Below are 57,671 nucleotides of genomic sequence, written 5' to 3'. Positions count from 1 at the left end.
CTTTGGGACCTTAGCTGGCGATCTGGGCTGTTTCCCTCTTGACTACGGATCTTATCACTCGCAGTCTGACTCCTAAGGATAAGTCATTGGCATTCGGAGTTTGACTGAATTCGGTAATCCGATGAGGACCCCTAGTTCAATCAGTGCTCTACCTCCAAGACTCTTACACTTAAGGCTAGCCCTAAAGCTATTTCGGGGAGAACCAGCTATCTCCAGGTTCGATTGGAATTTCTCCGCTACCCACACCTCATCCCCGCACTTTTCAACGTGCGTGGGTTCGGGCCTCCATTCAGTGTTACCTGAACTTCACCCTGGACATGGGTAGATCACCTGGTTTCGGGTCTACGACCACGTACTAAACGCCCTATTCAGACTCGCTTTCGCTGCGGCTCCGCCTCTTCAGCTTAACCTCGCACGGGATCGTAACTCGCCGGTTCATTCTACAAAAGGCACGCCATCACCCATTAACGGGCTCTGACTATTTGTAGGCACACGGTTTCAGGATCTCTTTCACTCCCCTTCCGGGGTGCTTTTCACCTTTCCCTCACGGTACTGGTTCACTATCGATCACTAGGGAGTATTTAGCCTTGGGAGATGGTCCTCCCAGATTCCGACGGAATTTCACGTGTTCCGCCGTACTCAGGATACATTCAAGAGAGAACGAAGTTTCGACTACGGGGTTGTTACCCTCTGTGACGGACCTTTCCAGGTCGCTTCGTCTACCTCGTTCCTTTGTAACTCCGTATAGAATGTCCTACAACCCCAAGAGGCAAGCCTCTTGGTTTGGGCTAGATTCCGTTTCGCTCGCCGCTACTCAGGAAATCGCATTTGCTTTCTCTTCCTCCAGGTACTTAGATGTTTCAGTTCCCTGGGTCTGTCTTCCATACCCTATGTATTCAGGTAAGGATACCATACCATTACGTATAGTGGGTTTCCCCATTCGGAAATCTTCGGATCAAAGCTTACTTACAGCTCCCCGAAGCATATCGGCGTTAGTCCCGTCCTTCATCGACTCCTAATGTCAAGGCATCCACCGTGCGCCCTTTCTAACTTAACCAAACTAAAATTAAAAAAATATGAGCTACACTGTTATCTAGTTTTCAAAGAACATACATTTAAACTTGAGAGATAGTTCTCTCAAAACTGAACGAAACGAAACAAGTCAACGTTTATTGATGAACTGCGTTCATCAATTCTCCATAGAAAGGAGGTGATCCAGCCGCACCTTCCGATACGGCTACCTTGTTACGACTTCACCCCAATCATCTGTCCCACCTTAGGCGGCTGGCTCCATAAAGGTTACCCCACCGACTTCGGGTGTTACAAACTCTCGTGGTGTGACGGGCGGTGTGTACAAGGCCCGGGAACGTATTCACCGCGGCATGCTGATCCGCGATTACTAGCGATTCCAGCTTCATGTAGGCGAGTTGCAGCCTACAATCCGAACTGAGAACGGTTTTATGAGATTAGCTCCACCTCGCGGTCTTGCAGCTCTTTGTACCGTCCATTGTAGCACGTGTGTAGCCCAGGTCATAAGGGGCATGATGATTTGACGTCATCCCCACCTTCCTCCGGTTTGTCACCGGCAGTCACCTTAGAGTGCCCAACTTAATGATGGCAACTAAGATCAAGGGTTGCGCTCGTTGCGGGACTTAACCCAACATCTCACGACACGAGCTGACGACAACCATGCACCACCTGTCACTCTGCTCCCGAAGGAGAAGCTCTATCTCTAGAGTTTTCAGAGGATGTCAAGACCTGGTAAGGTTCTTCGCGTTGCTTCGAATTAAACCACATGCTCCACCGCTTGTGCGGGCCCCCGTCAATTCCTTTGAGTTTCAGCCTTGCGGCCGTACTCCCCAGGCGGAGTGCTTAATGCGTTAACTTCAGCACTAAAGGGCGGAAACCCTCTAACACTTAGCACTCATCGTTTACGGCGTGGACTACCAGGGTATCTAATCCTGTTTGCTCCCCACGCTTTCGCGCCTCAGTGTCAGTTACAGACCAGAAAGTCGCCTTCGCCACTGGTGTTCCTCCATATCTCTACGCATTTCACCGCTACACATGGAATTCCACTTTCCTCTTCTGCACTCAAGTCTCCCAGTTTCCAATGACCCTCCACGGTTGAGCCGTGGGCTTTCACATCAGACTTAAGAAACCACCTGCGCGCGCTTTACGCCCAATAATTCCGGATAACGCTTGCCACCTACGTATTACCGCGGCTGCTGGCACGTAGTTAGCCGTGGCTTTCTGGTTAGGTACCGTCAAGGTGCCAGCTTATTCAACTAGCACTTGTTCTTCCCTAACAACAGAGTTTTACGACCCGAAAGCCTTCATCACTCACGCGGCGTTGCTCCGTCAGACTTTCGTCCATTGCGGAAGATTCCCTACTGCTGCCTCCCGTAGGAGTCTGGGCCGTGTCTCAGTCCCAGTGTGGCCGATCACCCTCTCAGGTCGGCTACGCATCGTTGCCTTGGTGAGCCGTTACCTCACCAACTAGCTAATGCGACGCGGGTCCATCCATAAGTGACAGCCGAAGCCGCCTTTCAATTTCGAACCATGCAGTTCAAAATATTATCCGGTATTAGCCCCGGTTTCCCGGAGTTATCCCAGTCTTATGGGCAGGTTACCCACGTGTTACTCACCCGTCCGCCGCTAACTTCATAAGAGCAAGCTCTTAATCCATTCGCTCGACTTGCATGTATTAGGCACGCCGCCAGCGTTCATCCTGAGCCAGGATCAAACTCTCCAATAAAGTTAGTTTGTCTAGCATCTAAAAATAAAAATTGACGTTCACGTTGTTTGTTTCGTTCAGTTTTCAAAGAACTAAAAGCGGGTGAAGAGAATCGAACTCTCGACCAGAGCTTGGAAGGCTCTTGTTTTACCACTAAACTACACCCGCGTGGTCGGGAAGACAGGATTTGAACCTGCGACCCCCTGGTCCCAAACCAGGTGCTCTACCAAGCTGAGCCACTTCCCGTTATGGCGCGCCCGAGAGGAGTCGAACCCCTAACCTCTTGATCCGTAGTCAAACGCTCTATCCAATTGAGCTACGGGCGCTTATTCATGATGTTTTTTCGTCGTTGTATTTTAGCGACTCAATTATCTTATCATACTACATTTTCAAATGCAAGTACTTTTTTAAAAGATTTTTTGATGCGGCCGAGAGGACTTGAACCTCCACGGGGTTTCCCCCACTAGGCCCTCAACCTAGCGCGTCTGCCGTTCCGCCACGACCGCGCGAAAAAAACAAAAGTGAGCCATGAAGGATTCGAACCTTCGACCCTCTGATTAAAAGTCAGATGCTCTACCAACTGAGCTAATGGCTCGTAAATGGCTGGGCTAGCTGGATTCGAACCAGCGCATGACGGAGTCAAAGTCCGTTGCCTTACCGCTTGGCTATAGCCCATCGAAATAGTTATCTTCTTTTCAAAGACAAATGTTATTGTACCATAATGTCCAATAAAAAACAACTGCCCTATAGCAGAAGTTAAAATGGCGGTCCCGACCGGGGTCGAACCGGCGATCTCCTGCGTGACAGGCAGGCATGTTAACCACTACACCACGGGACCATTTGGTTGCGGGGACAGGATTTGAACCTGCGACCTTCGGGTTATGAGCCCGACGAGCTACCGTACTGCTCCACCCCGCGATAATATTATTTATATAATTTATATGGTGGAGGATGACGGGATCGAACCGCCGACCCCCTGCTTGTAAGGCAGGTGCTCTCCCAGCTGAGCTAATCCTCCGAAGTGGTGACCCGTACGGGATTCGAACCCGTGTTACCGCCGTGAAAGGGCGGTGTCTTAACCACTTGACCAACGGGCCAATATATATGGCAGAGAAGAAGGGATTCGAACCCTCGCACCGCGTTAGCGATCTACTCCCTTAGCAGGGGAGCCCCTTGAGCCACTTGGGTACTTCTCTGTATATGGCTCCGCAGGTAGGACTCGAACCTACGACCGATCGGTTAACAGCCGATAGCTCTACCACTGAGCTACTGCGGAATAATGAAGACAATTTGTATCTTATAAAAATTGTCATCGTAAGTCAAGAAGTTTTTTCACAACGTCTTGCGCAAACGGGACATGTTTATAATATACTGGATTGCGTTTTCACTGTCAAGATGTTTTCACTACCAGTTTTAGTTGTCCTTTGCACTTTCCACATACATATCTTTGTGTATTTATTTGACGTCTTCTTACATATTGAAACGAACAACCCATACATTCATACGTATAAACTTTTGTTTCCTCCTCACTAATCATTCGTTTACAAAAACGTGGTGCACCTACTTTCTCTAATAACTCACGAAAATCTCTATCTCGGTGCTTATACCCTTTTCCTGTGATATGTAAGTGATAATGACAAAGTTCATGTTTAACAATCCCGACTAACTCTTCTTTACCGTACATTTCGTAATATCGATAGTTCAATTCTATATTATGATTCTTCAATAGATAGCGCCCACCAGTTGTACGTAACCTACTATTAAACATCGCTTTATGTAAAAACGGCATTCCAAAGCATTGTAACGATACCTCTTCCACTAACCTTTGAATTTCTTGCTCATCCATTCTCATTCCTCCTAAACTAAAAAATATTTTTACACTTTTCTCCCTTCTTATACATATAGTAAATAGTACATATACCCATCCTCATTCAAGAAGCGTGATTTCTAAAAATGCAGCATTGCTAGAAATCCACTCACCAACCTCTCATCAAAGTTACCTTAACTAAAAGGAGCTACTTTCTTGAGAGCAGGATTAAACAAGGAGGGATTCCTATGCCCACGTGGCTAAAGAAACAAATGCAACGTGCATATTTCGAAAAAAACCGGTATCAAATCAAGTTACTAAATGAATGCTGGTTTTATTATAGTAAAATACATCAAAGCTCATAATCAATTAAACTTTCCAGTTCATAAAAAAAAGAGCAGTTTCATCTGCTCTCTCTTCTTACTATTCAATCGGTAACATTGACAATGCAACACGACCTTTTTTCGTATCAATATCATCTACCCATACTTTTACAATTTGTCCCACGGATACAATATCTAATGGATGCTTTACAAATTGTTTGCTTAGTTTAGAAATATGTACTAAACCATCTTGCTTCACACCAATATCAACAAAGGCACCGAAATCAACAACATTGCGAATCGTTCCCTCCAATTCCATACCACGCTTTAAATCTTCTAATTTTAAAATCCCCTTTTTCAAAAGTGGCTTTGGCAACTCATCCCTCATATCTCGTTCCGGGCTAATTAAAGCATCCATAATATCAACTAATGTTGGCTCACCAATCTCCGTCTCTTGAGATAATTTAGAAATATCCACTCCTTCTAAACTCTTTTGCAAGTTTGGTTTCCCCACATCACTCTTCGATAACCCTAAGCTCTTTAATAGTAATTCAACATTTTTATATTGTTCTGGATGAATCCCTGTACGATCTAATGGATTCGCTCCTTCTAATATACGTAAAAACCCGATACATTGTTCATATGTTTTTGCACCTAAACGCGGGATTTTCTTTAACTCAGTTCGCTTCGTGAATTTCCCATCTTCCTCACGCTTAGCTACAATATTTTTCGCAACTGTTTTTGATAACCCCGAAACATATTGCAACAATGCAACTGAAGCTGTATTTACATTAACACCAACTCGGTTAACTGCCGTCTCTACTACAAATGTTAATGATTCATTTAATCTCTTTTGAGATACATCATGTTGATATTGTCCCACCCCAACAGATTTAGGGTCAATTTTCACAAGCTCTGCAAGTGGATCTTGTAGACGTCTCCCAATTGAAACAGCACTTCTTTCTTCAACCTGTAAATTCGGAAACTCCTCGCGAGCTACATCAGATGCTGAGTACACACTAGCACCCGCTTCATTTACAATAATGTAAAATACATCTCGTTCTACATTTTGTAATACATCCACTATAAATTCTTCCGTTTCTCTCGAAGCTGTACCATTTCCAATCGCTATCATTTCAACTTCATATTTATCTATAATTGAAATGATTTTCGTTTTTGCATCCTCATATTTACGAGCAGGCGGATGCGGATAAATAACATCTATGTAAAGAACTTTTCCTGTATCATCTACTACAGCTAATTTACAACCGGTTCTATATGCTGGATCTACCGCTAACACAACTTTCCCTTTCATCGGAGGTTGTAATAATAAATTACGTAAATTCTCAGAGAAAATATGAATCGCTTGTTCTTCGGCCGTTTCCATTAACTCTTTACGAATTTCTCTTTCTATTGAAGGTTGAATTAATCGCTTATATCCATCTTCCATCGCTAATTGTACATAATGCGCACTTTTAGAAGCTTCATCAAGAATCATTTTTTTATGTAAAAACTGAAGAATTTCTTCAATTGGCGTGATAACAGAAATTCTTAATACGTCTTCCTTTTCACCACGATTCATAGCTAGCACACGATGTGGCACTACCTTTTGCAACGGTTCTTCATAGCCATAATACATTTCATATATATTCTTTTCATCTTTTTCTTTATCTTTTACAGATGAAGACATAACCCCTTTTCGGAAAGTAGTATTGCGAATCCAACTACGATATGCCGCATTATCCGAAACAAGTTCCGCAATAATATCTTGCGCACCTTGCAACGCATCTTCTGCAGACGCCACTTCTTTTTCTACATTAACAAATTCCATAGCCTTCTCTGCTGGATTTTCTTTTTTATATAATAATAGCCACTCAGCTAACGGTTCTAATCCCTTTTCTTTAGCAACTGTAGCTTTCGTTCTTCTTTTTTCTTTATATGGACGATACAAATCTTCTACTTCCTGAAGTTTTATTGCAGCAACAATATGACGACGCAACTCTTCGGTTAGTTTACCCTTTTCATCAATAAGACGAAGAACCTCTTCTTTCCTATTTTCTAATTGCATCATATATTGCCATCTTTCTAAGATTGTACGAATTTGCACCTCATCTAGAGATCCTGTCCATTCTTTTCGGTAACGAGCGATAAATGGAACTGTGTTACCTTCTTCTGTTAATTGAATAACATGACGAACTTGCTTTTCTGTAAAGCCTAATTCTTTCACTAACATTTTCATTAACCCTTGTCGATTATCTACCATTTCCATATCCAACCGTAACCTCCTCTATAATAAAAAAAAGTTGCCCTGTAAAGAGAGCAACTTAAACTGCCGATTTAAAAATCTATTAGTCCTAAACTAATTTGTAACGCTTCATCTACACGACTCATCATCACTTCATCCAAATGAGTGATTTTGTCCGTTAAGCGCTGCTTATCGATTGTTCGAATCTGCTCAAGTAAAATAACAGAATCCCTCTCAAAACCGTACTTTTTCGCATCAATTTCCACATGAGTGGGTAATTTCGCTTTTTGAATCTGTGCAGTAATAGCCGCTACAATCACAGTCGGACTAAAACGATTCCCGATGTCATTTTGAATGACAAGAACCGGACGAACGCCTCCTTGCTCAGAACCAACAACTGGGGAAAGGTCTGCAAAATACACGTCGCCGCGTTTTACAATCAAAATATTACCCCCCGCTAACTAAGCGTTCTACTGTATGAGCTGCTTCATACTCTGCTAAGAAAGCTTCAGATGCAATACCAAGATTAATTTTTCCCATTTCAATGTACCCACGTCGCATTGATTCATGTTGGTAGCGTTTCTTCGTCTTATGTTGACGCAATAACAGTTGTGTTGCCTGGCAAATTAGTTCATGGCGATTCTTATTCTCTTGTTTTCCAATTCCGTCCAATTCCGTTACCATTTGCTTTGGCAACCGAACCACGATTTCAGTAGTTACACTTGATTCGGACACAAAAATACACCTCCACCGTCAACTACACACCCAAATATATATATGACACCTATTGTAATAATACCATTGTATGGAGCCTGTTGCAAAGACTTCCTTATTCCTTGCTTATGTTTTCCAATTCATAAATAAAACATTCATCTTCTTTTAATTTTTATCTCTTTCAAACAAGAAATCAAGCAATCCTTCAGTAATATTTCATTGCAACTTATATTAATAATAATTATAAAAAGAAGCTCCCTAGCAAAAAAGAGCCTATTCTTTATTAGTGAAACTCCTCCAAATGACGAGATGCTGAGTAATAATACCTTCTTCTATATATCGTTCAAATAATTGATTACTTCTACAACTTTACCATGTCGTATAAATATTCTCGGTACACGGAAGCTTATCGTTGCAATAATTTCATAATTAATAGTCCCGGAATATTCAGCAACCTCGGTAGCACTAATATACTCATCACCTTGTCTCCCAATAAGTGTAACTTTCGTACCAAGTGGCACTTCACAAGGAAGATGTATCATGAATTGATCCATTGTTACTCGCCCTACAATCGGTACTCTTTCACCATTTACAAGCACTTTAAATCCTTGCAACCTTCTAAGCCAGCCATCTGCATACCCAATCGCAACTGTCGCAATCCATTCTTCGGTTCTCGTTCGGTATGTGACATTATAACTAATCCCATCCCCTTTAATCACTTGCTTAATATGAGCAACCTTCGTATGAAGTGACAACGCTGGTTCCAATTTAAATGGTAAAAAAGGACGTATTTCTACAGATGGGGATAGTCCATACATCGCAATACCAATTCGCACTGCATTAAATGTAATCCCTTGAAACCTTAACGTTGCAGCACTATTGGCTGTATGGACAAATTTAGGGTTCACTCCAAATTCTTTCAACCAACTTAACTGCTGCAAGAATGTATTATATTGCTTATCAAAGTAAGAAGTCTCAACCTCATCGGATGTTGCAAAATGTGTATATACTCCTTCTAACTCTAAAAATGGTGCGCCTTCTAAACTCTTTAAGAACCCCTTTAATTCTTTACGTTCACGTATTCCGATTCTCCCCATACCACTATCAAAATTAATATGGAATTTCATTATTGATGAACCATCCCAGAGCTTTATCGCGTCTTCCACCCATTCTTTTTGAAAAACAGTTAATGCTACATCATTTTCAGCAGCAACATTTACATCACGCGGAGGGGAAGGACCTAATACTAAAATCGGTGCAGTAATACCAGCCCTCCGAAGCACTAAAGCTTCATCTAAAAAAGCAACTGCTAATCTTGTTGCCCCTGCTTCTAATGCGGTTTTAGCCACTGGTACATAATCGTGCCCATATGCATTCGCTTTAACTACAGCAAAAATTTCTACATCACTTGGAATGAACTCTTTAATATGCGTAACATTGTTGTAGATTGCATCTAAATCCACTTCCACCCAAGTGTCACGGTAAAACGGTGCTTTTTCCATAAATACACTTCCTTATACACGATATGCGAAGCTTATTCTTTTATATGCTTCTTTTATGAAATCCACCTTCAAACTAAGAAAAGACGTGGTGCACATATATCACCACGTCTAAGAAGTTTACTTCACCTGCTTCGCTGTAACCGAACGAGCAACCATCAACAACTCATTCGGCTCTAAACCTTTAGACACAAGCATATATTCCACTCCGTTATGCGACCACGTTACAGAGTCTTTCGTCAATGCACCAATTGTGAAACCAAGATCAACCGGCTCTCCACTTACACTTACCGCTGATGAGGCCTCTGCAACTTTTGCCTTTTCTTGTATTAAAGTAAAGGATTTCTTACTTCCAGTGTATGTGAGTATTGCTCGCTTGCCACTGTCTGTCTTCAACTCTTCTTCCTCTTTCAAAGTCATACCTTGCGGCGTATCACGTGGATACAAAATAGCAAACGGTTTGTCTTCTTTAGCTACCGTCTGAACATCCACTTGTGCTCTAGACATATTTTGTTTCGTATCAAATGCACCTTTATCAAACTTTGCATCAAACTTTACTTTAGTGAAATCTACTTTTACAAGGACATTTTGATCATTATCCATCAGTTTCACAGAGACTGGTGTTAAATCACTTTTATTCAACTTAATTTCTTGTTTCGGCAACATATTTTGATGTTGATAATTTGTTTTTGTTTTAAACACATAATATTTATCTGTTTTCTCGAAAGAGAGATTTTTCTTATCTTGCAAAATATCTCTTACAAGCGATTCATATAAATAAGCCTGGCTACTATTTTGCGGCCAATCACTTTGAAAACGGAAGCTTTTATTTAGCGCGGGTGTTAATACAAATACACCTTCATCATTTCTTAAAATAATTTGACTCTGATCCTTTTTCGCATTCTGCAAATTCACACGATAATACGAAGGTTCTTTATGCCAAATTTCTACGTTATACTCCTGAGGTTCATTTCCTGTTTTAATAGATAATTTCGCTTCAGCTTGATAACTCTTCATACTTTTAACTTTCGATTCTAAATCTCTCACAACATCTTCCTGTTTTTTTTCCATACAACCCGCCAACACAAAAACGGTCAATAAACCGACAAGAACTAAAAACAGACGCCTTTTCATCACTTCAGCCCCTTTGCCCCTATAAATGAATGGAAGATATGCCTTCCTTATCGCTACCTCAAATATATGAGACAAAGATATAAAATATGCAGACTAGCGTGACGAGCTTTCTAAAACAACTTGAGCAACAGCAAATTCTTTACTATGACTAATTGATAAATGAACAATATGCTCTGTATTTGTAATGATAATTGGTTTACCTCTATCATCATTCCTTACTTCAATATCTAAAAAACTCACTTCTTTCCCGATACCGGTCCCTACCGCTTTAGAATACGCCTCTTTTGCTGCAAATCTTCCAGCTACGAATTCTGTAAGACGACTTCCTTTCAGCCCCTCGGCAACACCACGTTCTCTTTCAGTTAAAATACGTTCCATAAATTTAAGCTTTCCATCTAGCATTTTTTCAATTCGATTTAACTCAATAATATCGATTCCAATCCCTATAATCATTTCAAAATCCCCTTCTTCTATTTAGCTTTCTTCATTCATATTGTAAGAATAACAGAGAATCTTTCTGATGCAAAAGGAGTGATACTAACAACATGCCAATACAATCTGCTCGCATGCTATTACAACCAGTTATCCTCTCTTTACTTCTTATACAATTAGTCATGGTTATGTTAGGCGACTTTTCTCTCTTTCCCATGGCAGCCTATAATGAATATATCGCTAAAGGAGAATGGTGGCGTGTCATAACTTCCCTACTTGTACACGTAGACTTACATCATTTTCTTTCTAATAGCATTTGTTTATTGGTGCTCGGTTCTTCTATTGAAAAGCAACTAGGACACTTTTCTTTCATCATCATTTTTTTCCTTTCTGGCATTCTCGGAAATATTTCTTCTTATATTATTATGCCTCTTGAATATGTTCACGCTGGAGCATCTGGCGGTATTTTCGGATTACTAGGTGCCCAATTATTTTTATTGTATAGTCGACATCGTTCTTCAAAACCCAGAGACATCGCTATTTTTTCAGTAATGATACTTATATTACTACTATTTACTTTCTTTAATCCCTCTGCCAATCCTATAAGCCATTTAACAGGACTGATCATCGGCGGCATGTGCACCCCTTTTTTAATAAAGTGAAACTTTAATCAGCAGGGGTTTTACGGGCATTTGATCTCCCACCTAACCCCCTCGCATTCGCCGGATTTTGAGGTGGGAGTCTTACTGCCCGCAAATAGCGGGACAAAAAAACCGATAGCGCAGAGCTTATTTAATATAAAAGCTCGCGCCATCGACAATTTCCACATCTGTTTGTTTACTTAACTCTCTCATTAGTTGAAATAAAGACTCGTCCTTTTTCTTCGCCTCAATCATACAATCAATTTGCGGAACACTCCCCTTTATCTTTTTCAAAAAAGATAAGAAGGTATCTACATCAATAAAATCTGCATGTGCTCTCGAGTCTTTTCCATCTCTAGGACTGGAGATGTGCATTTTAACTGGTAACAAAGAAGATTCCCACGTATGTACAACACGTGCCCAATCTTCATGCCAATCTTCCTGGTCATTATTCATCATATGATGGTGCAAATCAAACACAACTGGAATGTCTAATTTCTCACCTAAATACAATGTTTCTTCTAAAGAAAAGGTCGTGTCATCATTTTCTAATATAATCATCTCTTGAATACCTCTTGGAACAGTTGACCAATTTTCTATAAAGCGTTCTAATGCGAGCTCCTTATCGTTATAACCTCCTCCCACATGTAATACACATCGTTGCTTATGTTCAATTCCCATACCCTTTAACAATTTTTTGTGCATATGCAATGTCTTTACAGATTGTTTGAAAATACTCTCCTCAGGTGAATTTAGCACAACAAAATGATCTGGATGGAAGTCAATTCGCATATTCATACGAATTGCATATTCACCTAATTCTTTCAGATTTTCTTTTAAAGGACGAATATAGTTCCAATCTAACAACTCCTCATGATTCGCTAAAGGAATAAGCTTGGAACTAAGTCGAAAGAAAGATACATCATGTCCTTTATTATGCTTTAATAACCGTAAGCAATTTTCCAAATTCGAATTAGCAATTCTTTCGAGTTTACGAATCGCAGCCTCTCGATCATCAATCCGCTGAAACTGTGCATATGTCATCGTTTGAGATGGAGATGCATTCTTCAAATGCACACTCATCGCAACATACCCAAGTCTTACAAGCATATAGCACCTCATTTCTATACGAGTTATTATGTAGTATGCACAATTACAGAAATAAAAAAAGAGAATGCCAGCAAAGGGCATTCTCTTTTTTATTAAGCTTGTGGACGGCTATGATGTTTTCTTTCGCCGCGTCCATTTGAAGAAGATCCAGGGCGACCTTGACCTTCACCTCTACGACCACGGTTACCATCACGGCTACCACCATCACGATTGCGATCACGGTTACGACCATCGCCACCGCCGCGTCCATCACGGCTACCACCATCACGATTGCGGTCACGGTTACGACCATCGCCACCGCCGCGTCCATCACGACTACGATTACGGTTACCATCACGGTATCCGCCTCCGCTACCGTTACCACCGCGTTTTTTAGAACCGCCACCTCTTGAAACAACTGGTGGTTCTGATGTTAAAGCGATTGGAGTTGTATCTGGCTCTTTTGTCATCATTTTTAAAGCAGCAGCTACTACTGTTACAGAGTCATTCTCTTCTAACATTTCTTCTGCAATACGCTTGTAGTATGATAAGTTTTCATTTTGGATTGCACTTTGAAGCTTTTCTGCGATTAAACGTTGTTGACCTTCTAATGCCTCGTCAAGTGTCGGTGCTTCCATACGATCAACTTTACGTTTTGTTGTGCGCTCGATATTTTTTAATTGTCCTGATTCACGTGGTGTTACAAATAACATTGCAATACCTTTTTTACCAGCACGGCCAGTACGACCGATACGGTGAACGTATGATTCTGGATCTTGTGGGATATCGAAGTTGTATACGTGTGTTACGCCTGAAATATCAAGACCACGTGCAGCAACGTCTGTTGCAACAAGAACTTCAATAGCACCTTCTTTAAATTTACGTAATACAGACATACGCTTCGCTTGTGTTAAGTCACCGTGAATACCTTCTGCTGCATAACCACGTAAGTTTAATGCTTCTGATAATTCATCAACACGACGCTTTGTACGACCGAATATGATTGCAAGCTCTGGAGATTGAATATCTAGTAAGCGTGTTAAAACGTCAAACTTTTTCTTTTCTTGCACTTCTAAATAGAACTGCTGAATGTTTGGCATTGTTACTTCTTTTGCTTTTACTTTAATGTGTTGAGGCTCAGTCATGAAACGCTCAGCAATACGACGGATTGGATCTGGCATTGTCGCTGAGAATAATAATGTTTGATGTGTTTCTGGCACATCTGTTAAAATCGCTTCAATATCTTCAATGAAGCCCATGTTTAACATTTCATCCGCTTCGTCAAGAACAACAGTCTCTACGTTTTGTAAGCGAAGTGTTTTACGGTTAATATGATCTAAAATACGACCCGGCGTACCAACAATAATGTGTGGGTGTTTTTTTAGAGCACGAATTTGGCGGTTAATATCTTGACCACCATAAATTGGTAGAATACGAACACGTTTATGTTTACCAATTTTATATAGCTCTTCTCCAACTTGAATTGCTAATTCACGCGTTGGCGCGATAACAATACCTTGAACTGCTTCTTTATTTGTATCCACTTTATCTAATAGTGGTAATCCGAATGCTGCTGTTTTCCCTGTACCTGTTTGCGCTTGCCCAATAATATCCTTACCTTGCAATGCATGTGGAATTGTTTCAGCTTGAATCGGCGTAGCCTCTTCAAAGCCCATACTTTCAACAGATTGTAGTAAAGACTCACTTAATCCTAATTCTCGAAATGTTGTCAATGTTACTTCTCCTTTTCTATCCTATACTTATCATTTAAAAAAAGGCGTTTTCCGAACTTGCGGAAAAGCCCTTTTCCTGAATACTTACGTATATAACCGGGCGTATATTCTTCACGAAAATACTTCTAAACGTTATTACACTTTATCAATTATAAGTTTTGTAGGTGTAAAAAGCAAACCCCAACTGTTACCTTATTTCATATTCAGAGCTTTTTTCTTTACTTTTATTTTTTTATCATTTACTGTAAGCGCTTATTATAAGTTTCCACTATTTTCGTGGCTATCATCCCTATTTATATACACCAATTATTTCAACATCGTAATTACTTCTTCTAATTTCATGCCGCGAGATGCTTTTACTAATACAACATCTTTCATGCCGACTACTGCTTGCAACTCTTTTATTAACTCTTCTTTACTATCATACGCTTTTACACGGTCTTTAGGGAAATTAATTTTTGCACCTTCAGCAATTTGAGCCCCTAATCTACCATATGTGAATACATATGAGATTTTTGCTGGATCAATTAATTTACCTACTTCATAATGAAATTGCACTTCTTGATTTCCAAGTTCTAACATATCACCTAGTACAACAATTTTTTTAGCAAATCCATCTAAACCATTCATTAGGTGGAACGCAGCTTCCATAGCTGTTGGACTAGCATTATAAGCATCATTGATAATTGTTAAACCACTATCTGTTTTTACAATTTCCATACGCATACCTGTCATTTGAAGTGTTACTAAACCCTTTTTCATTTCTTCCCACGTTACACCAAAATGTTTTGCAATTGCCATTGAAGCAAGCGTATTATATACATTATGCTTTCCTAGTACTGGCAGATAGAATGACAAAGTTTCATCCCTGTTCATCTTAAAGTGTGTCCCAGTAGCCTGTAATGTTACAGTAGTTGGATAATAATCATTTGCTCTCGCATCACCAAATGTAACTGTTTCAGCTGCTAAATTCATTTCTGGAACACGATTCGTTAATAGCGGCTCATCTCCATTATATACGAACACGCCACCCTTTTGTAAACCTGTAACAATTTCTAACTTTGCTTCAGCAATCGCCTCACGAGAGCCTAAATCCATTAAATGTGCCTCGCCAATATTCGTGATAATAGCTGCATTAGGACGAGCTAACTTAGATAGAAATTCAATTTCCCCTCGGCTTGACATGCCCATTTCTAATACAACTACTTCTGTATTTTCCTCTAAATTTAAAATAGTAAGGGGTAAACCGATATGGTTGTTGAAATTACCTTCTGTTTTTTGAACTTTAAATTTAGTCGCAAGAATACTTGTTACAATATCTTTCGTAGATGTTTTACCATTACTACCCGTTACACCAACAACTTTTACATCCAATTGATCACGATAATTTTTCGCTAACATTTGCAATGCTGCTAGTGTATCTTCTACAAAAATAACTGGAAGGTTTTCAGGTGGATTTTCTACATCTTTCATCCATAATGTAGCAATCGCCCCGTTTTCAACAGCTTTATCTACAAAAGCATGTCCATCGAAACGTTCACCTTGAATCGGAACATATAAATTTCCTTTTTCAATTTTCCTCGTATCAATAGACACTCCTTGTATAGTAATTCCCTCATACTGCTCTGCTAATCCAGTGCCATTTATCATCTGCTCTACTTGTTTTAACGTTCGGTTTATCATGAAAACACTCCTTACATAGAGGAAGCACTATTCCTCTGAATAGTGCTTCCTCCTTTTTTGTTAGATTGTATATTTAATTTTTTGTTTTTCTTCGTGACGCTCAATCGCTAAGCGAATTAGCTCTTCAATTAATTCCGGATACGGTAACCCTGTATGTTGCCACAATAGAGGGAACATACTAAATGGCGTGAATCCTGGCATTGTGTTTACTTCGTTAATATATACCTCTCCATCTTTCGTTAAGAAGAAATCAGCTCGTGTTAAGCCCGAACCATCTAATGATTGGAATGCAATAATTGCATCTCGCTTAATTACATTAGACTCTTCTTCTGTCATTTCAGCTGGAATAATTAACGCTGTATCACCATCGATGTATTTCGATTTGTAATCATAAAAATCTTTTTTCGGTACAATTTCACCTACAACTGAACATTTCGGTTCATCATTACCTAATACACCAACTTCTACTTCACGACCTACAATATTTTCTTCTACAATAATTTTACGGTCAAATTGGAATGCCTCTTCGAATGCATTCTCAAGCTCTTCACGATCATTACACTTATTAATACCAACACTTGAACCAAGGTTTGCTGGTTTTACGAAGCAAGGATATCCTAATACTTCTTCTACTTTTTCATACGCTGTTTCACGATCTTTTTCCCATGCGCTACGAATGAAAGATGCATATTCCGCTTGTTTCAATCCAGCTTCTGCAAAGATATTTTTCATAACAACTTTATCCATACCAGCAGATGATGCTAATACACCGTTACCTACATATGGAATGTTTAGTAATTCTAATAATCCTTGTACTGTTCCATCTTCACCATTCGGTCCATGTAATAATGGGAAAATAACATCAATTGCATCTTCTTGTTTAGAATTTGCAGTTGGGATAATTTCTGTACTTAATGATACCGGAGAGATTGTATTTTCTTCCCCACTTATTTGTAATGCCTCAACATTTGTTACTTCGCCTTCAATACGCTCACCGCGCATCCATTGGCCTTGCTCTGTAATATAAATTGGATGAATCTCGAATTTATCTTGATTTAATGCTTTAATAGCAGCAAGAGCCGTTTGTAACGAAACTTGATGCTCAGCTGATTTTCCACCGTATAATAAACCTAATTTAATTTTTGTCACTGAAATCACCCTAACCAATTGTTTTCATTTTTCTATTTTAGCACTTTTTATAAAAATAGGTAGTTCCTATTTGAAATAAAATGTAACTTCCACAAATAATTAAAAGACACCACTTATTGGTTTTCTACACTTTTTCTCTTTAATTTCTACACACCTAAACAAAATTAAACTTTAAAGCAAAATTGCTATCTAATCTAGTTATGTACCTAAAATATGTAGAAATCCACTTTGTGTGTATGTCATCTATATTACCCTACCATTTGTGGAGGGTGAAAAAACATTGATTAAAGTTTCATTTTATTAAGAAGACTGTTTTGTAGGCGTATCTTTTTGCCTCTGCTCAACAAGACGATCTAAAGAAACATATACAAAGCCTGCAACTACACACCCTACACTTAAAATTGTAAATAAGTAGTGACCAAGCAAACGATCCAATAGAAAACCACCAAGAAGTGGACCGAATGCACTTCCTGTAATCCACTGCAAACTCGCCGCCCCCATATAGGTTCCTCTCAAATGCTCAGGGGCCAAATTCGCTACAAACGTCATCTGTACAGGCGACATAATCATCTCGCCTAACGTATATATGGCATAAACAAACATTAACGTCATTAAAATAATTGTAGCATTTGTATCATATTCTCCAAACCACTTCGGTAACCATCCTATAAAAAACAAACCAATTCCGAACAAACACGCACCGTATAACATCGTCTTTCCGACAGGTTTATCTGTCGCCCATTTTGAAATTTGAAATTGAAATAAAACAACTAATAGACCATTTAATGCCATTAAATATGGGTATGGATTGTTGACTCCAAAAATATCCTTCATTTCGTTATCAAAGTGAAGCGGTAACATGCCTTCTGTTTGAGAAAACCCCATAGAAATAATGATCCCCGCTAACAAATAAATCATTAACGCCTTATCTCTCATTAAAATTTTCCAAACTGCTCCGGATTCCTTCTCTTTATTTTTTTCCGTCATATCCGTAATTTTTGGCATTGTTTCTTTAATAAGTACTAACACTAGTAGCGCGTAAAACAACATAGCGGATGAAGCAATAATAAACACGAGGTTCTTTGATAAAACAACTACTGATGCTCCCATTATCGGTCCAATTGCAGCACCAATATTGTGTCCCATTCGCAATAAACCATATGCTTCTGTTCTTTTTTCTGGCGCCGTCACATCCGCAACCATCGCTAATGCTGCTGGATGAAATAAAGAATTACTTAACCCTAAAAAAATAGATAAAATAGCGTATGGAATAAATCCTTTGATAAATAAAAAACCGAGCATTAATAACGCATTACTCGCCATTGAAAATATCATAATTGGCGTTCTTCCATATATATCAGCTATTCTTCCGCCTATAAGCGAGCCAAAGCTTGCAGCAATTGGAGAAAGCGCCATAATAATCCCAACTTGTAATAAAGAATCTACCTTATCTTTTAAATATAGTGCAAAAAAAGGCATTAACATCATCATCGCAATTCCGTTCAAAGTCTCACCGATAAATCGAATCCATACGTTACGATCCATCTCTCTTAGCTCACGCCATGTATTTTTCACATTTTCACCCCTTTAGTTCGCCAACAATTATCTTATAATACATTCAGAAAAATGTAAATTTTCAAAATAAAAATCCATCCTAACAGAATTAGAATGGATTTTCCACTTATAAATTTGCTACATCTTCTTCTTTTTTACTATTATTTAAAACACTACGCTTTCTACTATAGGCGAAATAAACTACTACACCGATAACCATCCAAACACCAAAACTGATCCAGGCTGTTGCTGATAATTGAAGCATCAAATATAAGCAAAAGATAACTGTTAATGCTGGTAAAAATGGTACAAGAGGCGCCTTAAACGCCCTTGGTAAATCAGGATGAGTTCTTCTCATCACAATGACAGCAACGGCTACAAGTGCAAAGGCTGACAAAGTCCCCATATTTACAAGGTGTGCTAAAACATTTAAATCTATTAATCCTGAAATAAGTGCTGCAATAATACCTGTTGTCCATGTATTTAAAAATGGTGTTTTAAATTTCGGATGAACTTTAGCAAGACGCTTCGGCAACAATCCATCTCTGCTCATTGCATATGAAACACGAACTTGCCCATACATCATAACTAGCATTACAGTTGTAATTCCTGTAATTGCTCCTACTGATATCACTCCCGCCAAACTATCTTGTCCAATAAATTGAAGTGCGAAAGCAACTGGATCTGATATATTCAACTGACCATATGGAACAATCCCTGTCAAAATAAGTGAAACAACAATGTAAAGAACCGTACAAACTAGTAACGATGCAATAATTCCAATCGGCAAATCGCGTTGCGGGCGCTTCACTTCTTCTGCGGCTGTTGATACAGCATCGAATCCAATGAATGCAAAGAAAACTGTAGCTGCTCCAGCCATTACACCATCTAACCCAAATGGCATAAAAGGTGTCCAATTTTCAGGTTTTACATAATTAAATCCAGCGAAGATAAAAATGAGAACAACTGCTAGTTTAATAAATACCATTATATTATTTACACGTGCACTTTCCCGAACACCTCTAGATAAAAGAGCCGTCATAACTAAAATAATTAGAACTGCAGGTAAATCAATTATTCCACCCTTTCCTGTACCAGGAGCCGAGGAGAGAACGGTCGGAATATGAATCCCAAATCCCTTTAATAACGATTGAAAATACGCTGACCATCCATTGGCTACAGCAGATGTAGCTAATAAATACTCGAGCATTAAATCCCATCCAATTAAGAATGCAAATACTTCTCCCATCGTCGCATACGTGTACGTGTACACACTCCCTGAGACAGGAACTGAAGAAGCAAATTCAGCGTAACAAAATGCAGCAAAGGCACAAGCTAATGCAGCTATAGCAAATGATAATATAATAGCTGGTCCAGAATGTTTCGCTGCTACAACGCCAGTAAGAACAAAAATACCAGTTCCAACAATTGCTCCGATTCCAAGCATTGTTAAATCAAGTGCCCCTAACGTTCTCGATAATGTCTTTTGTTTACTTTCTTGCAGTAACGTTGAAATCGGCTTCTTTTGAAAAATTTGCTTCATACTGTGCTCCTCCATGATTTTAGTTTTCTGAAAATTTAATTTACTTTTCCATTTTACCACGGCATGTTTTTTAGTCAATTCTTTTGTCGGAATAAACAGAAAACTATCGAGATACGCGCTATCCCCTTATCCTTCTTTCTATAAAAAGATTCACACAATCATATCTATATATCTTTTCACAACTGTTTTTGGTATTATTATACATGTCGATTCCACAAAAGAGGCATGCTCCTTTATTGAGCATGCCTCTTTTTACTTATTTCACAGTATATGAACCCTCTTCAATCCAGCTATACATATACTTTTCATCTTCCGTCTCATGTGCTTGTTTTACAATACGCAGCGGACGGAATGTATCTATCATAACAGCCAATTCAAGTGTTTCTTTCTTCCCTATACTCGCTTCTGTTTTTCCAGGATGCGGCCCATGTGGAATCCCGCTCGGATGAAGCGTAATAGAACCTTCTTCCACCCCTTTTCGGCTCATAAAGTTACCTTCTACATAGTAAAGTACCTCATCACTATTCACATTACTGTGATAATATGGTGCCGGAATTGATTCTGGATGATAATCATATAAGCGTGGTACGAAAGAGCAAATAACAAAATTATGACCTTCGAATGTTTGATGTACTGGTGGTGGCTGATGAATACGACCTGTAATCGGTTCAAAATCCTCAACATTAAATACCCATGGATATAAATAGCCATCCCAGCCAACAACATCTAACGGATGGTGCCCTAAAACATGCTTATGCATATAACCCCTCGACTTTGTCATTACGACAAACTCACCTTTTTCATCATATGTCTCCAATTTCTCCGGACCACGAATATCTCTTTCACAAAACGGACTATGCTCTAACAATTGCCCATACTCATTGCGATAGCGACTTGGTGTTGTAATTTGGCTATTCGCCTCTACAACAAGAAACTTAGTCTCTCCTTCATCTGGAATAACACGATAAATCGTTCCAATTGGGATCGTTACATAATCACCTTTTCTATAGTGAATCGTTCCGAACATTGTTTCAATTTTTCCTGTTCCATAATGAACAAATAACATTTCATCGCCATCACCATTACGGTAGAAATAGTCCATTTTTTCTGTTGGAGTCACTACTCCAATTAATAAATCCTCATTCCCAAGCATAAAGGTTCTTCCGCTTACTGCATCGCCAGTTTTTTTATTTTCTTTCGTGCGAAAATGACGATGTGCAAGAGCTACATCTTCTTCATACTGCAACTGACAAGAATGAGATAATGCCGCATGACCTACTTCCGTTGGCATATAATGATGGTACAAAATAGACTGCGTACCAGAAAAACCTTTCGTTCCCATTACCTGTTCTCGATAAAGCGCTCCATCCTTTTTACGAAATTGTACATGTCGTTTATGAGGTAGCTCCCCCATGTGACGATAAAACATGCCCATCACCTGCTTTCATGTCTTTTTTTACCGTATTACGTAATGTACCTAAACCAGTAATCGACAGCTCTACAACATCTCCATCTTGTAGCCACTCTTCTGTACCAAGTTCTAAAATACATCCTGTTCCTACTGTTCCAGAACCAATCACATCTCCCGGATATAAGGTCACGTCTTGTGAAGCACGTTCAATCATTTCAGCAAACGTATAGTAAATATCTTGAAGGTTTCCCTTTGATAATAGTTTTCCATTCACGTGAGCAGTCATCTCTAAATCATATCGATTACCATTACGATACATGTCTAATTCCTCTTTCGTAACGAGATACGCTCCTAATGAAGTTGCAAAGTCTTTTCCTTTTGCTGGTCCAAGCCCTACCTTCATTTCTGTTGCTTGTAAGTCCCTTGCACTCCAGTCGTTCATAATACAATAACCAAAAATATATTCCTCTGCTTGCTCACGAGAAATATTTCGTCCTTCTTTTCCGATTACACAAGCAATCTCTAATTCATAATCAAGCTTTTTAGACTTCTTCGGGCCAATTACAAAATCATCCGGACCAATAACAGCACGATGGTTAGTAAAATAAAAAACCGGGATATCATACCATTCAGGTACAACATCTAGCCCTCTTCTCCCGCGGGCTGTTTTTACATGCTGTTCAAATGCATAAAAATCTCGAATGCTACTCGGATTAGGAATTGCCGCTGCTAATTGAACTTCCTCTAAGGAATATATACCCTTTTCAGGATTCTTAATATTACGCAATACTTCTACATACTCATCTGCTTTCTCTAAAAAGGCAAACATAGAAGAAGGTAATTGTCCATCACTCGCAAGATTCATATCGATTACTTTGTCACCTTCAAGCCATCCAGCTCGCATTTCTTTCGATGGGAGACGAAATGTAACAAATTTCATCATGATTCCTCCCTATGAAAATGAAATTTCCACCAACAAAGGAACTCTTGCTGGTGGATACAAATTTTATAAATTTCCGCGACGCTCTTGTTCTCTTTCAATTGATTCGAATAACGCTTTAAAGTTCCCTTCGCCAAATCCACGAGAACCTTTACGTTGGATAATTTCAATAAATAGAGTTGGACGATCTACAATTGGTTTCGTAAAGATTTGTAATAAATAACCTTCTTCGTCACGGTCTACTAGAATCTTCAATTCTTTTAACTTATCAATTTCTTCATCAATTTTCCCCACTCGTGCAGTTAACTCATCGTAATACGTATCTGGCGTATCTAAAAACTCCACGCCATTTGCACGAAGCACTTCAATTGTTTTTACAATGTCACTTGTTAATAAAGCGAGATGCTGTACACCCGCTCCGTTATAGAACTCTAGATATTCTTGAATTTGTGACTTTCTTTTTCCGTCTGCTGGTTCATTAATTGGAAACTTAATACGGCTTCCATTCGTCATCACTTTTGACATTAGTGCCGAATACTCTGTGCTAATATCGTCATCATCAAAGTGAATCATTTGTTTAAATCCCATGACGTTCTCATAATAACTAACCCATTCTTCCATCTTCTCAACGTTACCAACAACATGGTCTACAGCAATTAAACCGGATTCTTCAAATGGAATATTAAACTCAACCTTTTGGAATCCTGGCATAAATGTTCCTTTATAATTTTTACGCTCTACAAGCGTGTGAATTGTATCACCATACGTACCAATAACCGCTTTTTTCAATGTACCGTCCTCATCTGTTAACTCCTCAGGTGGAGCAATTGCGACGGCACCACGTTTCACCGCTTCCGAATATGCTTTATCAACATCATCAACAAGTAAAGCTACATCTTTCACGCCGTCACCATGAGTCTTTACAAACTCTGCGATACGATTATCGCTACCTAGGGCTCCGGACACAACAAAACGCATATTTTTTTGCACAAGCACATAAGATACCTTTTCACGGTTTCCTGTTTCTAATCCAGAGTAAGCCACGATTTTGAATCCGAACGCTCTCGCAAGGTAATAACTCGATTGCTTTGCATTCCCTACGTAAAACTCCAAATGATCTACATCACGTACCGGAAAAAAGTCCTCCATTTGTGCAGCTAGCGTATCCATAGATTTTTGTTTCATAATATCTTCATCCCCCTGTAAATAGATTAAATGGTCCATACTTAAAACCAACCGAAAACGCTTCCAACATCAATTAATAGAAATTAGTTAGCAAGCTAACAAATTCTGACCTTTAAAATTTTCTATCTTTTCTGTCAAATTCCTCTTTTTTTCTTACATATAAAATTCGACTTTTTTCTCTTTAAAGTAATGGGGAATATTAATACTTGAGGATATATATGAGAGGAAAATAAAAAAGACCCAAACATATTAACTACTTACTAATACGTTAGAGTCTTTATTTTTTTTGAATGATTGTATTTATATTTCTCATACTAATATATTTGCAAGGAATAGAATAAATGATGTTAATATTACTGCTCCGCCTAATGATCCTAATAAATCTGTTTTTGTTACTTGTAACACTTGTTCACTGTTCATATTCCTCATTCTCCTTTCATTTTGTACGATTTAAAACTTCTATTATACTAATACACTTGATAGAAATACGATTAATGCCGTTAATACCACTGCTCCACTTGCTGATCCTACGAAATCACCTTTTGTTACTTGTAATACTTGCTCTTTCATTTTTTCATTCTCCCTTCTTTTTTCTTTTGTTACAAAAATTCTATTATACTAATACGCTTGATAGAAATACGATTAACGCTGTTAATACTACTGCTCCACTTGCTGACCCTACGAAATCACCTTTTGTTACTTGTAATACTTGCTCTTTCATTTTTTTCATTCTCCCTTCTTTTTCTTTTGTTACAAAAATTCTATTATACTAATACGCTTGATAGAAATACGATTAATGCTGTTAATACTACCGCTCCACTTGCTGATCCTAAGAAGTCGCCTTTTGTTACGTTTAATACTTGCTCGTTGTTCATAATTTTCATTCTCCCTTCTCTTATTTTTGTTATAAAACTTCTATTATACTAATACGCTTGATAGAAATACGATTAATGCTGTTAATACTACCGCTCCACTTGCTGATCCTAAGAAGTCGCCTTTTGTTACGTTTAATACTTGCTCGTTGTTCATAATTTTCATTCTCCCTTCTCTTATTTTTGTTATAAAACTTCTATTATACTAATACGCTTGATAGAAATACGATTAATGCTGTTAATACTACCGCTCCACTTGCTGATCCTAAGAAGTCGCCTTTTGTTACGTTTAATACTTGCTCGTTGTTCATAATTTTCATTCTCCCTTCTCTTATTTTTGTTATAAAACTTCTATTATACTAATACGCTTGATAGAAATACGATTAATGCTGTTAATACTACTGCTCCGCTTGCTGATCCTAAGAAGTCGCCTTTTGTTATGTTTAATACTTGCTCGTTGTTCATATCATTCATTCTCCTTTTTTATAAGTTATCTATATGTAATTACTAAGAAATGATTAGTTCATAGTTTTCATGTTAACGTTACATTAAAATTAATCACGTAACGTTTGTAACATTAATGTAACATAACTATTATTACGTTGCAATATAATTACGTAAATTTTATTACACTTTTTTTACGTTTTTTTAAATAAATACTCAAAAACCTTGTTTTAATGCGTTTTCTACTACACTCACATTTGTAACACTTGTGTAACATTACGGTCATAAAGCGAAATATAATATTATTCATCTCTATTTCGTTACAAAACAAAGTGAAACTTTAATCAGCGAGGGTTCCATTCCCTACTGATTATTCCCCCTCACCAATCGAGCTTTTACTGGCAATTAATGCGGGATAGAATACTATCTTTCCAAGATAAGTTTATATGTTTCCTCTATATAACTATGTATAATGGAAACAAAGAGGTGGTCATTTTGAAATTAATCGCACTAGATATGGATGGTACACTACTATCATCTAATCTTGAAATCTCCAAAGAGAACTTACAAGCTATCCAAACCGCAAAAGAAGCTGGTCATATTGTAATGATTTGTTCTGGCCGCGCGAAAGAGGATGCTTTGAAATTATTGGAAGAATATAAACTATCTCTTCCAGTTGGAGCAAGCAATGGGGCAATTGTTTATGTGGACGGAAAAGTAATTAACTCGCGTTGTTTACAAAATGATAAAGTATACAAGCTTGCAAAATTACTAGAATCTGAAGGTTTCCCATATAAGTTGTACACAAATAAAGGGGTTTATTCTCCTTATACATGGCAAGGTCAAGTCATGCAGGCATTCGAAGAAAATAAGCATGCACTAGATGTTACACTTGAGGAACTTGAAAGAATTACAGAAAAACAAAAGAAATCTAACTTAATTACTGATTTCCAAAAAATCGAAGATGTCGTAAATAATCCAGAATTAGAAATATCTAAATTCTTCATTTTAACATTTAATGCTGCTCATCGTTCACAGCTATTACAAACTTTACAAGGAGATACGGACATTTCAGTTACGGCATCCGCTCCTACTAATGTAGAAATTATGGATAAGCATGGCCATAAAGGCAATGGTTTGCAAGAAATGGCAGCTTATTTCAATATATCAATTGAAGATACTGTTGCAATCGGCGATAACTTTAATGACGTGCCAATGTTACAAGTTGCTGGTTTATCTGTTGCAATGGGAAACGCTGAAGAAGATGTAAAAAAACTATGTGATGTTGTAACATTAACAAACAATGAACATGGTGTTGCTCATGCAATCGAGCAATTTGTATTGAAACAAACTTCATCTAGTAAATAAAAAAAGGACTCTTTCAATTTGAAAGAGTCCTTTTTTTATACATGATGACAAGCAACAAAGTGCTCTTCACCAACATTACGAAATTCTGGTACTGTTTTTTTACAAACATCTGTCGCAAACGGACAACGTGTATGAAAACGACAACCTGAAGGTGGATTCGCTGGACTTGGAATATCACCCTCTAGTATAATTCGCTCTCGCTTCACTGTTGGATCTGGTATTGGTACAGCCGATAACAAAGCTTTTGTATACGGATGAAGTGGATTCGCAAATAACTCATCACGTGTTGCTGTTTCCACAATAGTTCCTAAATACATAATCCCAATTTTTGTACATAAATGCTCCACTACACTTAAATCATGTGAAATGAATAAATAGGATAATCCCTTTTTCTCCTGTAATTCACTAAACAAATTAATGATTTGCGCTTGAATAGATACATCTAATGCCGCAACAGGCTCATCAGCTACAATAAATTCCGGATCTAATACCATAGCCCTTGCGATAACGATACGCTGACGTTGTCCACCAGAAAACTCATGAGGATATCGGTCAATATGATATGGAGCTAAACCACATAACTCCAATACTTCTATCACCTTTTCACGAACATTTTCCTTCGTCGCTAGCCCATGAGCCAACATTGGCTCACCAAGTGCTTCTCCAATTCTCATTCTTGGATTTAATGAGCTAAATGGATCTTGGAACACGAGCTGCATATTAGGACGGTGCTTTCTCAGCTCCTCTTTTGATAAAGCATGAACATCTTGACCTTTAAACTTCACTTCACCTTCTGTTTTTTGAACGAGACGGAGAATTGTTTTACCTATCGTCGTCTTCCCACTTCCAGACTCTCCTACTAGGCCAAACACTTCTCCTTTATCAATTGTAAAGCTTACCCCATCTACCGCTTTCACATGTCCAATCGTTCTACTAAATACGCCGCCCTTAATCGGAAAATACGTTTTTAAGTTCTTCACTTCTAATAATGGTTCACTCATTGCCCAGCACGCTCCTCATATAACCAACAAGCTACTTTATGATCCTCGTCATGCACATTAAGATTTGGCGCTTCATTTTTGCATATTTCCATGCAATGTTCACAGCGGCCACTAAAGTAGCAAAACTCATCTAAGCCAACCAAATTAGGAACTTGCCCTGGAATAGAATAAAGTTTATCTGTTCGTTGCCCCATTACTGGTTTTGATTTTAGCAGCCCTTGCGTATATGGATGTTTCGGATTTTGAAAGATCTCTAGTACCGGTGCCTCTTCAATAACTTTTCCACCATACATAACGACAACATAATCGGCCATTTCCGCTACAACACCTAGATCATGTGTAATTAATAAAATCGATGTTTTAAATTCCTCTTTTACTTGTCTTAGTAAATCTAATATTTGAGCTTGAATCGTAACATCAAGAGCAGTTGTCGGTTCATCTGCAATTAATAACTTTGGATTACAGCTAAGTGCAACAGCAATCATAATACGTTGTAACATTCCACCGCTCAGCTCATGCGGATAAGAATGGACAATTTCATCAGCACGAGCTATACCGACTTTACGAATTAATTCGATCGCTTTCTTATATGCTTCGTTCTTGCTAAGTAGCTCATGCTCTCTTAACGTTTCTACAATTTGTTCTCCTACAGTGAAGACCGGATTTAGCGATGTCATCGGTTCTTGGAAAATCATCGCAATGTCATTGCCTCGTAAACTACGAAGCTCTTTCTCTTTCATACCTAAAAGACTTCTTCCTTCATATAAAATATCTCCACCTACTACACTGCCTGATTCAGCAATAAGTCCCATAATAGATAGCGCAGTTACACTCTTCCCGCAGCCCGATTCGCCTACTACACAAACTGTTTCACCTTCTCGAACTGAAAAGCTAACATGATTGACAGCCTTTACTGTACCTTCTTCCGTCTGAAAGTGTGTTTGTAAATCCTTTAGCTCTACTACTGCTTTACTCATGCTTCCTCACCTACCGCTTCATCTTTGGATCTAATGCATCACGAAGTGCATCGCCAAGTAAATTAATTGATACAACTGTTATAAAGATTGTAAAACCGGGTGGAATCCATAACCACGGACGCTTTTGGAAATCGATTAATGAGTTTGCTGAGCTAATCATATTTCCCCACGATGGTGTAGGTGGAACGACACCAAGGCCTAGATAGCTTAGTGCAGACTCTCCTAAAATAGAACCCGCAACACCTAATGTTGATACAACAATTAATATTGGCAAAACATTTGGGATTAAATGATATACAATTTTCCGATAATCTTTTATCCCTAGTACATCAGCAGCTTGCATAAACGATTGTTCTCGAAGCGATAAAATTTGCCCCCGTACGAGACGGGCAAGTCCTGGCCAACCTACTAAACTTAAAATAATCATAATGACGTAAAGACGATAATCAGATGGTACTTTCCATTCTGATAAAATAGCACCCATTATAATAAGTAACGGTAATCCCGGCATCGACATTAAAATATCGGCAAGACGCATTATAATATTGTCGACGATACCACGGTAAAAACCTGCAATAGCTCCTAATAAAGCACCTAATATAACTGATAACACCATTGAAGCTAAGCCAATTGTTAATGAAATCCGCCCCGCTTGCATCAGCCTCGTTAAAATATCTCTTCCTAATTGATCCGTACCAAGCCAATGAGAAAAACTAGGTGGCTTGTTAATTAGCGCAACTTGTATTTTCCCTGATGCATACGGTGAAAAGAATGGACCGATAAAACAAAATAAAAACATAAAAACTAATGCATAAAACCCTATAAGTGCCATTTTATTTTTCTTTATCCTTTTAAAAGCTTGCCTCCACGGCGATGATTCATTTCGTCTTTTCTTTTTTACTTTTTTCTCTGTAATTGCGGTAACAGTTCCCATCTCTTTCCCCCCCTTACTTCAACCGAATACGTGGATCAACAACTGCATATACAACATCCGCTAAAAAGTTTGAAACAATTGTTAAACAAGAAAGAAACATCGTAAATGCCATTAATACTGTATAATCACGGAAATTAAGTGCTTCTAATTGAATATTACCGATACCTGGCCAGTTAAAAATTTGTTCAATAATAATTGCCCCTGAAAACAATCCTGGTAACTCAAATGCAAGCAATGTAATAGCCGGCAAAATTGCATTTTTTAATGCATGTTTATAAATAACTGTCTTCTCCTTTAAACCTTTTGCTCTAGCCGTTCGAATGTAATCTTGCCGTACAACCTCTAACATACTCGTTCTAAAATAACGAGTTAATGAGCCTACTCCAAGAAGTGTCAAAATAAATACTGGTAAAACCATATGCTTTGCAACTTCTATTACGTAAGCAAGCCCCGTCGAATTACTCCCAACATCAATCATCCCGCCTATCGGTAATAACTTAAAGTCAACCGCGAACACTTTAATTAAAAACAAACCGATAAAGAATGAAGGGAATGACATCGCTGCAAAGACACCAATTGTTACAAGCTTATCGAATAAGGAATGCTGCTTTGTCGCTGAAAACACGCCGATAATAAGTGCAATTAGCCAAATAAAGAACAATGCAATAACCGCAACAATAAACGAATTCCATATAAATTTATTTAATAATGACGTTACAGGTTCTTGATATTGAAGAGAAAAACCAAAGTCCCCCTGCAATGCATTACCTAGCCAGTGAAAATATCGCTCAACAATTGGTTTATTCAATCCATACAATTCCCTAAGTTCAGCTGCTCTTTCCGGTGTAATCTTCGGGTTTGAATCAATATAATCTCCTGGAAGAAGTGCGAACAGGAAGAAGATAATAATTGATGCACCCAACAGTGTAGGAATCATTTGTAACAGCCTACGAATGATATATGTTTTCACCCTTTTTCTCTCCAATCTTATGCTTAAAATAGAAGAACATTTTTTCAAAACGACATACTACTTGCCGAATGAAAAAATGTCTTCTATTTATACATTCTTATCGTTATTTTTCGATAGATAATACTGGCAAGTTTGCACTAATACTATTGTACTTTTCAGGGTCAATTCCTTTTATATTCCCGTTGTATCCTGTAATTGTCCTACGGTAGTTTAATAGAATTACTGGTGGGTCATCACTTAATTCTTTATACAGTTCTTTATAAATTGGTTTACGTTTTTCAATATCAACTGTCTCAATACCCTTTTTAATTAACTCATCTACTTTCGCATTTTTATAACCAAGACTCTTCTCATTGACACCAGATAAATATTCACCAGCTGTTTCACTTGGGTCACTTGTAATCGGTGTCGAAACAGAAGCTAAATCATAGTCACCTTTGTTTACCTTCGAAAGCATAGTATTAAAGTCCATAAATTCAGGATTAAATTCTACACCTATCTCTTTATAATTCTCTTTGGCAATTGGAATTAGTAGATCACTATCTTTAGCCGAACTTGGGCCGAAATAAGAAAGCTTTAATTTTTGACCATCTTTTTCACGAATTCCATCCGAACCAGCTTTCCATCCCGCTTCATCTAATAATTTTTTCGCTTTTTCTTTATCGTATTCATATTTATTAACCCCTTCTTCCGTATAAGCCCAAGAAGTCGGATGGATTGGTACGTTAGCTACTGTACCGTATCCTTTTAATGCTGTATCAACATACTTTTTGCGATCTAATCCATAAATAAGTGCTTGGCGAACCTTTTTATCCTTTAAGTACGGTTTATTATTATTCATATAAATATAATTAAATGATGCCGCTGTTTCGATTTGAATGTTCGCGAATTGTAAACCTTTCGCCTGTTCAAGAATTTCATCACCAGTACCTAGACCAGTGTAGTCAACTTCACCTGTTTGGAATAATTGTAGTTTTGTATCACCAGCAGTAATTTTATAAATGAAGTTTAGAATTTTCGGCTTACCTGCATAATAATTTTCGTTTGCTACAAAACGAACTTCTTGACCTGGGATATACTTTTCAAATTTATATGGACCTGCAGCTATCGGTTTTCCATATAACTCTTTTAAATAATCTAAACTTGTATTTTGTTTATAGTCTTTTCCATAATACGCTTTTGATAACACTGGTCCACCTAAAGCAGTTAGTGTCTGCGAATTAACTTTTTCAGTCGTAATTTTAATTGTCTGTGGATCAACAACTTGAATTCCTTCAATAGAAGTTGCTTTTCCTTCTTTATATTCTTTACCACCTTTAACAGCATATTGAGAAATGTCTATTTCACCTTCATATGCCTTATCATGTAAAAGCGTCAATGTGAACGCTACATCATCTGCTGTTAATGGTGAACCATCGCTAAATTTTAAATCTTTACGTAAATGGAATGTATATGTTAACTGATCAGAAGAAACATCCCACTTCTCAGCTAATTCTGGAGTTGGCTTTCCTTGTTTATCTGTCGATACAAGAGACGCAAAAATAACAGAGGTTACATTTCCATCCCAACCATTTTGCTGGAAGTATGGTAAAAAGACACCACCCGGTTTACTAATCCCAACAACTAACGTGTCTTTTCGATTTTTTGCTTTATCAGGTACTTTCGTCTTATCTGTAGCAGCAATCTTTTCGATTTTTATATTTTTTAAATCTTGCTGTTTAACTGGTTCTGTAGAAGCCGTATCTTCTTGTCCCCCGCAAGCAGATAACACAAACGAACTACTCAGTAATACTGAAAATACACCAGCCCATTTTTTTGTCTTTTTCTTCATTGTCCCCACCCTAACTTTTTTTTAATAATTACACTTTATGAACTGCTTGCCTTATGTATGCCTCCCACAGCAACATTTTATAGCCAATCGGAAAAGTCGGTTTTGAACGTAAAAAAACAGATGTTTTTGAGGGGTAACAATCTTATTCCGACCTTTCCGGTAGACTTTATGGTTATTAGCTTATATCTTTCAGTATATTTTGTCAATTATTTCTATATAAATATTTTGAGAGTTCTCCAAAAATTATTGAGCAATATTCAATTTAGGTAAACTTAACAATATACCATTATAGTTATCTTCTTGTAATCCTTGAATTCGCGCGTTATGAGCAGATACCACTTTACTATTATTTAAGAAAATCACTGGTGGATCTTCACTTAATTCTTGATACAATTTCTTATAAATCTCTTTCCGTTTCTCAATATCTAACGTTTGTAGCGCCTCTGTTGCTAGTTCATCCACTTTCGGATTATGATACCCATCGTAGTTTCGTTTACTTGTCGAAACAAATTCCTCAATTGTCCCACTCGGATCATCAATCATCGGTGTGGACACCATCGCTAAATCATAATCTCCTTTAATTACCTTGGAAATCATCGTATTAAAGTCCATGTATTCTGGGTTAAAATCTACCCCAAGCTTTTTATAATCTTCTTTCATAACAGGGATCATTACATCATTGATTTTACTTGCAGAAGAAGCAAAATAACTTACCTTCAATTTTTGACCATCTTTTTCACGAATTCCATCTGAACCAACTTTCCATCCAGCTTCATCAAGTAATTTCTTTGCCTTTTCTAAATTATATTCGTATTTATTAATCCCTTCTTCTGTATACGCCCAAGAAACTGGTGTAATTGGTACATTGACGAGTGAAGCATAACCTTGGAAATACGTATCAATTACCTTTTGGCGTTCTAATCCGTAAATAAACGCTTGGCGAACACGTTTATCTTTAAAGTATGGTTTCTTATAATTCATTTTAATGTAGCCGTAAGAACTTCCTGTATACACATTAATATTAGCGAAACCTAACTCTTTTAATTGCTCGATTGTCTCCACATTTGTCGTAAATCCATCATAATCTACTTCTCCCGCTTGAAACTGTTGCAAATTCGTATCACCTTTTGTAATTTTATAAATAAAGTGCTCAATCTTCGGTTTACCTTCAAAATAATTTTCATTTGCTACAAAACGAATTTCTTGACCTGGAATATATTTATCTAGTTTATAAGCTCCTGCTCCCATCGGTTTTCCATATAGCTCTTTTAAATACTCTAAATTCCCTTGCTTATATTCTTTACCGTAATAAGCTTTTGATATAACTTCTCCACCAATTAACGATAATGTTTGGGCATTTACCTTTTCAGTTGTAATCGTAATTGTTTTCGGATCGATGACTTGAATCCCCTCAATAGATGTAGCCTTTCCTTCTTTATATGCTTGCCCACCCTTTATTGCGGTTTGGCTTATATCAGTTGCTCCGCTATACACCGGGTCATGTAGTAACGTTAATGTAAATGCTACATCATCTGCAGTTAACGGCGAACCATCACTAAACTTCAAATCATCTTTCAAGTGGAACGTATATGTAAGCTGATCCTCCGAAATATCCCACTTCTTCGCCAAAATGGGAATTGGTTTCCCTTCCTTATCCAATCCAACAAGAGGCGCAAATATAGCTTGCGTTATATTACCATCCCATCCATTTTCCATAAAATGCGGAAGGAATATCCCGCCAGGGCTCGGCATTCCAATTACAAAAGTATCTTTTCTTTCTTTTGCCTTTGCTGGACTTTTTGCTTTGTCACTCGCCTTAATAAACTCATCTTTTACTTTCGGCATCTTTGCTGCTTCATTTGTACTTTTCTCTTCTTGAGCGCATCCTGCTAATAAAACCGATGTACTAAGGAATGTAGCAAGTAACCCTTTCAAAGCCTTTCGCATAATTCTCACCCTTACTTTCCTGTTTTTTAATTAAGAGGGAACATAACGCCCCTTTCTGTAACTATTTTTATTTTACCTATAAAAATAGTATGAATTGATTTCAAGATTATTCCTTTTCAATAGGTATGTCAATCCTTACTAATTGTTTTCTCTCAAAAAAACAAAAAACACCTTCTATTACCTAATAGCCACGCATAGAATAATAACAATCAACTACCAAAAAGGGGGCGAAAACATGGACAACCTATTCCAATATGTCCTGCACTATATATTATTAACGATTATGATAGTCGGGGCACTATTACTATTCCCTTTCTTCCCAAAGTTCGTCCTCTTTTTAGCTTTTTTTATTATGCTCGGGATCGCTATTATAATTTCAACGAGAGAAGATGCCACACAAAAAGAAAGCAGAGTTCAGCGCGTAAAGCTGTGAACTCTGCTTTCTTTTTTCAGTCATAACGTATTCTTGTTAAACCAATTACGAAAAATACTCCTGCAAATAAAATGAGTATACCAATATATCCTCCTATATCTGCTAATGTACCTCCCCTTACAATTAACTCCGTAAAGCCACGCATCGCCCACGTTTGCGGAACAAAATTTGCCGCTGTTTGCATCCAAGCTGGTTCAATTTCAACCGGCCAATAAAGACCACTAATCATACATGTTGAAATTACAACGATATTACCTAGTGCTGACTGCTGTTCTGTTGTTTTTACTATACTTGCCAATAATAAAGCTAGACCAATGACGGTTAATAACAATACTGAAACGAGTGTAATAACCCCTAATAAATTTCCCCACTGCACATCAAATAATGAATGCGTTAATATCATTAAAACACCAAATTGAATCCACCCTATTAAAAAGAAGGAAAGGATATAACCTGCTAGTATTTGAACTTTTGAAACTGGTGTCCCTAATAAACGAGACCAAACCCCAAGTTGTCTAGCTTTCAAAATAGTTCCCGTCACACTTAACATGACAATCATGACGAATAGAATTGAAAAACCTGCCGCTCGACCTGTAACGTTATTTAACTTTTGATCATCATGTAAAATCGATTCTTTTTGAATCGAAACAGGATTTACTTTTGTATAAATTGTTTCATACATCGTTTCCCACGGAGTGTTACTTTTCTTCTCAAAATCTCTTGCTGCACTAACTTCTATCTCCATCTTTTTTAATGCACTTGCTAATACTTGCTCTACAGAAGCTCCACCAGTGAAATCAGCACTGGCTTGAAATTGAATATTTTCTACCTTTCTATCTAGCATACTCTTTTGAAAATTTTTTGGAATGATGATTATACCAGATGATTTCTTGTTTTCGATCCTCTGTTTCCCTTCCGCATACGTTACCTTCTCTATAGAAATTAAATCACTTTTCTTTATTTCCTCATAATACTTGCTAGATAATACAGAACCATCTTTATCTACTAAACTAACATTTACTTTCTCATTCCCACTTCCACCTAAAAGCCCACCGAAAATAAGTGTGAAAATAATAGGCATTCCAAACATGAGTATATAACTTTGTGGCTTAATTAAGATTTGTTTTAATTCTAGCCAACAAAGTGCCCAAACCTTCTTCATCATTTCCCCTCCTATCTCGTACGTAAACGTAACGTTCCAATCATAACGGAGATAATTCCTGCACTACATAAACTTAAAATAATAGGGAGTAGCACATCCCAAGATGTTCCCGACATAATATTTAAGAAGCTTGTAAGTGCCCATTTATTTGGAACAATATTCGCAACTGTTTGAAGCGTATCGGGAAATACGTAAATCGGTAACATTGATCCACCTAATATAGCTAATATTTGAATGCCGATTCCCCCCATTAAATCTGCCGTTTTTTCCTCACGGATAAAGGCTGCAATTAGCATGGATAAACCAGAAACACAAATTGCATACGAAACCCCTAACACTATTATTTGAGACACGTCTTCGCCCCATTCCACATGAAACATAAAGTGTGTAGCAACTATAAATATTCCAAATTGTATACAGGCAAATAGTAATGTACCTAAAAACTTCCCGAATAAAATTGAAAATGAGCTCGTCGGTGTACTGAACAACCGCGCCAACGTTTCGGTTCGTTGCTCTGTTACAACTGACTTCGCACCTACTGTTATGTTATATAGTAAAAACATGACTAACATCGCTGCTGCATAATATTGCATCGCTGCAACTGTTTTTTTACCTATCGTTCCTTTTTGGATGTTATCCACACTTGCAGTTGCTATCGTCTGGAGACTTCCACTTACTTCTTTTGCAACTTGTGCTACATCACCATGCTGAGATTTCGCTAATTCTGTTACAACACTTTTAGTAGATACTGCGACTGTTTGAACACGTTCTGAAAAAGAGCGGATCATTGATTCGGCAATTTTCGCTTGTATATCTTTTGATGGGTCTATAAGCACCTTTGGTTCTTTTAATTTTCCATCTTGTATTTGTTCGCTCCATTTATTTGGGATGACAATTCCTACATCGATTTTCTTTTCCTTTAACATATCTTCAAGCTCTTCCTGAGAGTTAACTACATTTACTTTCACATCATCTTTTATTTCTTTAGATTGCAGTACATCTTTTTGAAAGACATCTGCAAACTCATCCGTTCCCCCTTGATAATAGCCAATTACTGTTTTCGGTAATCCACCACTATCAAATACATTACTTAACGCTGAACCTAAAATCGCTGTTAATAAAAGCGGCATAATTAACATCATCATAAATCCGCGGCGATCAATTAAACGGATTTTTAAATCTTTCCATGCAATAATGAAACTTTTCATCTCGCACTAACCTCCTTAATCACGCAGTGAACGTCCTGTTAATTGTAAAAAGAGTGCCTCTAAATTCGGTTCTTGTACTTCCAGTTTTAAAATTTGAGCTTTGTTCTCAACAACTTCTGAAACAACTGTACCAATTGCCTCGCTACCATTTAGTCCAATGTCAATTGTGCTATTATCTTCGTCAAAAATAATCCGCTCAACAACAGGTAGTGCTTTCAACTTTTGTAGCAGTTCCGTACTATAGCGATTTAATTGCAATTTCACTATAAATCCATCTGTTAGACGATTACATAACTCTCTTTTCGTTCCTAGTGCAATTACCTTTCCGTGATCAACGATGGCAATTCGCTCACATAAATACTCAACTTCTTCCATGTAATGACTCGTATAAATGACCGTCATACCTTTTTCATTTAACTTTTTAACAGTCTCTAAAATATGATTTCTCGATTGCGGATCAATCCCGACTGTCGGTTCATCCATAATTAATAACTCTGGTTCGTGCATCAGTGCTGCACCAATATTAATACGCCTTTTCATTCCACCTGAAAATGTTTCAATTTTATCTTTTCCCCGATCCTGTAAACCGACGTAAGCTAACACTTCCTCTGCACGCTCTTTTGCAACTTTTCCATTTAAACCGTACATCTTTCCCCAAAAAATCAAATTTTCCTTTGCTGAAAGTGTCGGATACAGCGCAATGTCTTGCGGGACAATACCGATTTTCTTTTTCGCTTCTAATGGATACTCTTTTACAGATTTCCCACCAACTTTTATATCACCACTATCGTATGGAATTAACCCGCAAATCATTGATATCGTCGTTGATTTCCCCGCTCCGTTTGGTCCAAGCAATCCAAATGTTTCACCTTTTTTCACTTCAAAAGAAACATTCTTTACGATTTCCTTCTTGCCAAATGATTTCGTAATATGATCTATGACTAACATATTGATTCAGCCCCTTTGCATTCATCTACACTTTCATTGTAGAAAAATTTCTTCTTCTCTCCATCACCCTTGAGATAGAAATACAAAATAAAAAAGCAGCAAATTCCGCTGCTTTTTCACACTTATATATGCCAAAAGTCATGTGTATGTCGTAACACCATATCTTACTGCGTATATTGCTGCTTGTGTTCGATCCCTCAGTTCTAGCTTACTAATCAAATTAGAAACGTGATTCTTTACAGTTCCCTCTGTAATGAATAACTTTTCAGCAATCTCTTTATTATTTAAACCAAGCCCAATTTCCCTTAAAACATCTACTTCTCGCTCAGTTAATTGTTTTAGTTGTTCTGGTGGGTTACACTCTACTGCCACTTTCTTCTTTTTTAATTCCTCTATAATTTGCGCTGTTATATCCTGAGGAAGCACAACCCCGCCACTATGCACCGTTAAAATTGCTTGCGCGATTGCATCTGTCTCCATATCCTTCAATAAATAACCACTCGCCCCTTGCTCCAATGCTTCAAAAATAAGCTCACTATCACTAAAAGTCGTCAACATAAGAACCTTTATATGAGGGAACTGTTCTCTAACTAAACGTGTTCCTTCAACACCATTCATACGAGGCATCCGAATATCCATCAAAATAATTTCAGGATGTAGCTCTTTCACTTTTTGTATCACTTCGTCTCCATCCGTAGCCGTTCCCACTACTTCGAGTTCTGGACGTAAATTTAATAACATCGCTAAACCATCACGAATGAGTGATTGATCATCAACAATCATAATGCGAATCATACCGTTCCCCCTATTAACCATGTTTTCTCCTGAAGCGGAAATTCAATCTGTAACTGGAAGCCTTTTTCTATCTCACTCTCAAATTGAATAGTTCCACCATGTTCCTCTACACGTTCTTTCATATTAAGTAAACCAAAACCTGGACTTACCTCGTTGACTCCCACACCATTATCCGAAATACAGAGTTTAACTTGTTTCATTGAACAAGTTAAACTCACTTCACATAAACTCGCTTTCCCATGACGTTTTGCATTTGTTAAAGACTCTTGCATAATACGAAGTAATGTAGGGTGTAGCGACAATGGAATTGTAACAGGATCTCCTTGCAATCGAAAAGATGCTTGTACTTTCGTCATTTTAGAATATTCATTCAACATTCCACGCATATTTTCTACTATGTTTCCTAGTTTACTTTCCTCTTTTAAAGCATGAACAGAAGCTCTTACTTCTTGAAGTGACTTTCTAGCCAGTTCATAACATGTATGTAAAACCGTTTCTGTCGTATCTGAGTTTTGCTTCCATAGTGCTTCCGCTAGTTGCAACTGCACAAGCAAAGCTGTCATATTATGACCGACGGTATCATGAATTTCTCGGGCAATATCATTTCGCTCCCGAACCGCTGTCAATTCCTCTACCTCTTTGGCATATAGCCTTAACTGTTCATGTGCTTCTTTTAAAGCTGTATGAGATAATGCTAATTCCCCATATTGCTCATCTACCATTTGCCTAGCAGCTGTAAGTTTTTTTATTAAGTTTCCAGCTAAAGCACTAAAAATGATAAACATAAAGTTAATTGCATTACTCTCCAATTCCAAACTCCCTGTATGTTGGTACGTATGCATTATATTTATAAACCAACAAAGAAAGAAAAAAGCGATGAAAAAATAAGTCATACTTTTACGCCAATCATGAATAAATAATCCTACCGCATCAATTCCAAATATAATTAAATACAAACATGTCTCGGGAAATAAAAATCCTAATAATGCTGTGACAATACCGTTTGCGAGCAAGGTATAAAAAATGAGTTTCCTACTCTCTTTTGCTTTTACAAGTAAAATATGATTCACAATATAAATGAAAAGTGCAATACCGACAAAAATTTGTAAATTTGCTGTTTCACGTGAAACATGATTTGCGTAAACGAAACAAATCATAACGATTGTAGCAATCCGCGCGTATCCTAACATAAAATTCTCCTCACATTTTAATAACCTAAAGTTCGTCTCGTTATCGCATCAACAAGAAAATTATACCAATTTTTTCTCTTTCCTTATAGAAAAAAGAACAAGCCCTCCCTCAAAATATGAGAAAACAACTTGCTCTTCCATTCTATTTTCTTTACCCCACAATATTCTCTAACTCATTATATAACTCCGCTCGTAAAAACTCTTTTTTCGTTTTTTCTTCATACAATTGTTCAAGCATTTCAACATCAACTACATGTTCCATTTTACATTCAAGTGCATATATATCTTCTTCTATATGCATTAACTCGCTTTCAACTTCCTCTAAATTCCTAGCCTTCTTCTTTTTTATAGGCATTACTTCTAACGCTCTATTCCCTTGCTGTTGCTGTTGCTGCTTCTGTTTTGCTACTTGTTTCTCAATTATTTCTTCCCACTTTTGACGAGCCCATGCATAGTTCCCTGCAAACTCAAATAATTTGTGCTCATCAATCCAATATGTCTTTTCAAACAATTTATTTAAGAAATAACGATCATGTGAAACAGCTAAAATCGTCCCGTTATATTGTTCAAGGGCTTCCTCTAAAACTTCCCTTGATTCAATATCAAGATGATTCGTCGGTTCATCTAAAATGAGAAAGTTAACATCTTGATACATAAGTTGCGCGAGTCTTAACCTCATTTTTTCTCCACCGCTAAGTTGCGTTACTTTCTTAAAAACAGCTGGACCATAAAATAAAAATCGCGCTAATATATGTCTTGCTTCTCCCTCAGTTACAGCTACACAATCTCTGAAAGCTTCCAATACATTGTTCTTCATATTCCCGTACGCATGTTGCGATAAATAACCGATTTTCACACTACTACCAATCCGAATTTCACCAGTATCTTGCTTCATTTCTTCTAGTAGTAATTTTAATAACGTAGTCTTTCCTGTACCGTTACGTCCAACGATAGCTGCGCGCTCCTGAAAACGAATATGCAAATTTACTTTCTCGAATAAAGATCTGTCAGCAAATCCTTTACTCACTTCTTTCATTACAACAACATCTTTCCCGCTTCTCTCTTGCCCTTCAAACTGAAGTCCCATCTGTTTTCTATCCAAAATGGGTCTCTTTAGTTTCTCTATGCGCTCTAATGCACGTTCCATATTTCTCGCTCTCTTATGCAATCCTTCATTCGGCGGATTCGCTTGATTTGCCCATTCTCGCAAGCGCTTAATTGCTTCTTTCATTTTCTTTATTTTCTTTTGCTGTTCTTGATACGCTTGAAATTCTTGAAGCAATCTTTCTTCCTTTTCCTCAACAAACTGTGAATAGTTCGTATGATATACGTGAATTTCTCCATCTTCTAAATCAAAAATTTTCGTTACAACTTCATCTAAGAAATAGCGATCATGTGAAATGACCATAACTGTTCCTATATACTCTTTTAGAAATTGCTCTAACCACTCGACTGCAAATAAGTCCAGATGATTTGTTGGTTCATCTAATAAAAGTAAATCTGGTTTCTGCAATAGCATGTACGCAAGGCTTACTTTTGTTTGTTCTCCACCACTTAACTCCATAAATGATCGGGGAAATAGTTCCGTCACCTGTAGACCATTTGCTACCTTCATAATATTCGCTTCTATTTCATAACCACCGAGAAACGCGTACCTTTCTTGAATTACTCCGTATCTCTCCATCAATTTTTGTAAAGCAGATGATTCCTGTTCTTCCGCCATATTTTTTTCTAAAGCATGCATTTCTCTTTCTAATTCCTTTTCTGCTTTAAACGCGGAACTCAATACATCATATACAGTCATATCCTCATCAAATTTTGGAATTTGTGCCACATGACCAATACGTGTACCCTTCTTCATATGAATGGCCCCTGCATCCACATTCTCCATTCCTGTTAGTAGTTGAAAGATTGTTGTCTTCCCACTACCGTTACGACCAACTAACCCAACACGTTCACCATTCTTTACTTCAAGCGATATATTTTCAAATATGATGTTTCCACCAAAAGATTTCTTTACATTATGTACACTACAAATTGTCATTTTCCGTACTCCTTTCAATATAAAAAACCATGGGAAAGAAACGTTCCCCATGGTTTTTGGCATAGAAAAAGGAAGCAAAATAGCTCCCTTTTCACACGTTTATCAAAAATGGGTGAAGAGATTTCTATCGTTCAATAGCTACTATGCAATTGTTAAAAAAGGGCATACGTATCCCGTTAACAACTACATCATGAAAAATCGCACGACAAATATAGATATAATCTAAAAATTTTGCGCGCGTAGCTAAAGAACATTTCATCTCATTCACTCCTTTCGTACGGAATTTAATACTTACTTCTTTATTATACTTTCCCATTTCATGTTTGAATAGTCATTTTTCTGAAAATAATGAAGATAGACTAAACATTTCAATAAGTGACATCAAATCTTACAAAACTGTTATGTTCACGTAATGGAAAGCGATAGTACGAAAAGACGCCTCCCTATACAATAAAGATGTAAACAAGAGAGACAAATAAAGGAGGAAACAATCATGATAAAAGAAATCGTAAAAGTAATCTTTGAGGTATTAGTGAACGGACAATCAGTTGTAAAAGAATTAAACGAACTATAACAGGGAGGAAAGAACTATGATGAACATGGTAAAAATGGTTTTACACGCTTTAGTCGATGCAAAAGCAGTTAGCCAAGAATTAAACCAACAATAAAAAGGGGTATATGAATATGAAGAAAGCCATTATTGTAATCGCAAGTACAGCAATTGCCTTATACACAATGAAAAATAGAAAAAAGAAACAAAATGAAAATGCTCTATATTATCCATACACACTATTAAAGAAAAAATAAAAGACAAGGTACCCTATTGTAATAAGGATATCTTGTCTTTTATTTTTGCTCTATTTCCTTTAAAGGATTTCCCCCTCCTTTTCCCGAATGTATTAGACGGAAGTTTTACACACATTTAAAAGGGGTATAGAGAAATGGATACACAACAACTTTATTTTTTGAATGATATTGGCAAACAAAAACCAGAAAGTATTCGTAATAGAAGTGCTGCTTGTCCTTTTTGTGACAGAGAAAATTTAACTGATATTTTAGCAACCGAGGGTCCTATTATTTGGTTGAAAAATAAATTCCCTACACTAAAAGATACATTTCAAACTGTGCTAATTGAAACGGATAATTGTGATGATCATATCGCAACATATACAGAAGAACATATGAGATCACTAATTTGTTTTTCCATTAAACACTGGTTAGACTTACAGAAAAGTGATGAATTTACATCTGTTATTTTATATAAAAATCATGGTCCATTTTCAGGTGGAAGTTTGCATCATGCGCATATGCAAATTATCGGAATGAAATATGTAGACTATCTCGCAAACATAGAAAACGAAAATTTCCAAGGGGTAATTGTACAAAAAAACGAACGCATTGAACTTAATATTTCTGAGCGCCCCATTATCGGTTTTACTGAATTTAACATCATCATTGAAGATATTGCATCTATAGATGAAATGGCAAGTTACATTCAGCAAACTGTATGTTACATATTAACGGATTTCCATAAAGGGTGTAGTAGTTATAACTTATTCTTCTATCACCTAAACGGAAAAATCATTTGTAAAGTTGTTCCCAGGTTTGTAGTTTCACCGTTGTATGTAGGCTATAAAATACCGCAAGTTTCTACATAACTAGAAGATGTGAAAATACAATTAGCGCAGTATTTCACGAGGCAAGAGGATACAATTATTCATAGAAAAACAGAGTAGGTATAGAAAACCTACTCTTTTATCCCGCATTAACGGGCAGTAAAACTCCCACCTCAAAACTCGGCGAATCCGAGGAAGTTAGGTGGAAGATCAACTGCCCGTAAAAGCCCGATTGGTGAAGGCTAATAATCAGCGGTGGATGAACAAACTCCCCCGCTGATTAAAGTTTCACTTTATCACGCCTTTATTTCGATAGTATACATCCTCTAATCCGATGTTATACTTCATATTATTATCCGTCCATTCTGGCCCTAAATTCCCTGGCCATCCAGATGTATTCGCTATATATTTCAGTAATGCAAAATCAGTCAAACCTTTTTGCACCCCGCGCTTGTACCCTTTCATTAAATGCGGCATTGCAATTTGTGCATTTGTACGTGGATCTTTCAACTCTTCATCTGTTAAATGATCTGGTGCAAGCCCACCACCGCGATGTAATTGAAACAACCCGAATGAAGTCCCGTTATCTCCAACACTTCTTGGATTTAACCTACTTTCATGTTCGGCAATTGTAAGAGGTATCCATTCCGGAAGCTTTACTTTCTTTGCTTCCTCTATAATGATTTGTTTCATCTGTTTTGCTTCTTCTGAATCAACATAGCTTGTTTCATTCATTAGCTTACCCATTCCTTCAGACTTTCCTTGGAAATATAAATACACTCCAAGAACAACTAAAAATCCTACAAAGAATTTCTTCACTACCTCTACCTCTTTCTCCGCTGAAATTTGTCCCCTTTCAGCCTTCCCTTCACAATTACCTACACTCTATCATTCTCTTACTCTTTAATCATAGCAAATAACTATACATATTATCATCATGCTTTAGACCGATTTTGTGAAAAAACATATGGTAAATACGTGCAAAAATGTAACTTACATAGACTATAACTTATTTTTTGTATATAATTGTAAATTGAATTACATATATAGAATAGGAGAATACATAAATGAAAAGAACTCTACTAATCTTTTTCAGCATTTTACTACTCATTCCTATACATACCTCTGCGCAAACATCATCAAAACCAAAAGTACTCGTTTTGTATAGTACAGAAGACGATAAAATTACAAACAATGTACAAATCCTTAATACTCAGTTAGGACACTTTACAAATAATATAACAGTAAAAAATTTGAAAGAAATAAGTAAAAGTACTGATTCAACTTCTTATACACATATTGTTTATATCGGAGAGAAAAAAGAAGACCTTTCTACTGAAGTAAAACAATTTCTAGAAAACTTCTCAGGTCCAGTATTAGTTTTAGGACAAAATGTTGAACAATTATCTAATCGTTTTTCTTTCATTACCTCGAAAGAAACCGATATACGAATTCACACTATAGAATATCCGACTCGCCAGTTAAAAAATGAATTACATGAAGAACGCTTAATGAAGAAAGTTGAAACAAAAGGAACAACTCTTGCTAATGCCTTGAGTGCCGATGGAATCCATCCGTTAATCGTTCAGCAAGGAACATCCTATTATGTCGCGACTCCAAACCTTTTTGATTGGATGTCCCATTACGTCGGTGAAATGTTGTTTTCTTACTTCGGACAAGAGCCTATGACAAATAAAACTGCAGCTTATTTACGTCTTGAAGACGTTCACCCAGCTGTAGATGTAAAGCAATTAAAAGAAATTGCTGAATTACTAAAAGAGAAAAAGCTCCCTTATATGATTACCGTTATCCCTGTTTACAAAGATCCAGACACAGGAAAAACAGTACATTTAAAGGATAACTCTGAATTAATCGATGTTTTACGCTTTATGCAAGATAACGGCGGTTCTATCGTTATGCATGGTTACACCCATCAGTTTTATGATAGTGAAACTGGCGAAGGTTTTGAATTTTGGGATGTAAAAACAGATCAACCAATTCGCCAACCGAATCATGAAATACCAAAGCTAAAAGACGATTTTCAGTCTACAGAAGACTATACTAAATACGTAGAAAATGGAAAATCCTTCGAAGAAAAATATACTAAAGAGCATATTGAAAAAGGGATTACAGAGCTTGTAGGAGCAAAATTATATCCAGTTGCCTTTGAAGCTCCGCACTATACAATGTCTCAAAAAGGATATGAAATACTATCACAATATTTTTCAACTTATGTAGGACAACTACAACTAAACGATACAACTTGGAAATCAATGCACTCACCAGCATACACGAGTACACCATCATTTTTACATGGAATGAAATTAATGCCTGAAACAGTTGGATTTATTGAAGAAGATAAACCACAAACTATTACAAATATGAAAGAAAAAGCTTTATCTATTTCTAAATTATCCGATGGAATTATCGGTGCATTTTATCATCCTTACTTGGGCGTTAAACCATTAAAAGAGGTATTAAGGGAACTAGAAAGTATCCCAAACATAGAGTGGATTGATTTACAAAAAGAAACGAATGAAGTAAAAATGAAAGATATTCATATTACTACTAATAAAGACGGCATTCACGTTGAAAAACCAACAAGTATGAATGATATAATTGATTATATAAAACAATATGGATTCTTCCTTATAATTGGGTTCATTATAATTGTCTTTCTTTTATTATTAAGACGTGCGAAAAAATTAGAATCATAAAAAACACCAAGCGAGATGCTTGGTGTTTTTTGCTATCACTCAATAACTTGATACAATCGCACCGTATTCTCATATATTTGCTCTGCAACTTTCTCTACTGATATTTTTTTTATTATACTAATTTCTTGTAATACATCTTTTATCATATAAGGATGTGTCATCGTATCCTTCTGAAATTCCCATGGACCATCTGTTTCTACCATCATATATTTAAGCGGATAATACGAAACGATTTTTCTAATTTTCTCCTTATGTAAAACATCCGGTGTGATAGAAATATAATAACCGTTCCTCATCATCCGTTTCATTGTCGCTTCACTTCCTTTAAACCAATGGAAGTGTGCACGCGAAACTTTATATTCTTCAAGTAAATCACATACGATGTCAGCATCTTCATAAACTGCGTGTAATACAATCGGCAAATCATACTTACTAGCTAGTTCTATGAATCTTTTCAATACCGCTATGTATGAATGTATAGTAATACCTTCATCTTCTTTCCTTAAATAATACGGGAGTCCCACTTCACCAATCGCAACGATTTCCTCTACATGATCTTCAATTAATTTATAAATTTGCTCACATTCCTCTTTATTAATTGGCTGTTCCGGATGAAAACCTATTGCTGGATGTATAAAAGGATATTGCTTTACTAAAGATAGCGTTTCTTGACATGATTGATAATTCATAGATACTGCAATAAGCCCCTGTATCTCTTTACTGTTTTCCACATCTTTAATTAATCTACTTTTCTCTTCATTCTCATATTGGTCAACATGTATATGGCTATCAATCCATTTCATCTTTATGCCCCCATAAAAAAAACAAGAAAGGGTCTCCCTTCTTGTTTTATCATCTATATTAGTTAACAATTAAATTTGTTATTATATCAAATAATCCAATACATACTATGGCAACAGTAAAGTAGCTACAGAAATCTTTAATTGGAAACTTCACTACTTCTTCATTACTCATCCCAGTTTTCTCCCTTCTTAATATATCCCTAATTATTTTTTATCTATTTGTATCTATTATGCAAAAAATATGACAAAATTACTATCGAATTAACTTACGTAAACCTTACAATCTTGTAAGGTTTAAAAAAGAGCCTCATCTAAATAGAGATGAGGGCTATTAAAAATTCGTTGGTTTTTCATTCTTCATTAACATTACAAACAGAAAGTGATACAGTGAGACTTTCTAGTTACACTATATGAAATTTACTATATTTTAACCATCGAATTACATTACAGAAGGCTTACATGTTTGTAAGCTATGTGTAATGTAATTCGATAGTTTCCCTTACCTATATTTCGTACAATAAAGTTAGAAAGTAAGCCAAATAAGAAGAACACTCACATAACCAAATTACATTGCTAGTAGCCTACTCTTCTTATACCTTTCACTCATGCTATTACAATGTACCCCCTTCCCCTTTATATAATAAAAAGAGCCTTAGTCCATATGGACTAAGGCTCTTTCATGCACTTCAAAATACCCCTACTTAGTATTTTTATTTTCGACAAAAAATAGGCGGGGGTATAATTCGCTATCTCACCGTTAAAAGTTTACTCTTCGCATTAATAGGAATATTTACAGCTTCAATTTCTTCAATTGACTCGCCGTAGCGTCCTTTTGCGTACACCTTTAACGCTTCATCTCTCTTTAACATATGCTTAACAGTCTTCTTTATTTTTTGTTCTTTTCCACGTTCGTCAAATGCAATAAATTCATATTCATACCATTCATCACCGACATGCTGACCAATCGTATCCACAATTGTATAGTATTCTTTCGTCGTATAAAGTGGATTATATTTATCAATAACTGGTCCAAGTTTCGTAGGCAGTAACATTACTACTATCACTATCATCGCTATTATAGTAGTGATCATTTTTTTCTTCATAATAAATCTTCCTCCCTTGCAGGATATATATACATCCATTTTAAAAAGAAGGAATAAAATCTACTATTGAATCTCATTACATTACACTTACATTTTTGTAAGAATTAAAAAAGGCGAACGAATTTACTCGTTCACCTTTTAGCTCGCTTTAAAGCCACCACCAAGTACATCACGTACATCGTGAATAACAACGAAAGCATCTTCATCTACTCGGCTAATAACTTGCTTTAACTTAACAAGCTCTTGTTTATTAATAACAACATATAATACTTCTTTATTTTTACCAGTATATCCGCCGCGTCCTTCTAATACAGTGACACCGCGTGTCATGTTTTTCGTAATGGTCTCACGAATTAAGTCTGGTTGATTCGAGATAATCGTAACAGCCGTTTTTGTATCCATTCCTTCTACAATGAAATCAATAACTTTCGCTCCGATGAATACAGCAACAAGTGTATACATTGCCTTTTCTTGTCCTATTATAAATACAGAACCAGCAATTACTACAATATCAATAATAAGCACACCTTTACCAACGCTCCAACCTAAATATTGGTTTGCTAACCGTGCTAAAATTGCCGATCCTCCTGATGTACCTCCAGCTTTGAACATACATCCTAATCCGATACCTACAAATACACCAGCAAATAAAGCTGCTAGTAATGTATCACCATTCACCTGATACTGAATGTGCTCTGTAACATATAAAAACAAAGATGTTTCCACAATACCTATAATTGTGTAAACCATCGTTTTCTTATCAAAAAATTTATAACCTACAGCTAATAAAATTGCATTTAAACCAAAATTCACAATTCCTGGTGACCAATCAAATAAATAATAAGTAACAACCGTTAGACCGATGATTCCACCTTCTGATAAACGGTTTGGAATCGCGAAGTAATTAATACCAATTGCAAATAGTAATGAACCGATTGTAATTAATGCGATTTCCTTCACACGTTGATTAATCATAGTTCATCCCTCCCCCCATTTGACATTGTATCACTATCTCCTAGAGGTTTAGAAGTGGTTTTTATTACGCATTCTTTCTCATAATGACCATGATATTATGTTTAAGCAAAGGGGTGATTAATTATTCATATTTGTTCTAACTGCACGAACAAATTGCTCCACATTCCCTTTCTGAATATACTTAGCTCTAACGGTTTCATGATTACAAGTAAACTCGAAACATGGACGGAAATCTATGTCCTCTATATGCAAATATGAGTAATCTTTAAATGTTGCGGGATAGTACGGAAATTTCCCGTAAAAAAGGAGACGTCTAGTAGTGGCAGCAAAAATTCCATATTGATAACATAGCGTAAAATTATCCTTCTCAAATATCCCTACCACAAAGGCTAAAATCTTTTCGTCATCCTCTACATATTTTTTCATACTCGATAAAAGTTCATTCACACATATTCCCCCAAATTCTATTCATTGTTTAACACTCGAAAAGAATCCATGGATTATTACATACCGGTATAAATCATTTATAAAGTATGAAACGCGTTTCCTGTCAAAGACATTTCAAAAAATAATCCGTTATGCGATTATACACATAACGGATAACGGTTAAACTGTAGAACGCTCCACAAGTTCATACGGAATTTCCACTTTTTCTTGTTTAGAAAAATTCTCATCGCTTACTTGTCGATAAAACATTTCAAAAGCCGTTTTACCTATCTCCTTTAAATTTTGATCAATAGTTGTCAACTGTAACACTTGTGAAATGGGTTGATTATCAAAGCCAATAATCGCCAAATCCTCAGGAACTTGAATACCTAATTTTTCAACTTCTGTCATAATCCCAATCGCAACTTCATCTCCTGCTACTATTAATGCTTCAGGGATATCTTGCATTCCCTTTAACTTATGAGCCACTCTCACACCATCTTCTAATGTAAAGCATTCTGTAAAAATCCATTCTTCATTAACTTCTTCATCTATAGATTGCAATTGCTGTTTATAAACATCAAAACGCTTTTGACTACTTGGCCCTAACTTTCTTCCCGTACAATAACCGATTTTTTTATAACTTTTTTCAATAAGATAATTCATTCCTAATTGAAAAGCCGCTGAATGATTTGTATATACACTTGAGATATTTGAAATATCATTATCTTCACAAGCAATTATTGTGCCGTAAGAAGCATACGGTTCGATCATTTCCCAATCATTCGCACGAGAACAAATAATAAGACCGTCCAATTGTTTTGTTTTTAGCATATGTAAACTTTTCATTTCTTCTTTTTTATTGTAATTCGTTTGGCAAAGTAGCACCCTGTAATTATGAGCTAACGCCACCTCCATCATTCCACCTACCATTGCATCGAAGCTCGGATGATTAATATAAGGCAGAATTACACCAACAATATTCGTCTTTCCTTTCGATAAATGAACCGCATTTGCATTTTGTGAGTAATTTAATTTCTCAACTATTTCTAAAACAACTTTCCTTTTTTCTTCACTTACGTATGGATGATCATTTAACACCCTCGAAACAGTCGTAACTGAAACTCCAGCCATTTTTGCGATATCTTTAATATTAGCCATACACTCACCTCTACTTTTAACTTAATGAATCCCATGAACATATGTCAAATCTTCTTATCATTACACCTTTATTTGTTTTTCTTACAAAAGTGTAATTTTCTTGTAAGCTAATTCGATAGTGACTCTCCGTAATATTTCATACAATTAAGTCAGAAACAGGGCAACAAACATTTGAAAAGGAGCGGATCTATATGATGAACAAAATGAAAACGAACAATTTCTTAAATACAATGGGCATGGTATTTTCCGCTCTTATCGATGCAAAAGCTGTTGCTTCTACATTAAACAAGTAAGGAGAATGTATTATGAATAACATCACTTTTAACAAATTAGATTTTTTAGGACTAGCTAGCGGCTCGATTCTTCTTACTGCTTTTATTTACGCTGCTACGCTTATATAAACTTTGTGTCCCCTTTCCCCTTTATATAGAAAAAGACGACCGTCTATGCCCGGTCGTCTTTTTTAGTTTTGATTTGGCTGCAAAACTTCCTTTAGTTCTTCAAACTTTGCATTTAATTCATCTGTCATCATTTTCATAGCCGTTTTTCGATCTATTTGTTCTTCAGCATCAATTTGAATTGGGTCTCCAAAAATCAATCGTGCCTTTTTTCCTTTTATCAATTCTTTTACACTTGATGGACCAACATAAGCGGCCGGTATTAACGGAACGTTAGAACGCATTGCAATCGTAACAGCCCCAGCTTTTAACGAAACGTCTTCTGATGATCTCGTCCCACTTGGGAAAATCCCTACTACTTTTCCTTCTTTTAACAAACGCGATGGAATTTTTAATGTGCTTGGCCCTGGATTCGCACGGTCTACAGGGAATGCATTTACATTTTTAAAAAACCATTTTTTAAATTTCCCTTCAAACAATTCTTTTTTTGCCATGTAATGAATTTGGGTTGGGTACATTCCTGCCGCTAACATTAAAACATCCATAAAACTTGTATGGGTACACGCAACAACGTAAGGGCCATCTTCCGGTAATTTCTCTCTCCCTTGTACTTCTACCTTCCCAGCCATTTTAAATATATATTTCAACGAAAATGTAATTGGTTTATACATTTGTTTCGTTCCTTTCTGAATATCCGAAGTATAATCATTTTCTTATAACGATTATAACACTAAGTTTTAGGAGTTGGTAATAAAAATAAGTATTTATTGTTAAATTTCAATTCTTACAAAAGTGTAATTTTCTTGTAAGCTAATTCGATAGTGACTTCCCCCAATATCTTATACAATTAAGTCAGAAAGTAACAACAAACATTTGAAAAGGAGCGGATCTATATGATGAACGAAATGAAAACGAACAATTTCTTAAATACAATGGGCATGGTATTTTCCGCTCTTATCGATGCAAAAGCTGTTGCTTCTACATTAAACAAGTAAAGAGAATTTACAATGAATAACATGACTTTTAACAAATTAGATTTTTTAGGCCTAGCTAGCGGCGGGGTTCTTCTTACTACTTTTATTTGCGCCGCAACGCTTGCATAACTTTGTGTCCCCTTTCCCCTTTATATAGAAAAAGACGACCGTCTATGCCCGGTCGTCTTTTTAATTTTTTCTTTCCTTCAATTCTTTTAAAAGCTGTATCAGTTCAGCTTGTTGTTTTATATTCTTACGACCGTTTCGATTAATTGCTGCAAGCTCGCAGGCAACTCCAGCAGCAAAGAAAAACAATAAACTTTCTAACATATAAAATCCTCCAGTTGCCTATTAAACAGCTTGACGCAATTGCTTTTCTTGTAAAATTTGTTTATTTATATTTTCTTCTTTTCTCTGACAAACATTATTACGAATAAGCGCTGCAATAACAAATAATGTTCCTACAATATCAAACGTTGTTATTTTATACCCTTGCATCATCATAATAACTAAAGTAGTAATTGGCACAAAGTTAATAAATAAAATACCATTAATTGATGATAAGATTTTCACACCGTAGTTCCAAGCAAGTAGTGCTACGATACCTGGTAATGTCATCATAAATAACAAATCATATTTCACAATAGAAATCGTTCCCATGCTTGGAACTGATACATATCCAAGTGACGTAATGATTACAGTTATAATTCCTGTGACAGTTGTACCAAATACACATGTCAACGTAGAATAGCGTAATGTTGACCAATCGCTACATGTTTGACCACCCATCGTATAAATAACCCAGCCTACAACACCAACAAATATAAATGCTAGTGAAAACACGTTATCTTTCAATGTTAAAAAGAAACTCATGTCACCTTTCGTAATAACAAACACTGCCCCTACAAAAGCAATACACATGCTCGTTATCATATACTTTTTCGGTTTTATATTTTTATATCCCCATAGAATACAAATGGAAATCATCGGCATAAGCGCCTCCATAATAGAAGCTACCATTACACCTGATTTTCCCATTAACATTTGCCCTAGAAAAATTAATACATTATATACGGTAAACGCCATCGTTCCAAAAAAGACGAGTAACTTCCCTCTTCCTTCTAAACGAAATGCTTTCTTTCCTTCTTTCATTAACAATAATACAATCAGCACTATTGCTACCGCTCCATAGCGAATAAGTGAAAAATAAAATGGATCTATGTATTCTAGTGCATGATCAGCAACAGGAAACATTGCTCCCCATGACATACTTGCAATTAAACATGCCAACGCACTTATTATCATTTGACTTCTTCTCACCGCAATCCCCCACTTCTTTCTATTTGCACAAAGAGAATTGTAAAAGAAAAAATATATCACGTAAAATGATTCAAAATGATGTTAACTATCATTTATAATGATAGTTAACATCAAGGGGGAGCATAAAATGGAATTACGAGACTTACAAATCTTCCAAAGCGTTGCCGACCGTGGTAGTGTAAGCGGCGCAGCAAAAGAGTTAAATTACGTACAATCAAATGTAACAGCACGTATTAAACAGTTAGAAAACGAATTAAAAACACTGCTCTTTTACCGTCATAAACGAGGCATGACTTTAACAGCTGAAGGTAGAAAAATGCTCGTCTATGTTAATAAAATTTTGCAAGATGTTGAAGAGCTAAAACAAGTGTTTTTAGATAGCGAAACACCATCCGGTATATTAAAAATTGGTACAGTCGAAACAGTAAGCACATTGCCGACCATTTTGTCTTCTTACTATAAGAGCTATCCAAATGTCGATCTATCATTACAAGCTGGTCTAACAGAAGAACTTATTAGAGAAGTAATCGATCACCAATTAGATGGTGCATTTATATCAGGACCAATAAAACACCCACTAATTGAACAATACGATGTTAGTACCGAAAAATTAATGCTTGTTACACAAAATAAAGCTTTTCATATAGAAGAATTTACTACGACGCCCCTACTCGTTTTTAATCAAGGATGCGGATACCGTTCCAAGCTAGAACGATGGCTTAAAGATGAAGGTTTGCTACCAAAAAGAATTATGGAATTCAACATATTAGAAACAATATTAAACAGTGTTGCACTCGGCCTTGGAATTACACTCGTACCACAGTCTGCTGTCCACCATCTTTCTAAAGCTGGTAAGGTACATTGTCATGCAATCCCTGAAAAATATGGTAGTATTTCAACGGTTTTCATACGCCGTAAAGATAGCTATATGACGAATTCAATGCGTAGCTTTTTAAAAACAATTGAAGAGCATCATCATATCAACATGCTTTGAAGGACATTCTTACACGAATGTCTTTTTTTCTTACAAAAGTGTAAGTCTTCCGTAAGCTAATTCGATAGTTGCAGGCGGCTATATTTCATATAATTAAGACATAAACCAGGGCAACAACAATTCGAAAAGGAGCGGATACGCATGATGAACAAAATGGAATCAAACAAATTTTTAAATACAATGGGCATGGTGCTATCCGCACTTGTCGATGCAAAAGCAGTTGCAACTACATTAAACAAATAAGGAGAGATTATAATGAACAACATTACTTTCAACAAATCAGACTTTATCGGACTTGCAAGTGGAGCGACTCTTCTTACAGCTTTCATTTACGCACTCGCTCAAAGTCTTGTTTAACAATTCGTTTCCCCAAACCCCTTTATATATAGAAAAAGCTGCTCGTCTTATAGACAAGCAGCTTTTTAGTTTGTTTCATATATAATTTGGCCTGTTTTCGTAATATCGTATCCGCCAATCGCTTTTAACTCATTATGAAATTCTTCCGATTGCAGAATGTCTTTCATAACTTCAATAAGCTCTTCGTTTTCTTTATTCTTCAAAATTACTAAATCATACTGTTCTTTCATTATCGGAATAAAGTCTACATTTACAATTTGCGAAACCTTTTCTGACCCTACTCCAACATCAGCTTTTCCGTTCGCAACTTGTGAAGCAACACCAAGATGATTTGATTCTTCCCATTCATATCCACTAATATGTTCTTTATTTAACTTTTGAATTCGTAATTGTTCATCGACTAGCACCCTAATACCAGAGCCTTTTTCTCGATTCACAAATTTTATAGAGGATTGGGCTATATCAGCCCACGTTTTTATTCCTTTCGGGTTCCCTTTTTGCACATAAAACCCAACATTTCTTGCCAATAAATTAATCATAATACATGGTTGTCCAACTAAAATACGCTTTACGTAAGGAATATTATACGTACCCGTTTCGCCATCAAACAAATGCAGACTAACGATACTTCCTTCTCCCTGGTACATCTTCACTAAACTCGTTAAACTTCCTTGATATGCTCTTAATATATTAGAATTGGGTAAACGATTTTCTATATGTTTTGCCAACATATCTAACGTTAGTTCTTGACCACTAATGATGCGTGTATTCGAGGTACTATTTTCGTCCTTCTTTACAGAATTAACTTGTACCTTCCCTGTTTTCATTTGCTTTATATATTGTTCTAAATCCGTTGCATCAATACGCATCTGTCTACCAACTCTATAAGAAGGCAGTTCTCCTTTTTTTATTAAGTCGTATACAGTTAATTTTGATACTTTTAATCGCTTTGCTACTTCTTCCGTTGTGTAGGAATGATGATCCATAGACGATTCCTCACTTTCTTCCTTCATTGTAACAAAGAAAAGAATATTTCTCCTATTTTTTAAAAACAACTCAATCGTTTAAATTATATTCAATTATAACTAGTTATATTTAGTTATAATTAGTTATAATTGAATATGTCAAAACGAAAGGGGATTTTTTTATGAACAAATTCACATCACGATCCATCGGGGCACTTATACTTTCTTTCCTTCTTATATTTAGTGCTGCTTGTACAAGTGGGGAAAAGAAAGAAAAGTCAGCTGCTAAAGAGGGACAAACAGTCGAACTGACTATCTCAGCTGCTGCTAGCTTACAAGATGCATTAAAAGAAATTGAAAAACAATATAAAGAGAAAGATCCTAATATTAAACTCTCTTTTAACTTCGGTGCTTCTGGTGCACTTCAACAACAAATCGAACAAGGTGCACCTGCTGATTTATTCTTCTCTGCAGCAGAGGATAAATTCCAAACTCTTGTTAAAAAAGGATTCATTAATGAAAAAGAAGGAAAAAATCTTCTTGGGAATGAACTAGTTCTAGTCGTTCCAAAAGATAGTTCTCTTACAAAATTTCAAGATTTAAAAAATGAAAAAATCAAGAAAATTGCACTTGGTACACCTGAATCTGTACCTGCAGGAAAATATGCAAAAGCTTCTCTCACACATGAAAATCTTTGGAATTATATTCAAAACAAAATCGTATTTACAAAAGATGTTCGCCAAGTGTTAACATATGTAGAAACAGGTAATGTCGATGCTGGTATTGTATACAAAACAGATGCTCTCATTTCAGACAAAGTAAAAATTGGCGAGACGGCAGCAGCTACTTCTCATGAGCCAATCCACTATCCTGTAGGCGTTATAAAAGAATCAAAGCATAAGAAAGAGGCGACTTCATTCTATGAGTATTTACAATCAAAAGATGCGCAATCTATCTTTAAGAAATACGGATTTACTGTCCTATCATAATTGCTATGAACTTTGATGCTATTTTGTCACCAGTCTTTCTATCCTTACAAGTAGCTGCATGCGCCACTATTATCGTTACAATTTTAGGAACGATTATCGGGCGAGCGCTAGCACGCTCCTCATGGCGATATAAAGTAATATTAGAAACTATTTTTTTATTACCAATGGTACTTCCACCAACTGTTATCGGCTTTTTTCTCATTATTATTTTTGGAAATAACAGCCCCATTGGAAAGTGGATAGAATCGTTATTTCAGCAGTCCATTATGTTTACATCTACTGCTGCTATCATTGCTTCTACAGTTGTCGCATTTCCGCTCATGTATCAATCAGCGAAAACAGGATTTTCTATCGCAAATGCACAAATTGAAGAGGGTGCTCGCGATCTTGGCGCCAGTGAATATCAAGTTTTTCTACACGTCACACTACCGCTTGCATTTCCTGCATTACTAAGCGGTATGATTTTAAGCTTTGTTCGTGCACTAGGAGAATTTGGTGCTACACTCATGTTTGCTGGGAATATTCCAGGTAAAACACAGACAATCCCAACAGCAATTTATATGGCCATTGATGCAAGTAATATGCAACTCGCTTGGACACTTGTAATTATCACTATCAGTATGTCACTCGTATTTCTCCTATGTATTCAGCTCATTAATAAAAGAATTACTAACTCTTAAAGCAGCTTTCGACAAAAGCTGCTTTTTTATTTCTCAGGAAATAAAATATACTATATAAAGTGACTGAATTTTACCTTTTATTAAAATATACATTCTATTTGAATTTACTTTCTAAAATAGGTAATTTCCTGTTATTATATGGAGGTGTTTGAAAAAATGAAGAAATGAAAACGCATTTATATCGTGAATTCTTCATCCTGTTTTAGCGATCGGTAATCTTCTACTCTATTAGTGGGGCATTACCGATCGTTAG

Annotated in this window: 58 protein-coding genes, 12 tRNA genes, 2 rRNA genes and 1 pseudogene (1 of these 73 running past the window's edge); 13 read left to right on the top strand and 60 right to left on the bottom strand. The window is 36.7% G+C overall.

From position 1 onward, the window contains the following. From KPL75_RS15535 to KPL75_RS15465, 15 genes are all read right to left on the bottom strand, one after another. Positions 1-1,057, bottom strand: a 23S ribosomal RNA gene (locus KPL75_RS15535) (it extends 1,865 nt beyond the left edge of the window). A 146-nt stretch (positions 1,058-1,203) separates the two neighbouring features. Continuing rightward, positions 1,204-2,755, bottom strand: a 16S ribosomal RNA gene (locus tag KPL75_RS15530). Together the 16S and 23S rRNA genes with 12 tRNA genes alongside form the textbook arrangement of a ribosomal RNA operon. A 76-nt stretch (positions 2,756-2,831) precedes the next feature. Further along, positions 2,832-2,902: transfer RNA gene (locus tag KPL75_RS15525), tRNA-Gly, on the bottom strand. 1 nt (position 2,903) lies between these two features. Then, positions 2,904-2,980, bottom strand: a tRNA-Pro gene (locus KPL75_RS15520). 3 nt (positions 2,981-2,983) lie between these two features. Beyond that, positions 2,984-3,060 (bottom strand) — tRNA-Arg (locus tag KPL75_RS15515). A 97-nt stretch (positions 3,061-3,157) separates the two neighbouring features. Beyond that, positions 3,158-3,240: transfer RNA gene (locus KPL75_RS15510), tRNA-Leu, on the bottom strand. A 16-nt stretch (positions 3,241-3,256) separates the two neighbouring features. Then, positions 3,257-3,329 (bottom strand) — tRNA-Lys (locus KPL75_RS15505). 5 nt (positions 3,330-3,334) lie between these two features. Next, positions 3,335-3,409: transfer RNA gene (locus KPL75_RS15500), tRNA-Gln, on the bottom strand. An 87-nt stretch (positions 3,410-3,496) separates the two neighbouring features. Beyond that, positions 3,497-3,572 (bottom strand) — tRNA-Asp (locus KPL75_RS15495). Between the two features lie 3 nt (positions 3,573-3,575). Further along, a tRNA-Met gene (locus tag KPL75_RS15490) sits at positions 3,576-3,652 on the bottom strand. A 24-nt stretch (positions 3,653-3,676) separates the two neighbouring features. After that, a tRNA-Val gene (locus tag KPL75_RS15485) sits at positions 3,677-3,752 on the bottom strand. 4 nt (positions 3,753-3,756) lie between these two features. Further along, positions 3,757-3,831, bottom strand: a tRNA-Glu gene (locus tag KPL75_RS15480). 8 nt (positions 3,832-3,839) lie between these two features. Beyond that, positions 3,840-3,930, bottom strand: a tRNA-Ser gene (locus KPL75_RS15475). Between the two features lie 5 nt (positions 3,931-3,935). Further along, a tRNA-Asn gene (locus tag KPL75_RS15470) sits at positions 3,936-4,010 on the bottom strand. Positions 4,011-4,124: 114 nt separating this feature from the next. After that, positions 4,125-4,580, bottom strand: a complete 456-nt coding sequence (locus KPL75_RS15465) for a SprT family protein (RefSeq protein ID WP_219916895.1) — start codon at positions 4,578-4,580, stop codon at positions 4,125-4,127. Between the two features lie 209 nt (positions 4,581-4,789). Between KPL75_RS15465 and cmpA the strand changes: the two genes are divergently transcribed. Next, on the top strand, positions 4,790-4,906 hold the full coding sequence (gene cmpA, locus KPL75_RS15460; RefSeq protein ID WP_001143642.1) for a cortex morphogenetic protein CmpA: 117 nt from the start codon (positions 4,790-4,792) through the stop codon (positions 4,904-4,906). Between the two features lie 58 nt (positions 4,907-4,964). Here the strand turns inward: cmpA and KPL75_RS15455 are convergent, their stop codons facing one another. From KPL75_RS15455 to acpS, 6 genes are all read right to left on the bottom strand, one after another. After that, the gene (locus KPL75_RS15455; RefSeq protein WP_219921114.1) at positions 4,965-7,133 is read right to left on the bottom strand and encodes a Tex family protein; all 2,169 of its coding nucleotides are present in this window, start codon (positions 7,131-7,133) and stop codon (positions 4,965-4,967) included. Between the two features lie 68 nt (positions 7,134-7,201). Next, the gene (gene ndoA / locus KPL75_RS15450) at positions 7,202-7,552 is read right to left on the bottom strand and encodes a type II toxin-antitoxin system endoribonuclease NdoA (protein ID WP_000635965.1); all 351 of its coding nucleotides are present in this window, start codon (positions 7,550-7,552) and stop codon (positions 7,202-7,204) included. Positions 7,553-7,556: 4 nt separating this feature from the next. Beyond that, the gene (locus tag KPL75_RS15445; RefSeq protein WP_000004570.1) at positions 7,557-7,844 is read right to left on the bottom strand and encodes an antitoxin EndoAI; all 288 of its coding nucleotides are present in this window, start codon (positions 7,842-7,844) and stop codon (positions 7,557-7,559) included. Positions 7,845-8,155: 311 nt separating this feature from the next. Then, positions 8,156-9,325, bottom strand: a complete 1,170-nt coding sequence (gene alr, locus KPL75_RS15440) for an alanine racemase (protein ID WP_002151404.1) — start codon at positions 9,323-9,325, stop codon at positions 8,156-8,158. A gap of 117 nt (positions 9,326-9,442) precedes the next feature. After that, the gene (locus KPL75_RS15435; RefSeq protein WP_219921113.1) at positions 9,443-10,393 is read right to left on the bottom strand and encodes a LolA family protein; all 951 of its coding nucleotides are present in this window, start codon (positions 10,391-10,393) and stop codon (positions 9,443-9,445) included. Positions 10,394-10,549: 156 nt separating this feature from the next. Then, positions 10,550-10,909, bottom strand: a complete 360-nt coding sequence (gene acpS, locus KPL75_RS15430; RefSeq protein WP_002029438.1) for a holo-ACP synthase — start codon at positions 10,907-10,909, stop codon at positions 10,550-10,552. A 92-nt stretch (positions 10,910-11,001) separates the two neighbouring features. Between acpS and KPL75_RS15425 the strand changes: the two genes are divergently transcribed. Continuing rightward, positions 11,002-11,550: a rhomboid family intramembrane serine protease gene (locus KPL75_RS15425; protein WP_219916894.1), complete on the top strand. Its 549-nt coding sequence runs from the start codon at positions 11,002-11,004 to the stop codon at positions 11,548-11,550. A 126-nt stretch (positions 11,551-11,676) separates the two neighbouring features. Here KPL75_RS15425 and uvsE read toward each other — a convergent pair whose 3' ends face one another. The 16 genes from uvsE to KPL75_RS15345 all read right to left on the bottom strand — a co-directional run bounded on the left by uvsE (position 11,677) and on the right by KPL75_RS15345 (position 25,162). Continuing rightward, positions 11,677-12,639, bottom strand: coding sequence for a UV DNA damage repair endonuclease UvsE (uvsE, locus tag KPL75_RS15420; protein WP_219916893.1), 963 nt, complete (start codon positions 12,637-12,639; stop codon positions 11,677-11,679). Between the two features lie 92 nt (positions 12,640-12,731). Further along, positions 12,732-14,351, bottom strand: coding sequence for a degradosome RNA helicase CshA (locus KPL75_RS15415; protein WP_219916892.1), 1,620 nt, complete (start codon positions 14,349-14,351; stop codon positions 12,732-12,734). A gap of 306 nt (positions 14,352-14,657) precedes the next feature. Then, a complete protein-coding gene (murF, locus tag KPL75_RS15410; protein ID WP_219916891.1) occupies positions 14,658-16,034 on the bottom strand; it encodes a UDP-N-acetylmuramoyl-tripeptide--D-alanyl-D-alanine ligase in 1,377 nt (458 codons plus the stop codon). Between the two features lie 60 nt (positions 16,035-16,094). Next, positions 16,095-17,183, bottom strand: a complete 1,089-nt coding sequence (locus KPL75_RS15405; RefSeq protein WP_219916890.1) for a D-alanine--D-alanine ligase — start codon at positions 17,181-17,183, stop codon at positions 16,095-16,097. Positions 17,184-17,483: 300 nt separating this feature from the next. Further along, complete coding sequence (locus tag KPL75_RS15400; protein ID WP_219916889.1) at positions 17,484-18,758, bottom strand: MDR family MFS transporter; 1,275 nt, start codon at positions 18,756-18,758, stop codon at positions 17,484-17,486. A gap of 106 nt (positions 18,759-18,864) precedes the next feature. After that, positions 18,865-20,280, bottom strand: coding sequence for a branched-chain amino acid transporter BcaP (locus tag KPL75_RS15395; RefSeq protein WP_219916888.1), 1,416 nt, complete (start codon positions 20,278-20,280; stop codon positions 18,865-18,867). Positions 20,281-20,536: 256 nt separating this feature from the next. After that, on the bottom strand, positions 20,537-21,709 hold the full coding sequence (locus KPL75_RS15390; RefSeq protein WP_070140604.1) for a homogentisate 1,2-dioxygenase: 1,173 nt from the start codon (positions 21,707-21,709) through the stop codon (positions 20,537-20,539). Further along, positions 21,675-22,631, bottom strand: coding sequence for a fumarylacetoacetate hydrolase family protein (locus tag KPL75_RS15385; RefSeq protein WP_219916887.1), 957 nt, complete (start codon positions 22,629-22,631; stop codon positions 21,675-21,677). The genes KPL75_RS15390 and KPL75_RS15385 overlap by 35 nt, the downstream gene beginning before the upstream one ends. Positions 22,632-22,697: 66 nt before the next feature. Continuing rightward, on the bottom strand, positions 22,698-23,816 hold the full coding sequence (hppD, locus tag KPL75_RS15380) for a 4-hydroxyphenylpyruvate dioxygenase (RefSeq protein WP_219916886.1): 1,119 nt from the start codon (positions 23,814-23,816) through the stop codon (positions 22,698-22,700). Between the two features lie 309 nt (positions 23,817-24,125). Next, positions 24,126-24,236 (bottom strand): DUF3948 family protein, encoded by a 111-nt coding sequence (locus KPL75_RS15375; protein WP_001083697.1) that lies wholly within the window; start codon positions 24,234-24,236, stop codon positions 24,126-24,128. Between the two features lie 42 nt (positions 24,237-24,278). Beyond that, positions 24,279-24,386 carry a DUF3948 family protein gene (locus KPL75_RS15370; protein ID WP_000664237.1) on the bottom strand — a complete coding sequence of 36 codons (108 nt, stop codon included), beginning with the start codon at positions 24,384-24,386 and terminating at the stop codon, positions 24,279-24,281. A 43-nt stretch (positions 24,387-24,429) separates the two neighbouring features. Next, positions 24,430-24,546, bottom strand: coding sequence for a DUF3948 family protein (locus KPL75_RS15365; RefSeq protein ID WP_219916885.1), 117 nt, complete (start codon positions 24,544-24,546; stop codon positions 24,430-24,432). Positions 24,547-24,580: 34 nt separating this feature from the next. Next, the gene (locus KPL75_RS15360) at positions 24,581-24,691 is read right to left on the bottom strand and encodes a DUF3948 family protein (protein WP_001058532.1); all 111 of its coding nucleotides are present in this window, start codon (positions 24,689-24,691) and stop codon (positions 24,581-24,583) included. Between the two features lie 43 nt (positions 24,692-24,734). After that, positions 24,735-24,845: a DUF3948 family protein gene (locus tag KPL75_RS15355; RefSeq protein ID WP_001058532.1), complete on the bottom strand. Its 111-nt coding sequence runs from the start codon at positions 24,843-24,845 to the stop codon at positions 24,735-24,737. A 43-nt stretch (positions 24,846-24,888) separates the two neighbouring features. Further along, positions 24,889-24,999, bottom strand: a complete 111-nt coding sequence (locus KPL75_RS15350) for a DUF3948 family protein (protein ID WP_001058532.1) — start codon at positions 24,997-24,999, stop codon at positions 24,889-24,891. A 43-nt stretch (positions 25,000-25,042) separates the two neighbouring features. Next, on the bottom strand, positions 25,043-25,162 hold the full coding sequence (locus KPL75_RS15345; RefSeq protein WP_219916884.1) for a DUF3948 family protein: 120 nt from the start codon (positions 25,160-25,162) through the stop codon (positions 25,043-25,045). A gap of 465 nt (positions 25,163-25,627) precedes the next feature. On the opposite strand from KPL75_RS15345, the gene KPL75_RS15340 reads away from it, so the two are divergent. After that, positions 25,628-26,500, top strand: a complete 873-nt coding sequence (locus tag KPL75_RS15340; RefSeq protein ID WP_219916883.1) for a Cof-type HAD-IIB family hydrolase — start codon at positions 25,628-25,630, stop codon at positions 26,498-26,500. Positions 26,501-26,535: 35 nt separating this feature from the next. Here the strand turns inward: KPL75_RS15340 and KPL75_RS15335 are convergent, their stop codons facing one another. The 6 genes from KPL75_RS15335 to KPL75_RS15310 form a co-directional block, all read right to left on the bottom strand. Further along, on the bottom strand, positions 26,536-27,501 hold the full coding sequence (locus tag KPL75_RS15335; protein WP_219916882.1) for an ABC transporter ATP-binding protein: 966 nt from the start codon (positions 27,499-27,501) through the stop codon (positions 26,536-26,538). Then, positions 27,498-28,478, bottom strand: a complete 981-nt coding sequence (locus tag KPL75_RS15330) for an ABC transporter ATP-binding protein (RefSeq protein ID WP_219916881.1) — start codon at positions 28,476-28,478, stop codon at positions 27,498-27,500. The genes KPL75_RS15335 and KPL75_RS15330 overlap by 4 nt, the downstream gene beginning before the upstream one ends. A 10-nt stretch (positions 28,479-28,488) precedes the next feature. Continuing rightward, positions 28,489-29,412, bottom strand: a complete 924-nt coding sequence (opp4C, locus tag KPL75_RS15325) for an oligopeptide ABC transporter permease (RefSeq protein WP_219916880.1) — start codon at positions 29,410-29,412, stop codon at positions 28,489-28,491. 13 nt (positions 29,413-29,425) lie between these two features. Further along, positions 29,426-30,382 carry an ABC transporter permease gene (locus tag KPL75_RS15320; protein WP_219916879.1) on the bottom strand — a complete coding sequence of 319 codons (957 nt, stop codon included), beginning with the start codon at positions 30,380-30,382 and terminating at the stop codon, positions 29,426-29,428. A gap of 103 nt (positions 30,383-30,485) precedes the next feature. Next, complete coding sequence (locus tag KPL75_RS15315; RefSeq protein ID WP_219916878.1) at positions 30,486-32,213, bottom strand: ABC transporter substrate-binding protein; 1,728 nt, start codon at positions 32,211-32,213, stop codon at positions 30,486-30,488. A 243-nt stretch (positions 32,214-32,456) separates the two neighbouring features. After that, a complete protein-coding gene (locus KPL75_RS15310) occupies positions 32,457-34,160 on the bottom strand; it encodes an ABC transporter substrate-binding protein (RefSeq protein ID WP_219916877.1) in 1,704 nt (567 codons plus the stop codon). 235 nt (positions 34,161-34,395) lie between these two features. Between KPL75_RS15310 and KPL75_RS15305 the strand changes: the two genes are divergently transcribed. Next, positions 34,396-34,593: a hypothetical protein gene (locus tag KPL75_RS15305; RefSeq protein WP_002151361.1), complete on the top strand. Its 198-nt coding sequence runs from the start codon at positions 34,396-34,398 to the stop codon at positions 34,591-34,593. 16 nt (positions 34,594-34,609) lie between these two features. Here KPL75_RS15305 and KPL75_RS15300 read toward each other — a convergent pair whose 3' ends face one another. From KPL75_RS15300 to KPL75_RS15270, 7 genes are all read right to left on the bottom strand, one after another. Continuing rightward, a complete protein-coding gene (locus KPL75_RS15300; protein ID WP_219916876.1) occupies positions 34,610-35,755 on the bottom strand; it encodes an ABC transporter permease in 1,146 nt (381 codons plus the stop codon). A gap of 11 nt (positions 35,756-35,766) precedes the next feature. Next, complete coding sequence (locus tag KPL75_RS15295; RefSeq protein ID WP_219916875.1) at positions 35,767-36,963, bottom strand: ABC transporter permease; 1,197 nt, start codon at positions 36,961-36,963, stop codon at positions 35,767-35,769. A gap of 15 nt (positions 36,964-36,978) precedes the next feature. Next, a complete protein-coding gene (locus tag KPL75_RS15290; RefSeq protein ID WP_002151356.1) occupies positions 36,979-37,911 on the bottom strand; it encodes an ABC transporter ATP-binding protein in 933 nt (310 codons plus the stop codon). A 138-nt stretch (positions 37,912-38,049) separates the two neighbouring features. Then, positions 38,050-38,706: a response regulator gene (locus tag KPL75_RS15285; protein WP_219916874.1), complete on the bottom strand. Its 657-nt coding sequence runs from the start codon at positions 38,704-38,706 to the stop codon at positions 38,050-38,052. Then, positions 38,703-39,896, bottom strand: a complete 1,194-nt coding sequence (locus tag KPL75_RS15280) for a sensor histidine kinase (protein ID WP_219916873.1) — start codon at positions 39,894-39,896, stop codon at positions 38,703-38,705. The genes KPL75_RS15285 and KPL75_RS15280 overlap by 4 nt, the downstream gene beginning before the upstream one ends. A gap of 151 nt (positions 39,897-40,047) precedes the next feature. After that, the gene (gene abc-f, locus KPL75_RS15275) at positions 40,048-41,940 is read right to left on the bottom strand and encodes a ribosomal protection-like ABC-F family protein (RefSeq protein ID WP_219916872.1); all 1,893 of its coding nucleotides are present in this window, start codon (positions 41,938-41,940) and stop codon (positions 40,048-40,050) included. Between the two features lie 124 nt (positions 41,941-42,064). After that, positions 42,065-42,199, bottom strand: coding sequence for an RAxF-45 family protein (locus KPL75_RS15270; protein WP_002139888.1), 135 nt, complete (start codon positions 42,197-42,199; stop codon positions 42,065-42,067). Between the two features lie 419 nt (positions 42,200-42,618). On the opposite strand from KPL75_RS15270, the gene KPL75_RS15265 reads away from it, so the two are divergent. Continuing rightward, the gene (locus KPL75_RS15265) at positions 42,619-42,747 is read left to right on the top strand and encodes a spore coat protein B (protein WP_219916871.1); all 129 of its coding nucleotides are present in this window, start codon (positions 42,619-42,621) and stop codon (positions 42,745-42,747) included. Between the two features lie 134 nt (positions 42,748-42,881). Beyond that, a pseudogene (locus KPL75_RS15260) lies at positions 42,882-43,595 on the top strand (DUF4931 domain-containing protein); the annotation flags it as partial. Positions 43,596-43,844: 249 nt separating this feature from the next. Here KPL75_RS15260 and KPL75_RS15255 read toward each other — a convergent pair. Then, positions 43,845-44,375 (bottom strand): transglycosylase SLT domain-containing protein, encoded by a 531-nt coding sequence (locus tag KPL75_RS15255; protein WP_219916870.1) that lies wholly within the window; start codon positions 44,373-44,375, stop codon positions 43,845-43,847. Between the two features lie 248 nt (positions 44,376-44,623). Between KPL75_RS15255 and KPL75_RS15250 the strand changes: the two genes are divergently transcribed. Further along, on the top strand, positions 44,624-46,273 hold the full coding sequence (locus KPL75_RS15250) for a DUF2334 domain-containing protein (RefSeq protein ID WP_219916869.1): 1,650 nt from the start codon (positions 44,624-44,626) through the stop codon (positions 46,271-46,273). A 35-nt stretch (positions 46,274-46,308) separates the two neighbouring features. On the opposite strand, the gene KPL75_RS15245 is transcribed toward KPL75_RS15250, so the two are convergent. The 5 genes from KPL75_RS15245 to KPL75_RS15225 all read right to left on the bottom strand — a co-directional run bounded on the left by KPL75_RS15245 (position 46,309) and on the right by KPL75_RS15225 (position 50,741). Continuing rightward, positions 46,309-47,076: a TatD family hydrolase gene (locus tag KPL75_RS15245; protein ID WP_219916868.1), complete on the bottom strand. Its 768-nt coding sequence runs from the start codon at positions 47,074-47,076 to the stop codon at positions 46,309-46,311. A 746-nt stretch (positions 47,077-47,822) separates the two neighbouring features. Then, positions 47,823-48,179 carry a YxeA family protein gene (locus tag KPL75_RS15240; RefSeq protein WP_219916867.1) on the bottom strand — a complete coding sequence of 119 codons (357 nt, stop codon included), beginning with the start codon at positions 48,177-48,179 and terminating at the stop codon, positions 47,823-47,825. 138 nt (positions 48,180-48,317) lie between these two features. Beyond that, positions 48,318-49,154, bottom strand: a complete 837-nt coding sequence (locus KPL75_RS15235; protein WP_219916866.1) for a YitT family protein — start codon at positions 49,152-49,154, stop codon at positions 48,318-48,320. Between the two features lie 117 nt (positions 49,155-49,271). Then, positions 49,272-49,601, bottom strand: a complete 330-nt coding sequence (locus tag KPL75_RS15230; RefSeq protein ID WP_219916865.1) for a PH domain-containing protein — start codon at positions 49,599-49,601, stop codon at positions 49,272-49,274. Between the two features lie 159 nt (positions 49,602-49,760). Next, positions 49,761-50,741, bottom strand: a complete 981-nt coding sequence (locus KPL75_RS15225) for a LacI family DNA-binding transcriptional regulator (RefSeq protein WP_219916864.1) — start codon at positions 50,739-50,741, stop codon at positions 49,761-49,763. Between the two features lie 305 nt (positions 50,742-51,046). Here KPL75_RS15225 and KPL75_RS15220 point away from each other — a divergent pair, with 305 nt between their 5' ends. Then, positions 51,047-51,142 (top strand): DUF3948 family protein, encoded by a 96-nt coding sequence (locus tag KPL75_RS15220; protein ID WP_078173584.1) that lies wholly within the window; start codon positions 51,047-51,049, stop codon positions 51,140-51,142. Positions 51,143-51,204: 62 nt separating this feature from the next. On the opposite strand, the gene KPL75_RS15215 is transcribed toward KPL75_RS15220, so the two are convergent. Further along, positions 51,205-51,810 carry a lysophospholipid acyltransferase family protein gene (locus KPL75_RS15215; protein ID WP_219916863.1) on the bottom strand — a complete coding sequence of 202 codons (606 nt, stop codon included), beginning with the start codon at positions 51,808-51,810 and terminating at the stop codon, positions 51,205-51,207. Positions 51,811-52,146: 336 nt separating this feature from the next. Here KPL75_RS15215 and KPL75_RS15210 point away from each other — a divergent pair, with 336 nt between their 5' ends. Next, entirely contained in the window at positions 52,147-52,242 is a 96-nt protein-coding gene (locus tag KPL75_RS15210) for a DUF3948 family protein (RefSeq protein WP_219916862.1), read from the top strand. Between the two features lie 60 nt (positions 52,243-52,302). On the opposite strand, the gene KPL75_RS15205 is transcribed toward KPL75_RS15210, so the two are convergent. Continuing rightward, on the bottom strand, positions 52,303-52,443 hold the full coding sequence (locus KPL75_RS15205; RefSeq protein ID WP_002151322.1) for a YrzO family protein: 141 nt from the start codon (positions 52,441-52,443) through the stop codon (positions 52,303-52,305). A gap of 21 nt (positions 52,444-52,464) precedes the next feature. Next, a complete protein-coding gene (locus KPL75_RS15200) occupies positions 52,465-53,433 on the bottom strand; it encodes a DMT family transporter (protein ID WP_219916861.1) in 969 nt (322 codons plus the stop codon). Positions 53,434-53,560: 127 nt separating this feature from the next. Here KPL75_RS15200 and KPL75_RS15195 point away from each other — a divergent pair, with 127 nt between their 5' ends. Next, positions 53,561-54,427 carry a LysR family transcriptional regulator gene (locus tag KPL75_RS15195; protein WP_219916860.1) on the top strand — a complete coding sequence of 289 codons (867 nt, stop codon included), beginning with the start codon at positions 53,561-53,563 and terminating at the stop codon, positions 54,425-54,427. Positions 54,428-54,682: 255 nt separating this feature from the next. Further along, positions 54,683-54,784 carry a DUF3948 family protein gene (locus tag KPL75_RS15190; RefSeq protein WP_088232809.1) on the top strand — a complete coding sequence of 34 codons (102 nt, stop codon included), beginning with the start codon at positions 54,683-54,685 and terminating at the stop codon, positions 54,782-54,784. Between the two features lie 65 nt (positions 54,785-54,849). Here the strand turns inward: KPL75_RS15190 and KPL75_RS15185 are convergent, their stop codons facing one another. After that, the gene (locus KPL75_RS15185) at positions 54,850-55,797 is read right to left on the bottom strand and encodes a substrate-binding domain-containing protein (RefSeq protein ID WP_219916859.1); all 948 of its coding nucleotides are present in this window, start codon (positions 55,795-55,797) and stop codon (positions 54,850-54,852) included. Positions 55,798-55,931: 134 nt separating this feature from the next. On the opposite strand from KPL75_RS15185, the gene modA reads away from it, so the two are divergent. Continuing rightward, entirely contained in the window at positions 55,932-56,738 is an 807-nt protein-coding gene (modA, locus tag KPL75_RS15180; RefSeq protein WP_219916858.1) for a molybdate ABC transporter substrate-binding protein, read from the top strand. Between the two features lie 5 nt (positions 56,739-56,743). After that, positions 56,744-57,418, top strand: a complete 675-nt coding sequence (modB, locus tag KPL75_RS15175; RefSeq protein ID WP_219916857.1) for a molybdate ABC transporter permease subunit — start codon at positions 56,744-56,746, stop codon at positions 57,416-57,418. Positions 57,419-57,671: the final 253 nt, after the last annotated feature.

The sequence above is a fragment of the Bacillus sp. NP247 genome, from assembly GCF_018966865.1.
Classification (GTDB): domain Bacteria; phylum Bacillota; class Bacilli; order Bacillales; family Bacillaceae_G; genus Bacillus_A.
This window is presented reverse-complemented; position numbering and strand designations above follow the sequence as displayed.

Coding starts and splice junctions, on each gene's coding strand:
- KPL75_RS15465 (WP_219916895.1), bottom strand. CDS start 4,580: ATGGATGAGCAAGAAATTCAAAGGTTAGTGGAAGAGGTATCGTTACAA.
- cmpA (WP_001143642.1), top strand. CDS start 4,790: ATGCCCACGTGGCTAAAGAAACAAATGCAACGTGCATATTTCGAAAAA.
- KPL75_RS15455 (WP_219921114.1), bottom strand. CDS start 7,133: ATGGAAATGGTAGATAATCGACAAGGGTTAATGAAAATGTTAGTGAAA.
- alr (WP_002151404.1), bottom strand. CDS start 9,325: ATGGAAAAAGCACCGTTTTACCGTGACACTTGGGTGGAAGTGGATTTA.
- KPL75_RS15435 (WP_219921113.1), bottom strand. CDS start 10,393: ATGGAAAAAAAACAGGAAGATGTTGTGAGAGATTTAGAATCGAAAGTT.
- acpS (WP_002029438.1), bottom strand. CDS start 10,909: ATGATTATAGGGATTGGAATCGATATTATTGAGTTAAATCGAATTGAA.
- KPL75_RS15425 (WP_219916894.1), top strand. CDS start 11,002: ATGCCAATACAATCTGCTCGCATGCTATTACAACCAGTTATCCTCTCT.
- uvsE (WP_219916893.1), bottom strand. CDS start 12,639: ATGCTTGTAAGACTTGGGTATGTTGCGATGAGTGTGCATTTGAAGAAT.
- murF (WP_219916891.1), bottom strand. CDS start 16,034: ATGATAAACCGAACGTTAAAACAAGTAGAGCAGATGATAAATGGCACT.
- KPL75_RS15395 (WP_219916888.1), bottom strand. CDS start 20,280: ATGAAGCAAATTTTTCAAAAGAAGCCGATTTCAACGTTACTGCAAGAA.
- KPL75_RS15390 (WP_070140604.1), bottom strand. CDS start 21,709: ATGTTTTATCGTCACATGGGGGAGCTACCTCATAAACGACATGTACAA.
- KPL75_RS15385 (WP_219916887.1), bottom strand. CDS start 22,631: ATGAAATTTGTTACATTTCGTCTCCCATCGAAAGAAATGCGAGCTGGA.
- hppD (WP_219916886.1), bottom strand. CDS start 23,816: ATGAAACAAAAATCTATGGATACGCTAGCTGCACAAATGGAGGACTTT.
- KPL75_RS15375 (WP_001083697.1), bottom strand. CDS start 24,236: ATGAACAGTGAACAAGTGTTACAAGTAACAAAAACAGATTTATTAGGA.
- KPL75_RS15370 (WP_000664237.1), bottom strand. CDS start 24,386: ATGAAAGAGCAAGTATTACAAGTAACAAAAGGTGATTTCGTAGGATCA.
- KPL75_RS15365 (WP_219916885.1), bottom strand. CDS start 24,546: ATGAAAAAAATGAAAGAGCAAGTATTACAAGTAACAAAAGGTGATTTC.
- KPL75_RS15360 (WP_001058532.1), bottom strand. CDS start 24,691: ATGAACAACGAGCAAGTATTAAACGTAACAAAAGGCGACTTCTTAGGA.
- KPL75_RS15355 (WP_001058532.1), bottom strand. CDS start 24,845: ATGAACAACGAGCAAGTATTAAACGTAACAAAAGGCGACTTCTTAGGA.
- KPL75_RS15350 (WP_001058532.1), bottom strand. CDS start 24,999: ATGAACAACGAGCAAGTATTAAACGTAACAAAAGGCGACTTCTTAGGA.
- KPL75_RS15345 (WP_219916884.1), bottom strand. CDS start 25,162: ATGAATGATATGAACAACGAGCAAGTATTAAACATAACAAAAGGCGAC.
- KPL75_RS15335 (WP_219916882.1), bottom strand. CDS start 27,501: ATGAGTGAACCATTATTAGAAGTGAAGAACTTAAAAACGTATTTTCCG.
- KPL75_RS15330 (WP_219916881.1), bottom strand. CDS start 28,478: ATGAGTAAAGCAGTAGTAGAGCTAAAGGATTTACAAACACACTTTCAG.
- opp4C (WP_219916880.1), bottom strand. CDS start 29,412: ATGGGAACTGTTACCGCAATTACAGAGAAAAAAGTAAAAAAGAAAAGA.
- KPL75_RS15315 (WP_219916878.1), bottom strand. CDS start 32,213: ATGAAGAAAAAGACAAAAAAATGGGCTGGTGTATTTTCAGTATTACTG.
- KPL75_RS15310 (WP_219916877.1), bottom strand. CDS start 34,160: ATGCGAAAGGCTTTGAAAGGGTTACTTGCTACATTCCTTAGTACATCG.
- KPL75_RS15305 (WP_002151361.1), top strand. CDS start 34,396: ATGGACAACCTATTCCAATATGTCCTGCACTATATATTATTAACGATT.
- KPL75_RS15300 (WP_219916876.1), bottom strand. CDS start 35,755: ATGAAGAAGGTTTGGGCACTTTGTTGGCTAGAATTAAAACAAATCTTA.
- KPL75_RS15295 (WP_219916875.1), bottom strand. CDS start 36,963: ATGAAAAGTTTCATTATTGCATGGAAAGATTTAAAAATCCGTTTAATT.
- KPL75_RS15290 (WP_002151356.1), bottom strand. CDS start 37,911: ATGTTAGTCATAGATCATATTACGAAATCATTTGGCAAGAAGGAAATC.
- KPL75_RS15285 (WP_219916874.1), bottom strand. CDS start 38,706: ATGATTCGCATTATGATTGTTGATGATCAATCACTCATTCGTGATGGT.
- KPL75_RS15280 (WP_219916873.1), bottom strand. CDS start 39,896: ATGTTAGGATACGCGCGGATTGCTACAATCGTTATGATTTGTTTCGTT.
- abc-f (WP_219916872.1), bottom strand. CDS start 41,940: ATGACAATTTGTAGTGTACATAATGTAAAGAAATCTTTTGGTGGAAAC.
- KPL75_RS15270 (WP_002139888.1), bottom strand. CDS start 42,199: ATGAAATGTTCTTTAGCTACGCGCGCAAAATTTTTAGATTATATCTAT.
- KPL75_RS15265 (WP_219916871.1), top strand. CDS start 42,619: ATGAATATGAAGAAAGCCATTATTGTAATCGCAAGTACAGCAATTGCC.
- KPL75_RS15250 (WP_219916869.1), top strand. CDS start 44,624: ATGAAAAGAACTCTACTAATCTTTTTCAGCATTTTACTACTCATTCCT.
- KPL75_RS15245 (WP_219916868.1), bottom strand. CDS start 47,076: ATGAAATGGATTGATAGCCATATACATGTTGACCAATATGAGAATGAA.
- KPL75_RS15240 (WP_219916867.1), bottom strand. CDS start 48,179: ATGAAGAAAAAAATGATCACTACTATAATAGCGATGATAGTGATAGTA.
- KPL75_RS15235 (WP_219916866.1), bottom strand. CDS start 49,154: ATGATTAATCAACGTGTGAAGGAAATCGCATTAATTACAATCGGTTCA.
- KPL75_RS15225 (WP_219916864.1), bottom strand. CDS start 50,741: ATGGCTAATATTAAAGATATCGCAAAAATGGCTGGAGTTTCAGTTACG.
- KPL75_RS15220 (WP_078173584.1), top strand. CDS start 51,047: ATGAATAACATCACTTTTAACAAATTAGATTTTTTAGGACTAGCTAGC.
- KPL75_RS15215 (WP_219916863.1), bottom strand. CDS start 51,810: ATGTATAAACCAATTACATTTTCGTTGAAATATATATTTAAAATGGCT.
- KPL75_RS15210 (WP_219916862.1), top strand. CDS start 52,147: ATGAATAACATGACTTTTAACAAATTAGATTTTTTAGGCCTAGCTAGC.
- KPL75_RS15205 (WP_002151322.1), bottom strand. CDS start 52,443: ATGTTAGAAAGTTTATTGTTTTTCTTTGCTGCTGGAGTTGCCTGCGAG.
- KPL75_RS15195 (WP_219916860.1), top strand. CDS start 53,561: ATGGAATTACGAGACTTACAAATCTTCCAAAGCGTTGCCGACCGTGGT.
- KPL75_RS15190 (WP_088232809.1), top strand. CDS start 54,683: ATGAACAACATTACTTTCAACAAATCAGACTTTATCGGACTTGCAAGT.
- KPL75_RS15185 (WP_219916859.1), bottom strand. CDS start 55,797: ATGAAGGAAGAAAGTGAGGAATCGTCTATGGATCATCATTCCTACACA.
- modA (WP_219916858.1), top strand. CDS start 55,932: ATGAACAAATTCACATCACGATCCATCGGGGCACTTATACTTTCTTTC.
- modB (WP_219916857.1), top strand. CDS start 56,744: ATGAACTTTGATGCTATTTTGTCACCAGTCTTTCTATCCTTACAAGTA.